Source organism: Streptomyces sp. AgN23 (genome assembly GCF_001598115.1).
Classification (GTDB): Bacteria; Actinomycetota; Actinomycetes; order Streptomycetales; family Streptomycetaceae; genus Streptomyces; species Streptomyces antimycoticus.
In genome coordinates, this window is sequence record NZ_CP007153.1 from 3,326,102 (window position 1) to 3,383,772 (window position 57,671).

Consider the following 57,671-nt stretch of genomic DNA (forward strand, 5'->3'; position numbering starts at 1 on the left):
CGGGCACCCTCGGGGCCCGGGGAGGTCCGCCCGGGTCAGGCGCTCTCGACGCGCTTCTTCAGGCCCGCCAGCGCGCGGTCGATGATGACCTTCTCGGCCTTGCGCTTGATCATGCCCAGCATGGGGATCTTGACGTCGACCGTGAGCTGGTACGTCACCTCGGTGCTCTTGCCGCCGTCGAGCGCCGATAGCCGGTAGGAGCCGTCAAGGGTGCGCAGCATCTGGGACTTGACCAGGGACCAGTTGACCTGGTCGTCTCCGGTCCAGCTGTACTGGAGGGTGTAGTCGTCCTTGATCGCCCCGGCGTCGAGCAGCATCCGCACCTGCTCGGCGCGCCCCCGCTCGTCCTTGGTGAGGATGTCGGCCTCCTTCACCTCACCGGACCACTCCGGGTAACGGTCGAAGTCGGCGATCACCTCCATCACGTCGGCCGGGGCCGCCTCGATCGTGATGCTCGAGCTGGTGTGTTCCGCCATCGCCGTGGCTCCTCCGTACCGGTCCGCCGCATGAGCTCTCTGCCGCTGAAGGCTACCGCGCGCGCGTCACCACTCCAGGGTCCAGGGGGTGCCGGAGGAGGCGAAGTGTCCGACATTGACGCACTCGGTGGCGCCGATCCGCATACGGCGGACGAGCGGCTGATGGACATGGCCGAAGAGGGAGTACTTGGGACGGACGGTGTGGATCGCCTCCAGCAGGGCGGCGCTGCCGCGCTCGAAGCGGCGGGCGACGGTGTCGTAGCAGAGGTCGGGCACATCCGGCGGGATGTGGGTGCAGAGCACGTCCACCTCGCCGAGCGCCGCGATCTTCGCCGCGTAGGTCTCGTCGTCGATCTCGTAGGGGGTGCGCATCGGGGTGCGCAGCCCGCCGCCCACGAAACCGAAGACCAGCCCGCCGATCTCGGCGCGCTCACCGTCGAGGACAGTGGTACCGGACTGGGCGTACTCCGGCCACAGTGACGGCATGTCGACATTTCCGTAGGTGGCGTACGTCGGAGTGGGGAACGCGGCGAAGAGCGCGGCGTACTGGCGGCGGATCGCGGACTCTATGGCCGTGTGGCGGTCGATCCCCGCCCACAGCCGGTCGCCGAACACCCGGGCCTCCTCGAAGCGGCGGGCGGTGCGCAGCTCGACGAGGTGGTCGGCGTTCTCGACCCCGAACAGGTCGGGGAAGATGCCGCGGGAGTGATCGGCGTAGTCGAGGAAGAGCACGAGGTCGCCGAGGCAGATCAGGGCGTCCGCCCCGTCACCGGCCTTCTCCAGGTCCTCACTGTTGCCATGCACGTCACTCACCACGTGGACTCGCATGCATGTCACCCTAAGACGTAAGGGCCCGTGCCCGTAAGGTGTTCTGCCTGCAGCGACCCGCGTCCACCTGCGGTTCCTTAGCGACCGCGACGTCCGTCGACTAGTCTGCGGGCAGCATGAAGGCGGTGTGTGACGCATCAAACATCTGGGCTGGAACCCCTATCCCGGAAGCGTACCGATGGGTAACGTCCGGGCCGTCCACCACCCCCCATGCCCTGTAGCGGCGCCGGCGCCCCATGAGGAGCAGCAGTCTTGCGCGAGTTCAGCCTTCCGGCCCTGTACGAGGTCCCGGCCGACGGCAATCTGACGGATCTCATCCGCCGCAATGCCGCACAGCATCCCGATGTCGCCGTGGTCGGCCGCAAGGTCGACGGCCAATGGGAGGACGTGACCGCGACCGCGTTCCTGGCCGAAGTGCGGGCCGCCGCCAAGGGCCTGATCGCGGCCGGGGTCGAGCCGGGCGACCGGGTCGGCCTGATGTCGCGGACCCGCTACGAATGGACGCTGCTGGACTTCGCCATCTGGAGCGCCGGCGGGGTCACCGTGCCGGTGTACGAGACGAGTTCACCGGAGCAGATCCAGTGGATCCTCAGCGATTCGGGCGCGGTGGCCGCGCTGGTCGAGACCGGGGTCCACGAGGCCGCCGTCGAGGCCGTACGGGACAGCCTGCCCACCCTGAAGCATGTCTGGCGGATCGAGGGCGATGCCATCGAGGAGCTGCGGAAGCTGGGCGCGGACGTGCCCGAGGAGAAGGTGGACGAGCGTTCCTCGATCGCCAACGCCGACTCCCCCGCCACCATCGTCTACACCTCGGGCACCACGGGCCGCCCCAAGGGCTGTGTGCTCTCGCACCGCAGCTTCTTCGCCGAATGCGGCAACGCGGTGGCACGGCTCAAGCCGATCTTCAACACCGGTGAGTCCTCGGTGCTGCTGTTCCTCCCCGAGGCCCATGTCTTCGGGCGGCTGGTGGAGATCGCGGCGGTGCTGGCGCCGATCAAGCTCGGCCATGTTCCGGATGTGAAGTCCCTGACCGACGAACTCGCCGCGTTCCGGCCCACCTTGGTGCTGGGCGTGCCGCGCGTCTTCGAGAAGGTCTACAACTCGGCGCGGGCGAAGGCCCAGTCCGAGGGCAAGGGCAAGATCTTCGACAAGGCGGCCGACACCGCCATCGAGTACAGCCAGGCGCTGGACGCGCCGGGCGGGCCGTCCTTCGGGCTCCGGTTCAAGCACAAGGTCTTCGACCGGCTGGTCTACAGCAAGCTGCGGGCCGTGCTGGGCGGCCGGGCCACCCATGCCATCTCCGGCGGTGCGCCGCTGGGCGCGCGGCTGGGCCACTTCTACCGGGGCATCGGCTTCACGGTGCTGGAGGGGTACGGCCTGACGGAGTCCTGTGCGGCGACCACCTTCAACCCCTGGGACCGGCAGAAGATCGGCTCGGTCGGGCAGCCGATGCCGGGCACGGTGGTGCGCATCGCCGACGACGGCGAGGTGCTGCTCCACGGTGAGCACCTCTTCACCGAGTACTGGAACAACGAGACGGCCACCGCGGACGCGCTGTCGGACGGCTGGTTCCACACCGGGGACGTGGGCACGCTCGACGAGGACGGCTACCTCACCATCACCGGCCGCAAGAAGGAGATCATCGTCACCGCGGGCGGCAAGAACGTCGCCCCGGCGGTGATCGAGGACCGGATCCGCGCCCATGCCCTGGTCGCCGAGTGCATGGTCGTCGGCGACGGCCGTCCCTTCGTGGGCGCGCTGGTCACGGTGGACGAGGAGTTCCTGCCCCGCTGGGCGGCCGAGCACGGCAAGCCCGAGGGTGTGACGGTGGCCGAGCTGCGCGAGGACCCGGATCTGCTGGCCGAGATCCAGCAGGCGGTGGAGGACGGCAACGCGGCGGTGTCCAAGGCGGAGTCGGTGCGCAAGTTCCGCGTCCTGGCGACGCAGTTCACCGAGGACTCCGGGCATGTGACGCCCTCGCTGAAGCTGAAGCGGAACGTGGTGGCGAAGGACTTCGCGTCCGAGATCGAGGCCATCTACCGCGGCTGACGACGACGGGGCCCGGGGGCGCTCCCCCGGGGCCCGGACCGTCATAGCGGCGACGTCAGGGACCGTTACAGCACAACGCCGCGGACCGTCACAGCACGACGCCGCGGACCGTCACAGCACGACGCCGCGGACCGTCACAGCAGCGACTTCAGGCGGTCGGCCAGCAGATCCCAGCGCCAGCGCTCCTCCACCCAGGCGCGCCCCCGCTCGCCCATGCGGCGGCGCAGCTCGGCGTCCTCCAGCAGGGCCACGACGCGATCGGCGCTCTGCTCGGCGGAGCCGCCCCGGACGACCCACCCGGTCTCCCCGTCCAGCACCGCGTCCGGCGCCCCGCCCGAGTCCCCGGCGACGACCGGCAGACCGGTCGCGGACGCCTCCAGATAGACGATGCCGAGACCCTCGACGTCCAGCCCGCCGCGGCGGGTGCGGCAGGGCATGGCGAAGACGTCGCCCGCGCCGTAGTGGGCGGGCAGCTCCTCCCAGGGCACGGGGCCGGTGAACCGTACGGAGTCGGCCACGCCCTCGGTCTCCGCGAGCCGGCTCAGGTCCTTCGCGTACGGCCCGCCGCCGACGATCAGCAGCACCGCGTCCGGCACCCGCTTCAGGATCCGTGGCATGGCCTGGATCAGCGTGTCCTGCCCCTTGCGCGGCACCAGCCGGGAGACGCACACCACGACGGGCCGCTCGGCGAGGCCCAGCCGGGCCCGGATCCCGTCGCCGCCCGAACCGGGGTGGAAGGTCTTCTCGTCCACCCCGGGCGGCAGTTGCACCATCCGGGCGGCGTCCCGGGGGTCGAGCGCGGCGGCGATACGGGAGCGGGTGTACTCACCGAGATAGGTGAGGGTGTCCGTGGACCCGCCGATCCGCCGCAGCAGCCGCCGTGCGGCCGGCAGCTGCGCCCAGGCCGCCTCGTGGCCGTGCGTCGTGGCCACCAGCCGCCGCGCCCCCGCCGCGCGCAGCGCCGGGGCCATCAGCCCGAGCGGCGCGGCGGCACCGAACCACACCGAGGTGCAGCCGTGCTCCCGCAGCAGCGCGGTCGCGCGGCGGGTGACCCGCGGAGTGGGCAGCAGCATGGTCGTCCGGTCCCGGACGACCTGGTACGGCTGCTCGGCGTCGAAGCGGGCGGTGGCCTCGGCGCCCTCCTGGCCGCGCTTCCACGTGGAGGCGTAGACGACGATCCGGTCCGGGTCGAGGCGCAGCGCGATGTTGTGCAAGAACGCCTGGATGCCGCCGGGGCGGGGCGGAAAGTCGTTGGTCACGAGCAGGGTCTTGTCCATCGTGGCCGACAGTACCGGGTGCCGCGGCGGGCCCGCTCCGGCCCACCCGGACGCGGGGACCAGGGGGCGGCGCTCAGCCCAGCTCGATCGCCACGTACTTCCGCCACAGCGCCGTGAACTCCGTCAGGCTCATCCCCAGCACCTTCCGCAGCGCCGACTCCACCGCCCCCGAGCGCTCGGATGCCCGGCCCACCGTGCGGTAGAAGTCGACCAGCTTCTTCTCGCCCCACCGGTCCGCGATCAGGCGGCAGGCGAGCCAGCCCTGTTCATAGGCGCGGGAGAGGCGGTCGGGGTCGCTGCCGAAGCGGAAGTCGTCGTCGCGCGGCAGCGAGGTGGGCAGCCGCCCGGCGACGACGGCGTCGGTGAGTTCGGGGGCGACCTGGCGGGGGGTGCGGCCGGGGGTGCGGTAGCCCACCCAGTCGGCGAAGCCCTCGGAGAGCCAGAGCGGGGTGGCGGCGCTGGTGGCGGTCCGGGTGGCGACATGGGCCGTCTCATGGGTGATCACGACGCGCCGCCCGAAGTCGCCGAGGACCTGGTACGCGTCGGGGTTGACGATCACCCGGTCGGCGGGCGCCTCGTCACCGGCCCCGCCGACCTCGCCCGTGGTGACGGCGGCGATCCCGCGGTAGCCGTCCGCGGAGGCGCCGAGCAGGGCCGCCATCCGGTCCAGGGAGCCGGGGACCTCGACCACCACGCGTCCGGCCCACTCATGGGGCCAGACCCGGCCGAGGGCGGGCACCGCCCGGTCCGCGATACCGGCGACCGCGCGCAGCACCCGCCGCTCCTGGCCGACGCCCAGGACGAGGCTGTGGGCGCCGCGGACGACGTCGACCGTGCCCTGGTCCCAGAGCTGTTCCGTACCGCGCTTGCCGTCCACCACACCGTCGTCGGAGGCGACGTACCACCGTCCGTCGCGCCGGGCGAGGGTCAGGTACTGGGCGGAGACGACCGGCGCGGTGTCGTATCCCGTCAGCCGGTACCGGAGTTCGACCTGTGCGGCGAGGCTGCGGCCGCCGACCGGCGCGGGGGTGAAACCGCCGGTGCGCACCAGCCGGTAGGTCCAGGAGCGCAGCGGTACGGCGGACATCTGCCGGAACACCCGCCGCTGCTCGGCCACATAGCGGGCGGAGCCGCGATCCACGGTGGCGAGGAAGGCGTCCGCGTCCCGCTCCCGGACCGCGGCGGCCCGCTGGTCCAGCAGGCGCTGCACGGCCCGGCCGTCGCGCCCCTCAGGGTCGTCGGGCGCCGGGGCGGGGGCGCAGCCGCCCAGCGCGGTCAGGGTGAACGTGCCCACCAGCGGCAGGCACAGCAGCGCCCGCCATCCGCCCGATCTCCACCGACCCGCCACGTCTTAGATCGTACGAGCCCGCGCGCCGGCTTCAGACACGAGTGATGGAAGAGATCGGCAACATGTCCACGGGGTCGTAGCGGACCCGTGCCCCGGGGTAGGGGGCGTGGATCACCTGTCCGTTGCCCGCGTACATCGCGACATGGCTGGCGTCGGAGCGGTAGACCACCAGATCGCCGGGGCGGGCCTGGGACAGCGGCACCGGCTGCCCGGCGTGCGCCTGGGCCTGTGAGGTGCGCGGGATGGCCACCCCGGCGTGGGCGTAGGCCCATTGGGTCAGCCCGGAGCAGTCGAAGGCGGTGGGACCGGCGTGGCCCCAGGCGTACGGCAGTCCGAGGGCCGCCCGTGCCGCGCCGAACGCCGCGGCGGCCCGCCCCGAGAACGGCGCGGCATGCCGCCCTCCGAGGCGGCCACCGGAGAGCTCACCGGGGCCGGAGCCGGAAAGGGTGCCCGGCGGCAGGCCGGCGAGGGCGCCGGGCTCGCGTCCGCCCGCCCGCGAGGCGCGGTGGGCGTAGCTCTCCCGCTCCCTGGGCGGCAGCGCGTTCACCAGCCGCCGCGCGGTGGCCAACCGGTGCTGGACCGCCCGCTTGTGGCGGGCCACGACCCGGCGGCTGTGCTCCAGCTTCCCCAGCTTGGCCGCGGCCTCCGCACGCTCCTGCCGCAGCGTGCGCTGGGCGCTCTGGACCACCCGTAGCTGTGCGGCCTGGCGGCTGGTGATCCGCTCCAGGGTGGCGGCCCGGTCGAGGTACTGGGCCGGGTCGCCGGAGAGGAGCAGGGCCAGGCCCGGGTCGATCCCGCCGGTGCGGTACTGCCCGCCCGCGAGGGCGCCGAGCGCCACCCGCATCCGGTTGACCCGCCCCTGACCCCGGGCGACCCGGTCCTGGATCCGGTCGACCTCGCGGCGCAGGACCTGGGTGCGCGTCCGCGCCGCGTTGTAGCGCTCGGTGGCCCGCTCCGCCTGGGCGTAGAGCGTGGCGATGCGGTCGCCGGCGGACCGGGCGGCCGGACGGCCCGCCGGGTCATGCGGTTCGGCACCGGCCGCCACGGCGGACAGCGCGGCGGCGGAGGCCACCGCGGCCGCCGAGGCGGCGGTCCGGACGGCGGCCCGGCCGGACCCGGGTTTCGCGACGCGACGACAGAACGCCATGGGTAGCCGCACTCCCTTCCGCAGTGTCGGGCTGAGAACTGCGGGCAGACAGTAGCCGTGCGGCCACCCACGGTCCAACGGCCGTGGTGTGCGGAGAAACTGACGCCCCGCCGAGTGACGCAGGTCACCGGCGGGGCGGGGGATCAGCGAGGGTCCTGGAGATTCGCCCTAAAGGATGGCTCTTGGGGCGGTTTGAGACCCGTTTTCCAATTCCTGATCAGACCCTCCTGATCAGACCTTCCGCATCAGACCCGGACGCCGAACTGGAACGGCATGTTGTCCATCGACTCGTAGCGCACACCGGCACCGGGCTTGGGCGCGTGCAGCACCTGGCCGTTGCCCGCGTAGAGACCTATGTGGTGCAGGTCGCCGTAGAAGAGCACCAGGTCGCCCGGCTTGAGTTCACCGCGGCCGATGCGGCTGCCGGCGTTCGCCTGGTCCTGGGAGATGCGCGGCAGCTGCACCCCGGCCTGCTGGTAGGCCCAGCCGGTGAGTCCGGAGCAGTCGAAGGAGGACGGACCGGTCGCGCCCCAGACGTACGGGAGGCCGATCTTCGTCTTGGCGGCGGCCAGCGCGGCCGCGGCACGCCCCGACTCGGGCACCTCGTTGCCCAGGTCGACCCGGCTGCTGGAGCGGTTGGCGCGCTCCGCGTCCTGGGCCGCTATCTGGGCGCGCTCCTTGGCGGTCAGGGTGTTGAGGAGGTTCCGGGCCTTGGACAGCTTGCCCTGGATCTCGTCCTTCTTCTTGCCGAGCGCCTTACGGGTGTCCGCCAGGTCCTGCAGCTTGGTGGACGCTTCCTCACGCTGCTGCTTGAGGGTGCGCTGCTTGTCGGCGATCTTCCGCAGGGACTCGGCCTGCTTGCCGCTCAGCTGGCTGAGGGTGGACGCCTTCTCGAGGTAGGTGTCCGGGTCGGAGGAGAGGAGCAGCTGCACCGAGGGGTCGATGCCGCCGGAGCGGTACTGGGCGGTGGCCATCGAACCCAGGCCGTTGCGCAGCTTGTTCAGGTCCTCCTGACCGCGCGCCACCTTGTCCTGCAGATCGCCGACCTGCTTCTCCAGCTTCTGCTGCTTCTCCTTGGCGCCGTTGTACTTCTCGGTCGCCTGCTCCGCCTCTTCGTAGAGCTTGTCGACCTGCTCCTTGACGTCCTTCTTGTCCTGCTTCGGAGCGGCCTGGGCGGCCTGGGAAGTGAGAGCGACGGCGGCTGCCGCGGTCGCGGTAAGGACGGTTACCCGAGTGCGGCTCGGCTGCTTGGGTCGACGGTGGGACGCCACGAAGGCGAGCTCCTTCTTCCTCCAGCCGCCTACCGGGAGTTGATGGGGTGGTGAGCCCCGGCTCCGCGACAGGGCGCGGACTCGGCGGTACCTCCGCTGTCACCCCGGATGGGTGATCAACCGCGCGAAGGTTCGAGCTGACCTTAGTGACCCCGCCGTGATCCGTTCAAATCCCAACGGCAAAAAAGTCGCCCCGGAAGCGCATCTTTTACGAATGTCACACGGGCAGTGATGGTCGATCGACGCTCCGCTGACAACAGAAGTGGTGCGAGGTCGACTTCTGAAGAGAGTTCGGGCGCTCAGCCACAGAAACGCGGAAACCGGGGATACGGGAATAACGGAGATACGGGCTACGACGTCTCAGGTACGGGCAAGTCGCTTCAGCAGCAACGCGGATGCCACGGGGCGCGCTCCGGCGCGCGCCACCCCGTCGGCCACCTCGCGGTCGGTGGACACCACCACCACCGGCCGGCCGGGCGGCTCCGCCCGCACGATCTGCCGGATCAACTCGTCCGCCGTCACCCCGGGCTTGCTGAACAGCACCCGCACCCCGCGCGGCGGCGCGAGCAGCACCGGCGCGGCCAGCTCGGCCCCGTCGAAGACACAGGTCATCTCCGCGCCCGTCTGGGCCGCGAGCACCGCGAGACCGCCCAGCAGCCGCAGCCGCTGCTTCTCCAACGGCATCGTGGGATAGCCGGTCTTGGTGACGTTGTAGCCGTCCACCACCAGATGCGCCTGCGGCAGCGCGAGCAGCTGGTCCAGCAGGGCCGGGTCCATTTCCGACAGCGCCCTGGTCGCTATGTCCTTCGGCGTCATCTTCCCCGGCTCCACGGCGTCCACCGTGTCCGCCGGGCGCATCGACGCGGGCGGCAGGGCCAGTTCGCGCCGCAGCCCCTGGGCCGCGTCCAGCACCGTGTCCAGCAGCAACCGCAGCCGCATGTCCTCCACGCTGCGCCCCTCGCGCACCGCCCGCCGGCTGGCCTCCAGCGCCGACTCCGCCTCCGCGAGCCGGGCGCGCAGCCGCCGCGCCTCGCCGTCCGCGGTGGCCTGACGGGCCGCCGCCTCCGCCCGTACGGCCTCCAGCTCCGCCTCGGCCTTGCGCAGCGCGGCCGCGCCCCGCCGCACATCGCTCTGCGCGCTGCGCAGCTTGCGCTGCAGCCCGTCGTTCTCCTTACGGGCGGCCTCCAACTCGGTGCGCGTCCGCTCCGTCTCATGCCGGGTGGCCGCCTTGGCCTCGGCGAGTTCGTCGCGCAGCCGCTGCAGCTCGCGCGCCGCCTCCTCACCGGCCCGCTCGGCGGAGGCCCGCTGGGCCTCCTCGCCCGCCGCCTCGACCAGCTTGACCCAGCCCACCGGCCGCAGCACATACGCCACCGCCGCCACATCCACCGGATCGGCCGCGGCGGGCGGCGATCCGCCCTCGATCGCCTCGGCCAGCTCCCGCTGGGTCTCCCGCAGCCGTCCCCCGATCCGCTGCCGGAAGACGGGGTCGCTCTCCACCGCGGCGGCCATCGCGTTGCCCGCGAACTTGGCACGGCGGGTCGGGGTGAAACGGGCGTACTGCCGCAACTGGGTGGGCAGCTCGGTGACCGTCAGCCCGCCGAAGGCGTCGGCGACCAGCGCCACCACCCGCCGCCGCACTCCTTCCGGCAGCGGGCGGTCCAGCGCCTCGGTGACGCCCTCGGCGTCACCGGCCGCCCCGGGGTCGCCGGTCCGCTCCACCACCTGTCATCGCTCCGTTCTCAGGCGCTCAGGCCGGTGCTCGGACGGTCCACGAGTTCTACCTGGTCGACCGCGTTGCACCAGCGACAGCGCACTGACTCAATGGTCTCACTGAGCACCTCGCGTTCCTCGACACTGGGTTCCCCGGCCAAGTCGAGATGCACATACTCCACGGCTCTGGTCGAGCGGGTCACATCGAACCGGGTGAGGTTGCCGCACAGTGCGCAACGCCAGCGGGTCCGGTCGGTCGGCAGGGGCACGGCCATGATTGCGGGTCCTCGCTTCTCGGCTCATCGGCGGCGTCCTGTAACCCTACGGCCTGAGCCTTGCCCCGCGCCGGGCCCGTCCCGCCCGCGTCCGGCGGGAGCGCGGCGAGGCGCTCTGTGGAGGTTGCGCCCGGTACGGAATGATCTGACCATGATCGAGACGTCGTCGGGGCGCGGCCGCCCCTGGATGGCGGGGCCCGGCCGCCCGTGGGTGACATACGGCCTGATCGTCAGCTGCTGCCTGCTCTTCGTCATCGGACCGGCCTCGGGGCTCAACCCCGGCTATGGCACGGGCGAGCGGCTGGTGGAGGCCCAGTCCACGTACTTCGAGCGCTGGGGAGTGGTGCCCAGCGCCCTGTGGAGCGGCTCCCCCGATCAGCCGCTCGCCCCGCTGACCGCGCTGTTCGTGCACGGAAACTGGCTGCATCTGCTCGGCAACATGCTGTTTCTCTACGTCTTCGGGGCGATGACCGAGGAGCGGATGGGACGAGTCCAGTTCGCCGTCTTCTACCTCGTCACGGGCTATCTGGCCCTGCTCGGCTACGCCGCCGCGCACGCCGACTCCGCCCAGACCCTGGTGGGTGCCTCCGGGTCCATTTCCGGAGTGCTCGGAGCCTTCTTGTGGCTGTTTCCCCGAGCCAGGGTGACCAGTCTCTTTCCCTTTCTGTTCTTTCTACCGCTGCGCTTTCCGGCCTGGGCGGTGCTGATCTTCTGGGTGGCCCTCCAGTGGCTGGCCGCCCGGCAGGCCGACGACCGCCCCGGCGTCGCCTATCTCGCCCATCTCGTGGGCTTCACGCTCGGCTTTCTCTACGCGTGGGGGCGGTTCGGGAGGACGACTAGAGTGGGCGGCGCAGCCAGGGCGAGTGAGGGAGAAAGCCAGCCGTGATCACTTCGATCGTGCTCATCAAGACCAGCGTGGACCGGATTCCGGAGACCGCCGAGAAAATCGCCGCGCTGGAGAACGTGAGCGAGGTCTACTCGGTCACCGGCGCGCACGATCTGATCGCGATGGTGCGGGTGGCCCGGCACGACGACCTCGCGGACATCATCACCGGCCAGATCAGCAAGCTGCCGGGGGTGGCCTCGACCGAGACGCACATCGCCTTCCGGACGTACTCCCAGCACGACCTCGAGGCGGCGTTCGCGATCGGCCTGGACGGCTAGCGCCACACTTCCGGCACCTGCATCCCGGCATCCGCGGGGCCCAGAGGCGCCCTCAGCCCCCGGATCCCCCGGGGCCCGGCGGCTCGCTCCCTCAGCCCCCAGCAGCCCCGGGGCCCAGCGGGCTCAGCCGCGGTCCGGGACGCAGCGGCCGTCCTCGGTGCGGTAGCTCCACCGGGCACCCTCGCGTACCAGCTCCTTCACGGCGCCGACGAACCGCTCGACATGCTCGTCCGGGGTGCCCGCCCCGAAGCTGACCCGGATCGCGTTCAGCGAGCGCTCCCCCGGCGCGGCCTCGGGCGCACCGCATTCGCCCGGCTCGTCGGGCTCGCTGTCCAGCAGGGTGCGGACCAGCGGATGCGCGCAGAAGAGCCCGTCGCGTACGCCGATGCCGTACTCCGCGGAGAGCGCCGCCGCGAAGTGGGAGCTGTTCCAGCCCTCCACCACGAACGACAGCACGCCGACCCGGGGGGCGTCGTCGCCGAAGAGCGAGAGCACCCGCACCTCGGGCACCTCGGCCAGCCCCGCCCGCACCTTTTCGATCAGCCGCCGCTCACGGGCGACCAGGCCCTCGAAACCGGCCTCGGTCAGCGCCCTGCACGCCGACGCGATCGCGTAGACGCCGATGACGTTCGGCGAGCCCGCCTCGTGCCGGGCGGCGGTGGTGTGCCACTCGACGTCGACCCCGCCGTCGTCCCTGCGCGTCACCTTACGGCTGGCGCCACCGCCCGCCAGATACGGCCGGGCCTCCCGCAGCCAGTCCGCCCGCCCGGCCAGCACACCGGCGCCGAAGGGCGCGTACAGCTTGTGCCCGGAGAAGGCCACCCAGTCGACGTCCGCCTCCGCGATGTCCACGGGGTGGTGCGGGGCAAGCTGCGCGGCGTCCAGGACGATACGGGCGCCGTGTGCGTGCGCGGCCGCGGCCAGCTCCCGCACCGGCCACAGCTCACCGGTCACGTTGGACGCGCCGGTCACGCAGACCAGCGCCGGGCCCTTGGCGCGCCCCGCGAGCGCCTGCTCCAGCGTCTCCACCGCCTGCCGCGGGGAGCGCGGGGCGCTGAGGTAGCGGACGGTGACGTCCTCCCGCTGCTCCCAGGGCAGCAGCGAGGCGTGGTGCTCGGTCTCGAAGACGAAGACCTCGGTGCCCCGCGGCGCCACGGCGGCCAGGAGGTTGAGCGAATCGGTGGTGGAGCGGGTGAAGACGACCTGGTCGTCCTCGCGGCAGCCGAGGAAGGCGGCGACGTCCTTACGGCTGTTCTCGAAGAGGTCGGTGGACAGCTGCGAGAGGTAGCCCGCCCCGCGGTGCACGCTGCCGTAGTAGGGCGCGTAGGCGGCGATGTCGTCCCAGACCCGCCGCAGCGCGGGGGCGCTGGCGGCGTAGTCGAGCGCCGCGTAGGTCACCTCGCCGCCGGTGACCAGGGGCACCAGGACATCGCTGCCCAGCACGGGCAGCGGCTCACAGGCGGCGGAATCGGCGGAGGCGGCGGAGGCGGTGGCAGAAGGGCGCGCGGACATGGCGAAGTCTCCCGGGAGGGTCGAAGGCGTGGGAATGCGTAACGCGCACGAGGACGGCGGTGAGCCCGCCATCAGGGCGCGGGAAAGCGCTCGACGCACGGCACCACCGCGCGGAGCACAGGAGGGAAAACGGGCCGCTCGGCCCTAGCGCATTCGCTGCATCACGGAAGAACTCCCTCGACCACCAGGACCCCTAGTGCGAGGGGTCCGCGCTTGCCGCCGGCCTCGCTGCCAGGCGGCCTGGTCATCACCCGGGGCACCCCGCCACGGACGGAGGGTTGCCGGACAGCGGGCCGGGGCCGTAGTCGCTGTCACTCGTGACCTGGGCAGGAGTATGCCATGCCGTACGGCGGCGCCCACACCCTGTCCGCATCCCGGACAGGACACGGACGGAACATGGGCGCCGTAAGGGCAACGCCTAGGCGTGGGTGGCCCGTACCCACCGCTCCAGGACGTCGCGCGCCGCGCCCGAGTCGATCGACTCGGCGGCCCGCGCGACACCCGCCGCGATCCGCTCCGCCAGGGGCTTGTCCCCCGGCTCCGGTTCGAGCGCCACCAGCGCCGCCGCCGAGTTCAGCAGCACCGCGTCCCGGACCGGGCCCCGCTCGCCCGCCAGCAGACGGCGGGCGACATCGGCGTTGTACGAGGCGTCCGCGCCGCGCAGGGCTTCCACGGGGGCCCGCTCGATGCCCACGTCCCGCGGGTCGAGGGTCTCCTGGCGCACGGCGCCGCCCCGGACCTCCCACACCTGGGAGGTGGTGGTCACGGTCAGTTCGTCCAGCCCGTCGTCACCGCGGACGACCAGCGCGGTGGAGCCCCGCTCGGCCAGCACCCCGGCGATGATGGGCGCCATCCGGGCGTCGGCGACCCCGGTGGCCTGGCACTTCACCCGCGCCGGGTTGGTCAGCGGGCCGAGCAGGTTGAACGGGGTGGCGACGCCCAGCTCGCGGCGGGCCGAGGCGACATGCCGCAGCGACGGGTGGAACTTCACCGCGAAGCAGAAGGTGATCCCCGCCTCCTCCGCGACCTCCACCACCCGCTCCGGGGTGATGTCCAGGTTGACGCCGAGCTTCTCCAGCACATCGGAGGCGCCGCTGGCGGAGGACGAGGCGCGGTTGCCGTGCTTGACGACCCGCGCGCCGGTACCGGCGACGACCAGCGCGGACATGGTGGAGATATTGACGGTCTTGGCGCGGTCGCCGCCGGTGCCGACGATGTCCACGGTCTCCCCGGGCACCTCGATCACCTTGGCGTGGTCGTACATGGCCCGCACCAGACCGGCCACCTCGGAGACCGTCTCGCCCTTGGAGCGCAGCGCGATCGCGAAACCGGCGATCTGGGCGTCGGTGGCCTCGCCCCGCATGATCCGGTCCATGGCCCAGGCGGTGTCGTCGGCATCGAGGTCCCGGCCGGCGATCAGCGAGGTCAGTACGTCCGGCCAGGTGCGGGCCGTCGCGGTGCTGTCGCCTCCGGCGGGGGTCACAACGTCCATGGTCCGCTCCTGGATCCGTGGGGTGGGCAGGGAAGGGGCCGCGCACGTCAGCGGCCCGCCGCCAGCCTATCGGCAGCACGACCAGGGCCCCGGCCGGACCGTGTGGTCCGGGCCGGGGCCCTGGTCTGTGGCGTCAGCTGACGTGCGAGAGCGGTACGGCGGAGATCAGTGGTGGCCGTGGCCGCTGGTGATCTCGTGGTACTCCTCGCGGGTCGGCTTCGGAATGACGTTGTCCTCGCCGTAATAGCCCTTGGAGAGCTTCGAACGGATCCGCTGCGCGGGCGTCACCTTCCGCTTGACCCCGTTCTCGTCGGTCTCGGGGCCGATCTCGTAGGGCTCGGGCTGCTCGTGCTGGGTCAGCATATGCAGCTGCTCCTGCGCGAGCGGCTCGTGGACCTCGACGAACTCACCGTGCGGCAGCCGCTTGATGATGCCGGTCTCACGGCCGTGCAGCACCTTGTCGCGGTCGCGCCGCTGGAGGCCGAGGCAGATCCGCTTGGTGGCGATGAACGCCAGGACCGGGCCGGCGAAGAAGCCGATCCGCACGAACCACGTGATCGAGTTGATCGACAGGTGGAAGTGGGTGGCCCACAGGTCGTTACCGCCACCGATCAGCATCACGAAGTACGCGGTCAGCCAGGCGACACCGAAGGCCGTCCGGGTCGGGGCGTTGCGCGGGCGGTCCAGGATGTGGTGCTCACGCTTGTCGCCGGTGATCCAGGACTCGATGAACGGGTAGAGCCCGATCGCGAACAGGACCAGCGGGAAGAGCACGATCGGGATGAACACGCCCAGGACGAGCGTGTGGCCCCAGGCGGTGATCTCCCAGCCGGGCATCACACGGACCAGACCCTCGGCGAAGCCCATGTACCAGTCGGGCTGGGCGCCGGTGGACACCTGGTCGGGCCGGTAGGGACCGATGGTCCACACCGGGTTTATGGTCGCGACCGCGGACAGGACCGCGATCACACCGAAGACCAGGAAGAAGAAGCCGCCCGCCTTGGCCATGTAGACCGGCAGCAGGGGCATGCCCACGACGTTCTTCTCGGTCTTTCCGGCCCCGGGGTACTGCGTGTGCTTGTGGTAGAAGACCAGGATCAGGTGCGCCACCAGCAGGCCGAGCATGATGCCCGGCAGCAGCAGGACGTGGACCGGGTAGAGCCTCGGGATGAGGTCCATCCCGGGGAACTCGCCGCCGAAGACGAACATCGAGATGTAGGTGCCGACCACCGGGATCGACAGGAACACACCCTCGATGAACCGCAGACCGGTGCCGGAGAGCAGGTCGTCGGGGAGCGAGTAGCCGGTGAAGCCGGTCAGCATGCCGAGGAAGAACAGCAGGAAGCCGAAGAGCCAGTTGATCTCACGCGGCTTGCGGAACGCACCGGTGAAGAACACGCGCATCATGTGCGTGAACATGCCGCACAGGAAGACCAGCGCGGCCCAGTGGTGGATCTGCCGGATCAGCAGACCGCCCCGCACCTCGAAGCTGATGTCGAGCGTCGAGGCGAACGCCTCGGACATCTTGACGCCCTGCATCGGGACGTACGGCCCGTGGTACGTGACCTCTTCCATGCTGGGGTGGAAGAACAGCGTCAGATACACACCCGTGAGGATGATGATGATGAAGCTGTAGAGGCAGACCTCGCCCAGCATGAAGGACCAGTGGTCCGGGAAGATCTTGCGCATATTGGCCTTGGCCAGGCTGTAGACGCCCAGCCGGCCATCGGCCCAGTCGGCGACGCGCTCGCCCGCGGGCGCTTTGCCGCGGCGCTGCGCACCGCTGTCGCTTGTAGTACTCATCCGCGCTCCCAGTAAGCAGGACCGACGGGCTCCGGGAAGTCGCCCATGGCTTCGAGGTACCCCTGGTCGTTGGCCCTGATCCGCAGCTGCGGCAGCGCGTGACCGGCCGGACCGAAGATCACTCGGCCACCGTCGGAGAGGTCGAAGGTCGACTGGTGGCAGGGGCACAGGACGTGGTGCGTCTGCTGCTCATACAGGTTGATCGGGCAGCCGACGTGGGTGCAGATCTTGGAGAACGCGACGATGCCCTCGTGCGACCAGTCCAGCTCGCGCTTGTCCTTGATGTTCTCCGGCTGCAGCCGGACCAGCATCAGGGCCGCCTTGGCGATCTCCGTCTGGAAGTCGTGCTGCTCCTCGCTCATGCCCTCGGGCATGGCGAAGGTGAGCGAACCGACGGAGATGTCCTCGGGGCGCAGCGGCTGCATGGTGTTGTAGTTCATCAGCCGCTTGCCCTTGGCCCACTTGGTGTGCCGCAGCTTGGTGCCCGGCAGCGGACCGAGGTCCCGCAGCAACACGACGCCGGAGAGCGGCACCAGCGCGAGCGCGCCGAAGAGGGTGTTGCGGGCCAGCTTGCGCCGACCGAAGCCGGACTCCTTGGCACCGGCCCGGAAGTCGTCGAGGACCTTCGACTTCACCTCGGGGCTGGCCTCGATGGGGTGCCGCTCGTCGGCGATCTCCTCATCGGACATCAGGGTGCGGGCCCAGTGGACCGCGCCCGCGCCGATGGTGAAGAGCGCGATGCCGAGCGTCACACCGAGCGCGAAGTTGAGCGCGCTGATGTGCCCGATCGGGAAGACGTAGATGTACTTGTCGACCGGGAGCGCCACATACGCGGCGATGAACGCGATCGTGGCCACCATCGAGACCGTGAAGAGCAGGGCGACGGTGCGCTCGGAGCGCCGCGCGGCCCGCTCGTCGATGTCCTGCACACGGTGCTCGTGCGGGGGCAGCCCCGGGTCGGCGAACGGGTCCTCGGCCAGCCTTACGGCGCTCTCGGCCCCTCGCTCTTCCGGCAGCTTGTCTTCTGCTTCTGAAATCTCGTGGCTACTCATGACTTCTTGGCCTTTGCGGTCCGGGCGGCGACCCAGATGGTGAGGACGATCATCGCGCCCATACCGAAGACCCAGCCGAACAGGCCCTCGCTCACCGGGCCGAGCCCGCCGAGCTCGAGGCCACCGGGGGTCTTGCTCTTGTCGCTGTTGACCGTGTCGAGGTACGCGATGATGTCCTGCTTGTTCTTCTCCGGCATCACGGTGTCGGGGAAGGAGGGCATGTTCTGCGGGCCGGTCTGCATGGCCTCGTAGAGATGCTTGGCGCTGACCCCGTCGAGAGCCGGCGCGAACTTGCCGTTGGTGAGGGCACCACCCTTGCCGGCGAAGTTGTGGCACTGCGCGCAGTTCGTACGGAAGAGCTCCCCGCCCTTCGCCACGTCCGCGCCGTCCGGGCTGTACTGGCTCTTGGTGGGCGTCACCGGACCCGCACCGAGCGAGGAGATGTAGGCGGCGAGCTGCTCGATATCGGCGTCCGAGTAGATCTTCTTCTTCTTCGGCACCTGAGCGCCCGGCTGCTGCGCGGGCATACGGCCGGTGCCGACCTGGAAGTCCACGGCGGCGGAGCCGACGCCGACCAGGCTCGGGCCGTCAGAGGTCCCCTGACCGCCCGTGCCATGGCAGCTGGCGCAGCCGACGGCATAGAGCTTCTTGCCCTCCTCGATGGCGAGGGACTGGGCGGAGCTGTCGTCGGCCTTCGCCTCGCTCGGCGAAAACGCGGCGTACAGCCCCCCAGTGACCGCCAGCGCGAAGAGTAGGACGACGAGCGCAGCCAGCGGATGGCGCCGTCGTGCGGAGAGCTTTTTCACGGATTACCCCGGTGTCAGGATCTTCTGCGTCGATGCTGTTAAGGACGTGGTTCCGGTGCGGTGACCGGCTTACTTGATCATGTAGATCGTGGCGAAGAGGCCGATCCAGACGACATCGACGAAGTGCCAGTAGTAGGACACGACGATGGCCGCCGTCGCCTGCTGGTGGGTGAACCTCTTGGCCGCGTACGTCCTGCCCAGGACAAACAGGAAGGCGATCAGGCCGCCCGTCACATGCATGCCGTGGAAGCCGGTGGTCAGGTAGAACACCGAGCCGTACGGGTCGGAGGAGAGCGAGAGCCCGTCCTTCTTGACCAGCTCGGTGTATTCGAAGATCTGACCGCCGATGAAGATCGCGCCCATGATGAAGGTGATCACGAACCAGGTGCGCAGCTTCTTCACGTCGCCGCGCTCGGCGGCGAAGACGCCGAGCTGGCAGGTGAGGGAGGAGAGCACCAGGATCGTGGTGTTCGTCGCGGAGAACGGGAAGTTCAGCGCGGACGCCATTTCCTTCCAGTGCTCGGCTCCGGTCACCGATCGCAGGGTGAAGTACATCGCGAAGAGGGCCGCGAAGAACATCAGCTCGGAACTCAGCCAGATGATGGTTCCGACGCTGGTGAGGTTCGGCCGGTTGACCGACGGGTGCGCGTGCCCGGTTTCTACTGCTGTTGCTGTCGCCACGACCGACATTATGTCGGTCGCTTATCCAGCGCTCACTCCCGGGGGTCCCGTTCGGAGTGTCAAGGACCGTGGCGAGGGCATCGACCCTGCTCGTCGGGGTTGTTCGGGACAGTCCCTCGAAGGAGGGAGAGATCCGTACGCCCCCTCCTCCGGACGGCTGTACGGGAGTAGCATCCGCCACAGGAGCCCGGCAGACCACTTACTTCGCCCGGAGGTCATGATGCGGCCGATCGCAACGGTGCTGGTCTACAGCGATGACGCGAGCACCCGCGAGCAGGTGCGCCTCGCGGCCGGGCGGCGGCCCGCCGCCGATGTGCCACCGGTGGAATTCCTGGAGTGCGCCACCCTCCCGGCCGTTCTCTCGGCGCTGGAGGAGGGCGGCATCGACGTCTGTGTGCTGGACGGTGAGACGGCGCCCGCGGGCGGGATGGGCGTCTGCCGGCAGATCAAGGACGAGGTCTTCCAGTGCCCGCCGGTGCTGCTGCTCATCGGCCGCCCGCAGGACGCCTGGCTGGCCACCTGGAGCCGTGCGGAGGCCGCGGTCACGCATCCGGTGGACCCGGTGGCCCTGGCGGACGCGCTGGCCGGGCTGCTCCGCAGGCGGCTCTCCGTGGGCGCCTGACCTCACCGTCCGCACCCCTGCTCAGACCTGCGGACGGAGCCGGGCGGAGTCGGCGGACGCGGCGTCGGACTGGCCGCCGGAGACGGCACTGCCCTTGCGCCAGTCCGCCCAGGCCATGTTCCAGTCGCCGTAGCCGTTGCCGAACGCCGCCATGTCGTCTCCATCGCTGTTCACGACCTGGACGATGTCGCCCAGGCGCACGGTGTTGAAGAACCACTCGGCGTTCGCCGTGCTCATGCCCGTACAGCCGTGGCTGACGTTGGCGTAGCCCTGTGAACCGGTGGACCAGGGCGCGGCGTGGACATATTCGCCGCTCTTGGTCACCCGGGCGGCCCAGTAGACCATCAGGTCGTAGGAGCCTGCGCCGAGCCCGATGCTGGCACCCGTCATCCGTACGGCGGATTCCTTGGCCAGCACCACCTTGATGCCGTTCCGGGTGTCGAATCCGGGCATACCGGTGGTGATCGGGATGGTCCGGATGGGCACCCCGTTCCGCTTCACCGTCATCTGGTGGGTGCCGGAGTCGGTGAGGGCCTCCAGGCGGTCGCCGGTGGTCAGCCGCAGCGACTTGGCATCGCCGCCGTAGAGCCCGCCGCCGATCCTGATGCCCTTGAGGTTGGAGTGGGCCGTGATGGTGGCGTGGGCGGGCCAGTACTCCTGCGGGCGGTAGTGCAGGTTACGGCTGTCCACCCAGTGCCAGACGCCCTCCACCGCGGGCCGTGAGTCCACCTTCAGGGCACGCTCGATCACGGCGCGGGCCGAGGGGTCCTTGACGGGCCGACTCAGCTTGGCCGTGATGGGCTGCCCCACCCCGTACTCCCCCGCCTTGGGGCCGAAGGTGACCTTCAGCAGCCGGCGGGCGGAGCTGGTGGAGAAGTCGACGGTACGGCGGCCAGGAGCGCCGTTGGAGTCCTCTGTGGACACCTTCAGCGTGTAGTGGGCGCCGGCGGCCAGCGGCACGGTGCTGCGCCAGTGCTTGCCGTCCTCGGCCAGTTCGCCCCGGACGTAGCGGCCCGCGGCGTCGGTGGCCGTGACATCCGTGATCCGGCTGTCATCGCCCTTGGCGGACACTTCGAGCGGCTTGTCCGGATCGGCCTTGCGGCCGTCGCCGTCACCGCTGAACGAGATCTGGTCGGCGGCGTCGTACGGCTTGGCGGACAGGGGGTCGGGAGATCCCGCGCATCCGCTCACACCCGCTATCAGCGGCGCCACCAGCAGGGCGCAGGTCAGCACCGCCCGGCTTCGGAGTGATCGAGGTGTGTGGCTCATGGACTCAACGTAAGAACGCCGTCCATGAACGGCGCGCGGAGTGAGGCAGCGGGGTGAACCGGCGGGCCCGCCCGGGCCACGGCCCGGGCGCCCGGCCGGCAACACCGAGCGGGGCCCGGACACCTGGGGAGGTGTCCGGGCCCCGCTCGTCTCGCCGGTCGCGTCAGCCGACTGGCCGGTTACTGGTTGGCGTTCTCGCCGCGGTAGTACTCGAAGACCCAGCCGAAGAGACCGACCATGATGATCGGGGCCGAGAAGAAGAGCAGCCACCAGCCGAAGATCACGCCCAGGAAGGCCAGGGCGCCACCGACGGCCAGGGAGAGCGGCTGCCAGCTGTGCGGGGAGAAGAATCCCAGCTCGCCGGCGTCGTCCGCGACATCCGCGTCCTTGTTGTCCTGCGCTCCGACATCCACCCGGCGCGCCGTGAAGGCCAGGTAGTAGCCGATCATGATGCTCAGCCCGAAGGCCAGGAAGAGCGCGGTGGTACCGGCCGGCTCCTTCGACCACACGCCATAGACGATCGCCATGACGAGGATGAAGACGGCCAGCCAGATGAACATCCGGCCTTGGACCTTCACTTGCCGGCCTCCTTACCACCCGCGAGGGCCTTGTCCTCGTCGGGCGCACCGTGGTTCTGGAGCTGGTCGAGCGCCGCGATCTCCGGGTGGTGCAGGTCGAACGCCGGGGATTCGGAGCGGATCCGCGGCAGGGTGAGGAAGTTGTGCCGCGGGGGCGGGCAGGAGGTCGCCCACTCCAGCGAACGTCCGTAGCCCCAGGGGTCGTCGACCTCGACCTTCTTGCCGTACTTGGCGGTCTTCCAGACGTTGTAGAGGAACGGCAGGATCGACAGGCCCAGCAGGAAGGAGCTGATGGTCGAGATGGTGTTCAGCGTGGTGATGCCGTCGGCCGCCAGGTAGTCGGCGTACCGGCGGGGCATGCCCTCGGCGCCCAGCCAGTGCTGCACCAGGAACGTGCCGTGGAAGCCCACGAACAGCGTCCAGAAGGTGATCTTGCCGAGCCGCTCGTCCAGCATCTTGCCGGTGAACTTGGGCCACCAGAAGTGGAATCCGGCGAACATCGCGAAGACCACGGTGCCGAAGACCACGTAGTGGAAGTGGGCCACCACGAAGTACGAGTCGGAGACGTGGAAGTCCATCGGCGGCGACGCCAGGATCACACCGGTCAGACCACCGAAGGTGAAGGTGATGAGGAATCCGATCGCCCAGAGCATCGGGGTCTCGAAGCTCAGCGACCCCTTCCACATCGTGCCGATCCAGTTGAAGAACTTGATACCGGTCGGGACCGCGATGAGGAACGTCATGAACGAGAAGAACGGCAACAACACTCCGCCGGTGACATACATGTGGTGGGCCCACACCGTCACCGAGAGACCGGCGATCGAAATCGTCGCGGCGATCAGGGAGATGTAACCGAACATCGGCTTCCGGGAGAAGACCGGAATGACCTCGGAAATGATGCCGAAGAACGGCAACGCGATGATGTACACCTCTGGATGGCCGAAGAACCAGAAGAGGTGTTGCCAGAGCAACGCGCCGCCATTTGCCGCATCGAAGACATGTGCCCCGAATTTTCGGTCCGCCTCCAGGGCGAACAGCGCGGCGGCCAGCACCGGGAAGGCGAGCAGCACCAGCACCGCGGTCAGCAGCACGTTCCAGGTGAAGATCGGCATGCGGAACATCGTCATGCCCGGAGCGCGCATGCAGATGATCGTGGTGATGAAGTTGACCGCACCGAGGATCGTGCCGAAGCCGGAGAGGGCCAGACCCATGATCCACATGTCCGCGCCGATACCGGGCGAGCGGACCGCGTCCGACAGCGGGGAGTAGGCGAACCAGCCGAAGTCGGCCGCGCCCTGCGGGGTCAGGAACCCGCCCACCGCGATCAGCGAGCCGAAGAGGTACAGCCAGTACGCGAACATGTTCAGCCGCGGGAACGCCACATCGGGCGCACCGATCTGCAGCGGCATGATCCAGTTCGTGAAGCCCGCGAACAGCGGGGTGGCGAACATCAGCAGCATGATCGTGCCATGCATGGTGAACGCCTGGTTGAACTGCTCATTCGACATGATCTGCGTGCCCGGACGGGCCAGCTCGGCGCGCATGAAGAGCGCCATCAGGCCGCCGATGCAGAAGAACGCGAACGACGTGACGAGGTAGAGCGTGCCGATCGTCTTGTGGTCCGTGGTGGTCAGCCACTTGACGACGACATTGCCCGGCTGCTTCCGACGCACCGGAATCTCCCGCTCTTGCGAAGCGGTCGTACCGGCACCCTGGGGTTCGTTGAGGATGCTCACTGGATCTTGGTCTCCGCGTTCTTGGCGGCGTCCGTCTGCTCAATGCCCGCCGGGATGTAGCCGGTCTGGCCCTTCTTCGCCAGTTCCTTGAGGTGCTGCTGGTAGCGCTCCGGCGACACGACCTTGACGTTGAAGAGCATCCGGGAGTGGTCGACGCCGCACAGCTCGGCGCACTTGCCCATGAAGGTGCCCTCGCGGTTCGGGGTGACCTCGAAACGGTTGGTGTGACCCGGGATGACGTCCATCTTCATCAGGAAGGGGACCACCCAGAACGAGTGGATGACATCGCGGGACGTCAGGATGAACTGGACCGACTCGCCCTTGGGCAGCCACAGGGTCGGGCCCGGGTTGCCGGTCTGCGGGTTCCGCTCACCGGGGGTGCCGGCCTCGTAGACGCCCTCGGCGCCCTTGGGGACGGCGTTGAGCATGCGCCGGGGGATCGAGGAGATCTCCTTGGCTTCCTGCTTCGGAGTGGCGGTGCTCCCGTCCACGTTCTCCATGTAGTTGAAGCCCCAGCTCCACTGATAGCCCACCACGTTGACCACGTGGTCGGGCTTCTTGGAGGTCTTGAGGAGCGCGTTCTCATCGCGTGCGGTGAAGTAGAACAACACCGAGACGATGATGATCGGGACCACGGTGTACAGCGCCTCGATCGGCATGTTGTACCGGGTCTGCGCGGGAACCTCGATCTTGGTCCTGCTGCGACGGTGGAAGATGACCGCCCAGATGATCAGGCCCCAGACCAGGACGCCCGTGGCGAGCGCTGCCGCCCACGAGCCCTGCCACAGGGAGAGGATCCGCGGCGCCTCCTCCGTGACGGGGGTAGGCATTCCGAGGCGGGGGAAGTCCTTTGATGTGCAACCGGTGGCGGTCGCCAGGACCAAGCCCGCGGCCAGCGCCTGCAGCAGCTTCCGCCGCACCGGGCGCCGCGACGAGCGGTCGGAGCCGTTGGGACTCACGTAGCGCCTTCCCGAGAGTCTCGCCCGCGCGGTCGGCCGCGGCCGTCTTCTGGTCGGTCGCCGGCCCAGTGCGGGCAGGGGTTTGGATGTTTATGCGGACCAAACCCTACTGGACGCCATTTGGGGTCGCGCGGGGAGGGTGCCCAACGCGCCGGGGCGCTCCACGAAGGGGTGGAATCCCGGGCTCCGGCCGCGATTTCCGGTGCGGCGTCACCTCGAACTCCGGCCCTGGCTGCGGGCCCGGCTGCGGGCCCGGCTGCGGGCCCGGCTGCGGGCCCCGCTGCCGTTTCGGGTGCAGCCCCTGCTTGGGTTCCGGTGCGGGCCCGGCTGCGGGTCCGGGTGCGACCCCTGCTCCGGTCCCGGAGCGGGCCCGGCTGCCGCTCCGACTGCGAGCCCCACTGCGGGCCCGGGTGCGAGCCCCGCTGCGGACCCCGCTGCCGTCGGGTGCGCCCCCCCTGCTCCGACCCCGAGGCGGGCCCAACTGCGGCTCCGACTGCCGCCGGGTGCGACCCCTGCTCCGGCCCCGGTACGGGCCCGGCTGCCGCCGGCTGTGGCCCCTGTTTCCGGCCCCGGCGCGGGCCCGGCCGCGGCCTGGTGCGGCCCCCGGCTCCGGCCCGGCTGCGGGCCCCGCTGCGGGCCCGACTGCCGCCGGGTGCGGCCCCTGCTCGGGCCCCGGTGCGGGCCCGGCTCCGGTGGGGCCCCTCGGCTCCGGTCACGGTATGGCCCCCGCTCCGGTCACGGCTGCGGCGCCGGTTCGGCCTCGCCTCCGATCCCGGCGCGGACCTCGCTCCGGTCGCGGGGCGGACCTGGCTCCGGTCGCGGGGCGGACCTGGCTCCGGTCGCGGGGCGGACCTGGCTCCGGTCGCGGGGCGGACCTGGCTCCGGTCGCGGGGCGGACCTGGCTCCGGTCTCTGCACGTCCCCGGCTTCGGCACCGGAGGTGCCTCTCGCGGGCCGTGCGCGTCCGTTTGCCGGTCCCGCCGACTAGCGTTCCTTATGTGCCCTACTTCGACTCGGCCTCGTCCGCTCCCCTGCATCCCGTCGCCCGGCAGGCGCTCCTCGCCGCACTCGACGAGGGGTGGGCCGACCCCTCACGGCTCTACCGGGAGGGACGGCGGGCCCGGCTGCTGCTGAACGCCTCGCGGGAGGCGGCGGCCGAGGCCGTCGGGTGCCGCCCGGACGAGCTCGTCTTCACTCCTTCGGGGACACGTGCGGTGTACGACGGTATCGCGGGGGCGCTCGCGGGCCGTCGACGCGCCGGCCGCCGTCTGGTCGTCTCCGCCGTGGAGCACTCCTCGGTGCTGCACACGGCGGCCGCGCACGAGGCGGACGGCGGCACGGTCACCGAGGTCCCGGTGGACCGTACGGGACGGGTCGCGCCGGATGCGTACGCGGCGGCCCTGCGGGACGCCCCGGACGGGGTGGCGCTGGCTTGTCTGCAGTCCGCCAACCATGAGGTCGGCACCCTGCAACCGGTGGCCGAGGCGGCCGAGGAGTGCGCGGCCGCGGGCGTACCGCTGCTGGTGGACGCCGCGCAGTCGCTCGGCTGGGGCCCCGTGGAGGGCAATTGGTCGCTCTTGACGGCAAGTGCCCACAAATGGGGCGGCCCTGCGGGAGTGGGGCTGCTCGCGGTGCGCAAGGGGGTGCGCTTCCGTACGGTCCCGCCCACCGACGAGCGGGAGTCGGGCCGCTCCCCCGGGTTCGAGAATCTCCCCGCCATCGTCGCCGCGGCCGCCTCGCTGCGGGCCGTCCGGGCGGAGGCCGCCGCGGAGGCGGAGCGGCTGCGCGGGCTGGTGGACCGGGTCCGGGCGCGGGTGCCGGAGCTGGTCCCGGACGTCGAGGTGGTCGGCGATCCGGAGCGGCGGCTGCCGCATCTGGTGACCTTCTCCTGTCTCTATGTCGACGGAGAGGCGCTGCTCCATGAGCTGGACCGCGCGGAGTTCTCGGTCTCGTCCGGCTCCTCCTGCACCTCGTCCACGCTGACCCCGAGCCATGTGCTGCGGGCCATGGAGGTGCTGTCCGAGGGCAATGTCCGGGTCTCACTTCCGCGCGGTACGGCCGAGGCGGAGGTGGAGCGGTTCCTGGAGGTGCTGCCGGGGGTGGTGGCGCAGGTGCGGGAGCGCCTGGGTGCGCCGAAGCCCGCCGAGGCCGCCGTCGCCCCGGACCCCGTGCCCGAGCCCGAGGTCGCGCTGGTGGTCGACTCGCTCGGCAAGCGGTGCCCGATCCCGGTGATCGAGCTGGCCAAGGTGATCGGCCAGGTGCCGGTGGGCGGTGTGGTGGTGGTGTTGTCCGACGACGAGGCGGCCCGGCTGGACATCCCGGCCTGGTGCGAGATGCGGGGCCAGACCTACGAGGGCGAGCGGACGGCCGACCGGGGCGTGGCCTACCGGGTGCGCCGCCGCGCCTAGAGACCGGCGGAGCGGCAGAGGCGTCGACCGGCCCGAGCGGCTTGGACGGGGCCCACGAGGCCACGGCGAATCCGCAGGAACCGCGGCGGAACCCAGGGAGCGACAGCCCCCTGGGCGCCCAGCGGGGTTCAGGGAAGGTGGGGCGCGATCTCGCCCGCCGCCTCGTGGCCGTACGCCTTGGCGAAGCGCTCCATGAAGTGGCCCCGGCGCAGCTCGTACTCCTGGGTGCCGACCGTCTCGATGACCAGCGTCGCCAGCATGCAGCCCACCTGGGCGGCGCGCTCCAGCGAGAGGTTCCAGGACAGACCGGAGAGGAAGCCCGCGCGGAAGGCGTCGCCGACGCCGGTCGGGTCGGCCTTCTGGTCCTCCTCCGGGCAGCCGACGACGACGGGCTCCTCGCCCTCGCGGTCGATGCGCACGCCCTGCGCGCCCAGCGTGGTGACCCGGGTGCCGACCTTGGCGAGGATCTGCTCCGCGGTCCAGCCGGTCTTGGTCTCGATCAGCGCGGCCTCGTACTCATTGGTGAAGAGGTACTCCGCGCCGCCGATCAGCAGCCGGATGTCCTCCCCGTCCATGCGGGCGAGCTGCTGGGAGGGGTCGGCGGCGAAGGGGATACCGCGCGAGCGGCACTCCTCGGTGTGCCGGACCATGGCCTCCGGATCGTCCGCGCTGATCAGCACGAGGTCGAGGCCGCCGGCGCGCTCCGCGACCGGCTGCAGCTCGATCTGGCGGGCCTCGCTCATGGCGCCGGTGTAGAAGGACGCGATCTGGTTGTGATCGGCGTCGGTGGTGCAGACGAAGCGCGCGGTGTGCTTGACCTCGGAGATCCGGACGGACGCGGTGTCCACACCGTGCCGGTCCAGCCAGGCGCGGTAGTCGGCGAAGTCCTCACCGGCCGCGCCGACCAGGATCGGGCTCAGGCCGAGCACGCCCATGCCGAAACAGATGTTGGGGCCGACTCCTCCGCGACGGACATCGAGCGTGTCCACCAGGAAGGAGAGGGAGACCGTATGCAGCTGATCGGCGACCAGCTGATCGGCGAAGCGGCCGGGGAAGGACATCAGATGGTCGGTGGCGATGGAGCCGGTAACGGCAATACGCACGGAGTCGCTCCTGCGGGGCGGAGAGATCGGACGCTTCACGCTATCTGCTCAGCCCGGTCCATACGAACGGAAGAAACTACCCAATAGTAGGGCTTTCTTCACCGACACCCGCTGAATACGGTGCGTGGACGGGGGTACGCGTCGGCGACCCCCATGGACCAGGAGGCATCATGCCCCAGCACCTCAGCCCCGCCCTTCCCGCCACCGGAGCCATCGAGCCCGAGCATCTGGAGGGACTGCGCGGCGACGGTGCCCGGATGGCGCCGCACTGGGCGGTCACCGTATCGCCTCCCGCCAGGCATGTTTCACCAGTCGCCCCCTCCCGCATCCGGGGGATCAGCGTGCCCGCGGCATCGGCCGATCTGCTGGCCGGCATGTCGGACTACGGCGACTGAAGGAACCGGGCGCGCCTCGGCTCCGTCTCATCGGCATCTCCTCGCGAGGGATGGGACCGTAGAACGTGAGCGGAGCCAAAGGAGCGAAACGGTGAGCACCGAGGACACCGACACCCCGCAGACCCCCGACGACACTCCCCGACCGCGCCGGCGCTCGCCGCTGGCCGTCGTATCGGTGGCGGCCGCGGTGCTGGTCGCCGGAGGTGGCGGCGCCTACTGGGCCTCCACCGCGGCGGACGGCGGCACCCGGGGTCCGGGTGCGGCGGGCGAGGACGGAGCGCCCAAGCCCCTCGCACTGGACGCCTACGCCTCTCCGGGCGGCGAGCGAGGAGGGAACGAGGGCATCGCGCCCGGTGAGCCCGATCCACACGGCGGCCGCTACGTCGTCACGGGCAAGCTGCCGGACGGGCCCAAGGAGGCCCCGGTCTACCTGACCGACCCGAAGATCACCAAGGCCGATGTGGCGCGGCTGGCGAAGGCGCTGGACGTCTCCGGCAGCCCCCGCGCCGACCACGGGTACTGGAAGGTCGGCGGCACCCCGGACGCGAGCGGCCCGACGCTGCGGGTGAACCAGAACGGACCGGGCAGCTGGTCGTACTCGCGCTATGGGTCGCCGGGCGGTACGTCCTGCGTCCGCCCGGACGGGAAACCTGCCGGGAAGCCAAACGCGAAGAAGGCCGAGCGGACCGACAAGGGCGATGGGGCGGACCAGGCCGACAAGAGCTGCCCGGCCTACCGCGACGGCGACAAGCGCGGCGACAACGGCGCCGACGGGGGCCACGAGGCGGCCGTGTCCGAGGAGAAGGCCCAGCGCACCGCCGAGCCGGTGCTCGAGGCGCTCGGGCTGTCGGACGCGAAGCTGGACGCGAGGGGCCTCTACGGCGCCGTGCGGCTGGTGAACGCCGATCCGAAGGTGGGCGATCTGCCCACCTACGGCTGGGGGACCAGTCTGCAGGTCGGCGCGGACGGCCAGTTGGTCGGCGGCAGCGGCACGCTGGCGAAGCCCAAGGAGGACGACACCTATCCGGTGCTCAGCGCGGAACAGGCGCTGGAGCGGCTCAACTCGACGTCGGCCAAGGGCGATGGCCCGTCGGGCAAGGTGGACGTGCGCAAGGTGACGTTCGGCCTCGCCTCGCACCTGGTGGACGGCCGGCGGGCGCTGGTGCCGTCGTGGATCTTCGAGACCAAGCCGACCGGGACCAACCGGGTGGCGGTCACCCTCCCCTACCCCGCGGTGAAGCCGGAGTTCATCAAGAAGGCCGAGGAGCCGGGCCACTCCCCCTCGACCCGGCCGGGCAAGGGGAACCGGACCTCCAAGCCGGATGACATCACCTCGTACCGCGTGGACGGCAAGACCCTGACGCTGCGCTTCTGGGGCGGTGTCTGCAACACCTACTCGGTCTCCGCGAAGGAGACCTCCCAGCAGGTGACGCTGGAGCTCAAGAGCAAGCCGACCCATCCGGGGCGGGCCTGCATCCTCATCGCCAAGCAGCTGGACCGGAAGGTGACACTGAAGGAGCCGCTGGACGGCCGGAAGGTCGTGGACGGCTCCACCGGCGAGACGGTGCCGCTGCGGAAGTGAGCGGACCGCGAGCGCTGCGGCAGGACATGCGGAAGGGGGCGGGCCCGCTGGGCCCGCCCCCTTCCGTTTCGCTGTTTTCCGCCGCGCCGGGGCTCAGCTGAAGGAGTCACCGCAGGCGCAGGAACCCGTGGCGTTCGGGTTGTCGATGGTGAAGCCCTGCTTCTCGATGGTGTCGACGAAGTCGATCGAGGCACCGCCCAGGTACGGGGCGCTCATGCGGTCGGTCACGACCTTGACGCCGCCGAAGTCCTTGACGACGTCGCCGTCGAGCGAGCGCTCGTCGAAGAAGAGCTGGTAGCGCAGGCCGGAGCAGCCGCCGGGCTGGACGGCGACGCGCAGCGCGAGGTCGTCGCGGCCCTCCTGCTCCAGCAGGCTCTTGACCTTCGACGCGGCGGCGTCGGACAGGATGATGCCCTCGCTCGCGGTGGTCTCGTCCTGAACGGTCATCTGCTTCTCTCCCGGGTCGTACGGACTACTTGCCGTCGGAACCAACCAACGGCGTCCCGGATTCATTCCGGGCCCAGCGCTTATCTCCCGCTGCCCTTCATGCTCGCATACGGGTGGACGCACCGGAATGCGTCACATCGACACAATGTCTCTCGTCAAAGTGACGTGAAGCGGCTATGATAGATAGCGTCATTCTGACGATTAGGGTTCCCAGCGAAGAAAGAAGGGTGCGTGACGTGACCACCGCCCAGCCCCTCGATGTGCAGCCGACCCCGCTCGCTCTGCTGCTGCTCGGCCGGGAGGCCGACCCCCGCAGCGAGCGCGGCGTGGAGTGCCCGGGAGACCTTCCGGCGCCCTCCGACCCGGATCTGGTGGCACGCGCCCGCGCGGCCAAGGAGAAGCTCGGGGACAAGGTCTTCGTCCTCGGTCACCACTACCAGCGCGACGAGGTCATCGAGTTCGCCGATGTCACCGGTGACTCCTTCAAGCTGGCCCGGGACGCGGCGGCGCGGCCGGACGCCGAGTACATCGTCTTCTGCGGTGTGCACTTCATGGCCGAGTCCGCCGACATCCTCACCACCGAGGCCCAGCAGGTCGTCCTCCCCGATCTGGCGGCCGGCTGCTCGATGGCCGACATGGCCACGGCCGAGCAGGTCGCCGAGTGCTGGGAGGTGCTGACCGAGGCGGGTGTCGCGGAGGCGACGGTGCCCGTCTCGTACATGAACTCCTCGGCCGACATCAAGGCGTTCACCGGCCGGCACGGCGGCACGATCTGCACCTCGTCCAACGCCAAGAGGGCGCTGGAGTGGGCGTTCCAGCAGGGCCAGAAGGTGCTGTTCCTGCCCGATCAGCACCTCGGGCGCAATACGGCGGTCCGCGACATGGGCATGTCGCTGGAGGACTGCGTCGTCTACAACCCGCACAAGCCGAACGGCGGGCTCACCACCGAGCAGCTGCGCGCGGCGACGATGATCCTGTGGCGCGGCCACTGCTCGGTGCACGGCCGCTTCTCGCTGGACTCGGTCAACGATGTGCGCGAGCGGATACCGGGGGTGAACGTGCTGGTGCACCCCGAGTGCAAGCACGAGGTCGTGGCGGCGGCCGACTACGTGGGCTCGACCGAGTACATCATCAAGGCCCTGGAGGCCGCCCCCGCCGGTTCGAAGTGGGCGATCGGCACCGAGCTGAATCTCGTACGGCGCCTGGCCAATCGTTTCGCCGACCAGGGCAAGGAGATCGTCTTCCTCGACAAGACGGTCTGCTTCTGCTCGACCATGAACCGGATCGATCTGCCGCATCTGGTCTGGGCGCTGGAGTCGCTGGTGGCCGGCAAGGTGGTCAACCGCATCCAGGTCGACCAGGAGACGGAGCACTTCGCCAAGCTGGCCCTGGAGCGGATGCTGGCGCTGCCGTAGGCGGCGTCGTCCGGTGATCCGGTGATGGGGGCGGGGCGCACGATCGTGACGCCTGCGGCGGGCTGCTTTCCCCTCCCCGCCCCTTCCCACAACTGGGGCTCTGCCCCAGACCCCGGAGCCCGGGGCAAAGCCCCCACCCGGGGCCCGGGGCAAAGCCCCGTCCGGGGCCTGGGGCGGAACCCCAGTTTCGGGAAGGGGAGGGGAGGGGAAAGACCCGCCGGACACCCCCTACGCGCCCGCGCGGACCAGCCCCGTCTCGTAGGCGATCACCACGAGCTGGGCACGATCGCGGGCGCCCAGCTTGGCCATCGCCCGGTTGACATGCGTCTTGACCGTGAGCGGGCTGACCTCCAGCCGGGCGGCGATCTCGTCGTTGGACAGCCCGCCCCCGACCTGGACCAGGACCTCGCGCTCGCGGACGGTGAGGGCGTCCAGCCGTGAGGCGTCATAGGCGCCCGCGTCGCCGCTCCCGTCGCCCTGGGCCAGGAAGCGGGCGATCAGCCCCTTGGTCGCGGCCGGGGACAGCAGCGCCTCGCCGGCGGCCGCGATGCGGATCGCCGCGAGCAGCTCATCGGGTTCCGCGCCCTTGCCGAGGAAGCCGCTGGCCCCCGCCCGCAGCGAGTCCACCACGTACTCGTCGACCTCGAAGGTCGTCAGCATGACCACCCGGACATCCGCCAGCCGCGGATCCTCGGTGATCATGCGGGTCGCGGCCAGCCCGTCCGTACCGGGCATCCGGATGTCCATCAGGACGACGTCGGCGCCCCGGGCACGGGCGATCTCCACCGCCTGCGCGCCGTCGGACGCCTCCCCCACCACCTCCATGTCCGCCTCGGAGTCCACCAGAACGCGGAACGCGCTGCGCAGCAGCGCCTGATCGTCCGCGAGCAGTACCTTGATCGTCATCAGTCCCCTCCCCTACGCGGCTGCAGAGGAAGTCTCACCCGCACCCGGAAACCGCCCTCGGGCAGGGGTGCCGCCTCGCAGCTGCCGCGCAGCGCGGCCACCCGCTCGCGCATGCCCAGCAGACCGTGTCCGCCGCCACCGGTCTCCTCCCCGGGCGCCGGGGGCTCCCCCTCCGGCCCCTCGGGCCGCCTCCCCGCCCCGTCGTCCTCGACCGTGACCTCCAGGGCGCTCCCGGCAGCACCCCCGACACGGGCGATACGGACCTCGGCCGTGGCCCCGGGCCCGGCGTGCTTGTGCACATTGGTCAGCGCCTCCTGGACGACCCGGTAGGCCGTGAGGTCCACCGAGCCCGGCAGCGGGCCCAGCGCCTCCGGCGGCTCCGCCCGGACCCGGACCCGCATCCCGGCCCGTACGAAGCCGTCCACGAGCTGGTCCAGGACGGCGAGGCCGGGGGCCGGTTCGGTGGGGGCGGCGGGGTCGCCGTACTGGCGCAGCAGGCCGACCGTGGCGCGCAGCTCGTCCAGCGCCGAGCGGCTCGCCTGCCGTACGTGGGCGAGCGCCTCCTTGGCCTGGTCCGGGCGGTTGTCCATGACATGGGAGGCGACCCCGGCCTGGACGTTGACCAGCGCGATGTGATGGGCCACGACATCGTGCAGCTCACGGGCGATCCGCAGCCGCTCCTCGGCGACCCGGCGACGCGCCTCCTCCTCACGGGTGCGCTCGGCGCGGACCGCCCGCTCCTCGATGGCGGCGATATACGCGCGCCGGCTGCGCACCGCGTCACCGGTGGCCGCGGCCAGCCCGGCCCAGGCGAACAGGCCCCAGTTCTCCTGCGAGTACCAGGGGTTGAGCGCGAAGAGCATCCCGGCACCGGTGAGCAGCACGGCCGTGGCGGCGCCGAGCCGCCAGGTGGTGGGCCGGTCGGTGCGGGTCGCGGCGGTGTAGAGCGCCACCACGACCCCGAACACGATCGAGGTGCGCGGCGGGCCCACGTCATTGGTGACGATCTCGACGAGGGTGAGGGCGACGGTGAAGGCGAGCACCCCGCGGGGCAGATCGCGGCGGAAGATCAGCGAGCCGGCGACGAGCACGGCCAGCAGCGCGAAGAGGGGCCCCAGCGGCTGGTGGCGCATGCGCGGACCGGCCACGGCGCCGATCAGGATCAGCGCGAGGACCCCGATCGCCACCAGGGTGTCCAGGGCGCGGGGGTGGGCACACAGCCAGCGGTGCGAACGGGCCAGACCCGGCCCGACGGCGAGGGGAGTCACGGAATCCAACGGTAAGGGCCGCCGCGGGCCGCCCGGCTTCCTGGGCGGCCCGTACCCGGCCGGTGAGGGGAGGCACGACCTGTGCTGGAGTGTGGTCCGGGGGCGCGCCGCACTAGCCCGGAATGAGGCCGTCGTCCGTGAGCATCGCCTTGACCTCCTCGAGGGTCGCCTCCGCCGCGGGGAGGATCAGCTCGGACGGCTGGAGCACGTCGTCGGGCAGGGGCTCACCGGCCGAGCGCACCGCGTCCAGCAGCGCGCCCAGGGTCTTCCGGAAGCCTTCGTGGTCGCCGCCCTCGATCTCGGCGAGCAGCTCGTCGTCCAGCCTGTTCAGTCCGGGCAGATGGCTTTCGGCCACCCGCACCTGGCCCTCCCCCATGATCCGTACGATCATGACGACCTCCTTGGAGACCTCGCCCAGGCGGGGCGCGGGCTACTGCTTGTCGAACTTGTGCGGGGTCTGGGACTGCTGGCCCTCCTCCGTCTTGCCGCCCTCGATCGCCTGCTGCGGGCTGCCGCCGGCCAGCTCGGCCTTCATCCGCTGCAGCTCCAGCTCCACGTCCGTACCGCCGGAGATCCGGTCGAGCTCGGCCGCGATGTCGTCCTTGGCCATGCCGGACTGGTCGTCCAGGGCGCCGGAGGCCAGCAGCTCGTCGATCGCGCCCGCGCGGGCCTGCAGCTGCGCCGTCTTGTCCTCGGCACGCTGGATCGCCATGCCGACGTCGCCCATCTCCTCGGAGATGCCGGAGAACGCCTCGCCGATACGGGTCTGCGCCTGGGCCGCGGTGTAGGTGGCCTTGATGGTCTCCTTGCGCGTGCGGAAGGCGTCGACCTTGGCCTGCAGCCGCTGGGCCGCCAGGGTCAGCTTCTCCTCCTCGCCCTGCAGCGTCTGGTGCTGGGTCTCCAGGTCGGTGACCTGCTGCTGCAGCGCCGCGCGGCGGGAGAGCGCCTCGCGGGCCAGGTCCTCCCGGCCGAGCGCGAGCGCCTTGCGCCCCTGGTCCTCCAGCTTGGTGGACTGGCCCTGCAACTGGTTGAGCTGCAGCTCCAGACGCTTGCGCGAGGTCGCCACGTCGGCAACGCCACGCCGCACCTTCTGGAGCAGCTCAAGCTGTTTCTGGTACGAGTAGTCGAGGGTCTCGCGCGGGTCCTCGGCCCGGTCCAGGGCCTTGTTGGCCTTCGCGCGGAAGATCATCCCCATACGCTTCATGACACCGCTCATGGGCCTCGCGCGCCCCCTTCTGACGGACGTGTGACTCCGGGCACTCCAACAGACCCAGCCTACGGGGCCTGCTTCCATTACCGCACTGTTCGAGCCCGCTCGCGCTCCTCCTGCAGGACGATCAGAGGGCGGAAGCCTCCGGCGCAAGGAGGAGTGTGTCCCCTGTGTCCCGATACGGCGGGACTCCGTTGCCCGATCGTTCCCCCTGAGGCTGGGGCGCACCCTCCGCAACCCGTACCCTTGGCCCTGTGTTCCGAAGCCGTTCCAAGGATGAGCAGGCCGCTACCACCAAGGTGACCGCGGACCAGCCGCAGCAGACCCGTGACCCGCAGGCGCCCAAGGGCCGCCCCACTCCCAAGCGGAGCGAGGCCCAGACACAGCGCCGCAGCCTGGCGAAGACGCCGGCCAACCGCAAGGACGCCTCCAAGCGTGCCCGCGAGGCCCGCCGCGCCGATCTGGCCAAGCAGCGCGAGGCGCTGGCCGGGGGCGACGAGCGGTATCTGCCGGCCCGCGACAAGGGTCCGGTGCGGCGCTTCGCCCGCGACTTCGTGGACTCGCGGTTCTCCGTCGCCGAGTACTTCCTGCCGCTCGCGGTGGTCATCCTGATCCTGAGCATGATCCAGGCCGGCGCCATGCAGAGCTATGTGCTGCTGCTGTGGATGGTGGTCATCGTCCTGATCGTGATCAACTCCATCGTCTTCGGCTTCCAGCTCAAGCGGCAGCTGCGCCGGCGCTTCCCCGACGAGAATCTGCGCGGCGCGGTGGCGTACGCCTTGATGCGCACCCTCCAGATGCGCCGACTGCGGTTGCCCAAGCCGCAGGTCAAGCGCGGAGAGCGGCCCTGAGCGGCAGACCCTCCGGCTTCACCGGCGGGGCACCCGGCTGGCTGAGCCACCTCGGGGGCCTGCGGAACACCGTCCGGCAGGCGCTGGTCGCCCGCCAGCTCGATGAGCAGATCACCGCCCGCTTCCCGGTGGGACAGCGGCTGCGGGTGCTCGACGTGGGCGTCGGCCAGGGCACCCAGGCCCTGCGGCTGGCCCGTGCGGGCCATGAGGTCACCGGGCTGGAGTCCGACCCCACCATGCTGGAGGCGGCCCGCACAGCGCTCGCCGACGAGCCCGAGGGCATCCGACGCCGCGTACGGCTCCTCGAGGGCGACGGCCGGGAGACCGGGGCACACTTCCTGCCGGGCGCCTTCGACGTGGTGCTGTGCCACGGGGTGCTGATGTACCTGCCCGAACCGGATCCGCTGCTCGCCGGGCTGGCCCGGGTGCTGGCCCCCGGCGGTCTGCTCTCCCTGCTGGTGCGCAACGGTGACGCGCTGGCGATGCGGCCGGGGCTGGCCGGGGACTGGGACACGGCGCTGACCGCCTTCGGCTCCTCCTCGTACACCAACCGGATCGGGCTGCCGGTGCGCGCCGACCGGCGCGAGGAGCTGACCGAGACCCTGACCGCGATCGGCGCGCCGCTGCACGCCTGGTACGGCGTGCGGGTCTTCACCGACCTCGCCCCGGACGACGCGGAGCCGCCCGGCTCCCCGGAGTGGGAGCGGCTGCTGAGCGCCGAGGAGCGGGCCGGCCGCACCGATCCGTACCGCGCGGTGGCGGCACTGCTGCATCTGTGCGGGGTGCGGGGCTGATCCGGCGACGGGGTGGCGGTGTGCACCGCCACCCCGCGCGCGTCCTGCCCGGCGCGCCTTCCTGCGCTTCGGCACGCCTGCCCCGCTCGGCTCGTTTGCCTGTTCGGCGCGCTTGTCCGTCAGGCGCGCTTGTCCGCCGGGAGCGCTTGTCCGTCAGGCGCTTTGTCTACTCGCCGCGCAGGCTCATCGGACCGTAGATCTTCGTACCGTCCTCGAAGAGCGTCACCTGCTCCGCGCCTCCTTCGAGGAGCGCCCGCCACTCCTCACCGATCCACGACTCCGCGTCCCCCTGGGTCGGGAACTCCTCCGGCTGCACCGCGGGCTTCGTCTCCGCCCCGTCGGACTTCTCGAACCGCCATGTCCAAGCCATTCCAGCCTCCTCCATCCCGCCGGCCCACAGGTGATACCCGCCGGTCCACAGGTGATGTCTGCCCGCAGCCTAGGTGACTGATCACTCCGTACGGGGTGGCCCCGCGCGACCCGGGGGATCGGACGCGAGACGATCGGGGCGTGGAACTCACTCTTCTGGGCACCGGAGCCCCCGACGGGCTGCCGCGCCACGGCTGTCCCTGCGCCTCCTGTGCCGCCGCCGTCGGCGAGGAGGCGCGGGCCGCCACCTCGCTGCTGATCGACGGCGCGCTGCTGATCGACCTCACCCCGGGGGCCGCCTTCGCCGCCGCGCGGGCCGGCCACTCGCTGACCGGCGTCCGGCAGATGCTGCTCTCCCATCCGCACGCGGGCCCGGCCGTCGAATTCCCGGCCGGGCTGCCGGCGCCGGGGCGGGTGCCGGACGGCCGCACACTGTCCCTGATCAGCGGCCACCGGGTGCGGGCGGTCGCGCTGGACTCCCCCGGTACCGGCTACGAGGTCACCGGCCTCGACAGCACCCGGCTGCTGTACCTGCCGCCGGGCGCCGCCGCCGCGGGCCTCGCCGACCCGGCCGAGCCGTACGACATGGTGCTGCTCGATGTGCTGGGCCGCCCCGACGCCCTGGCCGCCCTGCGCGCCTCGGGCGCCGTGGGCGCCACCACCGACGTCCTGGCCGTCCATCTCGACCACACCACCCCGCCCGGCCGGGAGCTGCACCGCCGTCTGGCCACGGCGGGCGCGCGGGCGGTGCCGGACGGGCGGACGCTGATCGTCGGCGAGTACTCCGCGGTGCCGGATCTGCCGCGCCGCACGCTGGTGCTGGGCGGCGCCCGGTCCGGTAAGTCCCTGGAGGCGGAGCGGCGGCTGGCCGCGTTCCCCGACGTCCTGTACGTCGCCACGGGAGGCACCCGCGCGGGCGACCCCGAATGGGCCGCCCGCGTCGCCGCCCACCGCGAGCGCCGCCCCGGCTCCTGGCGCACCGCCGAGACCTGCGATCTGACACCGCTGCTCGCCGAGGACGGCCCACCGCTGCTCATCGACTGCCTGGCGCTGTGGCTCACCGACGCGATGGACTCCGTGAACGCCTGGGACGACGAGAAGTGGGCGAACGGCGGTGAACGCGCCCTCCGCGAGCGGGTGTCCACCCTCGTCGCCGGGGTCCGCGCCACCAGCCGTACGGTGGTCGCGGTGAGCAACGAGGTCGGCTCCGGCGTCGTCCCCGCGACCGCCTCCGGCCGCCGCTTCCGCGATGAACTGGGCCGGTTGAACGCGATGTTCGCCGAGGAGTGCGAGCAGGTGCTGCTGGTGGTGGCCGGGCAGGCCCTGCCCCTGCGGGGCTGAGCGCGGGGAGCCGCCCCGCCCGGATTCAGGGCCGCTGGGACCCCTACGGTGCCAGGAGCTGTCCCGCGGCGAGCGCGGCCGCCACCGCGCCTCCGGCCGCCACCGCCGAGGCGGCGGACCGCGGAATCCTCGGCACCCAGAGGTGCGCGGCACCGGCTCGGCCTCCCCTGCTACCCGGTCGTGGGCAACCACGACTTCGGCGGCACGGCCACCTCCCAGGGCTACGCCGGGAGCCTGGAGCACTACCGCCGCGACATGGCTCCCGAGTGGTACAGCTTCGACCGCGACGGCCGCCACGTCGTCGTACTCGAGGACAACGACGACGCGAGCGGGCCGGAGCCGCGGCTCGAGTGGCTGCGCAGGGACCTGGCCCAGCACGCGGTCGGCGAGCAGGTAGCTCGTCTTCGGGTATCGCTCGCTGTCCACCCGGTGGGGCCCCGGCGCGGGCATGCAGCCGACCATCGACGAACGGGCCACGCGTGGCGGTCCGGTACCGCGCGAAGTCGACGCCGCTGCCGCCGGTCTCGGGGTGACCCGCGCGAGTTCGGCCCCGAAGCGTCGCCCGGCCACCGGCATTCCTGTGACCTCCATCATCCCGACGCGCCTTCGCCCGGTAGGGTTTCGCCCGTGAGCGGCCTGAATCTCGATGACTTCGTCGACCTGATCGAACGCCCCGACGGGGGCATCCGGCGTGACGCCGAGGAGCGCCGCGAGCGGCTCGCGTTGCCGCCGGGCGCGCTCGGGCGGCTGGACGAACTCGGCGAATGGCTCGCCGCCGCGCAGCAGCGGGTGCCGGTCAAGCCCGTCGAGCGGCCCCGCGCCATCCTCTTCGCGGGCGACCACGGCATCTCCGACCTCGGCGTCTCCGCCCGCCCCGCCGGGAGCGCCCACCGCCTGGTCCGCGCCGTGCTCGACGGCGAGAGCCCGGCCGCCATCCTCGCCGCCCGCCTCGGCGCGTCCGTCCGGGTCATCGACATGGCGCTGGACTGCGACCCCGAGGATCTCCCGGAGGAGATCACCCGCCACCGCGTACGCCGCGGCTCGGGCCGGCTCGACGTCGAGGACGCGCTCACCCTGGACGAGGCCGAGCAAGCCTTCCGCACCGGGATGGCCATCGCCGACGAGGAAGCGGACTCCGGCACCGACCTTCTCGTCCTCGGTGACCTCAGCGTCGGCGGCACGACGGCGGCGGCCACGCTGATCGCCGCGCTCTGCGGTACGGACGCGTCCGTGGTCACCGGCCGCGGCGGGGCCGCCATCGACGACCTCGCCTGGATGCGGAAGTGCGCCGCGATCCGCGACGGGCTGCGGCGGGCCCGCCCGGTGCTCGGCGATCAGCTCCAACTGCTGGCCACGGTCGGCGGTGCCGACCTCGCCGCGATCACCGGCTTCCTGCTGCAGAGCGCCGTGCGCCGCACCCCCGTGATCCTCGACGGGGTCGTCTCGGCGGCCTGCGCGCTGGTCGCCCAGCGGGTGGCGTTCCGCGCCCCCGACTGGTGGCTGGCCGGCCAGGCCAGCGGCGAACCCGGCCAGGAGAAGGCCCTCGACCGCATCGCCCTCACGCCGCTGCTCGACCATGGCGTCACGGTCGGGGAAGGCACGGGGGCGTTGCTCGCGTTGCCGCTGGTGCAGGCGGCGGCGGCACTGCACGCGGAGCTTCCCGAGCGCTCTGAGGGCTCTGAGGGCTCGGGGCCCTCGGAGCACCCGGCGGACGCCGAGGACCCGGAGGCCAACGGCTAGGGACGGCCGGCGGGTCTTTCCCCACCCCGCCCCTTCCCGATACCAGGGGCTCCACCCCTGGACCCCGCTCCTCGAACGCCGGAGGGGCTGGATTGCGTTGCCGGCGGCGAAGCCCCACCACGCGGCAGAGCCGCACAGCGATACCGCGAGAAGGCGCGGGGAGCGGAACAGCCCGCCGCAGGTGGCACGAACCGTCGGGCGTCCCCTACGTTCACGGCCTACCCAAAGGTCAGGACCACCAGGGCCATCGTGGCGGCCGTCTCCGCAAGCGCGCCGAAGACATCGCCGGTCACCCCGCCGAGCCGGCGGCGGCAGTGGTGCAGGAGGAGTTCGGCGGCGGCCAGCGCGGCCAGCGCGGCGAAGGCGTGACGGACGGTGGCGTAGGGACCGAAGGGGATGGCGACCACCGCGCAGCCGACCACCACCGCCGCCGCCACCACACCGGCGGAACGCCATGGCACCGCGCCCGCGACCGCCGCGCCCAACCCCTCCGGCCGCGCCGCCGGAACGCCCACGCGGGCCGCGAGCGTGAGGGCGCAGCGCGCGGCGACCCCGGCCACGGCCGCCCCGACCGCGCCGTGCGCCCAGCTCTGTCCGTAGAGCTGGGCCAGGGCCGCCACTTGGCCGAGCAGGACGAACAGCAGCGTGATCACGCCGAACGGCCCGATGTCCGACCGCTTCATGATGCGCAGCGCGTCCTCGGCGGGTTTGCCGCTGCCCAGCCCGTCCGCGGTGTCGGCGAGCCCGTCGAGATGGAGGCCGCGGGTCAGTACGGCGGGTATCGCGGCGGTGGCCACGGCCGCCAACAGCGCCCCACCGCCCAGGAACAGCAACACCCCACCCACCGCGGCCGCACACAGCCCCACGGTCAGCCCGGCCAACGGCGCGCACAACATCCCCGCGTGCGCCGCCTCCCGGTCCCAGCGCGTGCCCCGTACGGGCAGCACCGTGAGCGTGCCGAAGGCGAAGCGGATTCCGTCCGCCCAGGGGGCACGTGGCGCGTGCGCGGGCGGCGGATCGTAGGCGGGCCGCGGCGGATGCCCGGGTCGGTCAGGGTGCTCCGGCTCCTCGCAGGGCCCGGAGTTCTCCGCGCTCTCGGACTGGGGCTCGGGCTCGGCCTCCGGCGGGCGTGCGGACGGCTGCGATCGCGACTGCGGCGGCTCCGGCGTGGTGTCCATCGCGCGGAAGGCTATCCCGGCCACCGCCATCCGGTAAGCCCGAGGGCACACTCCTGTTGGGCCAAGCCGCAGGGTGTCGGCTGAGGTGCCCCGGAGGCGAACCGAGCCTAAAAAAGACAGCAGGCATACGATGCGGAGGGGCGCGGCCTACAACCCATATCGGCCGACGAACTATCGGAAGAGGGACCCGACCACTGTGACTGCTCTGACTCTCAGCACCTCGTCCGCCGCGGCACTGCGCGCGGACGCCGTCGTCGTCGGCGTGGCGAAGGGGGCCAAGGGCCCCGTCGTCGCCGCCGGCGCCGAGGCCGTGGACAAGGCGTTCGGCGGAAAGCTGGCCGCCGTTCTGGAGACGCTCGGCGCGACCGGCGCCGAGGGCGAGGTGACCAAGCTGCCCGCCGCGTCCGGCCTCAAGGCCCCGGTCGTGCTGGCGGTCGGGCTGGGCGACGTCCCGGCCAAGGACGACGGCTATGACGCCGAGACGCTGCGCCGGGCCGCGGGGACGGCCTCCCGCGCGCTGTCCGGTTCGAAGAAGGGCGCGTTCGCGCTGCCGATCGAGGACGTGGCGAGCGCCGCCGCCGTCGCCGAGGGCGCGCTGCTCGGGGCGTACACGTACGACAAGAGCAACGGCAACGGCGGCAGCGCCAAGGACAGTAAGAACGCCAAGAACACCAAGAACACCAAGAGCACCAAGGACGCCGACAAGAAGAACAACGGTCCGCTCGCCGAGGTCGCCCTGGTCGGCGGCAAGCCGCGCGACAAGGCGTACAAGGCGGCCGCCGAGCGCGCCAGCGCCCTGGTCGAGGAGATCAACCGCGCCCGGGACCTGATCAACACCCCGTCCAACCTCCTCAACCCGGCCGACTTCGCGGCCGAGGCGGTCGCGGCCGCCAAGGAGCACGGCCTCAAGACCGAGGTGCTGGACGAGAAGGCGCTCAAGAAGGGCGGGTACGGCGGCATCCTCGGCGTGGGCCAGGGTTCGGAGGCCCCGCCGCGGCTGGTGCGGATCGCGTACACCCACCCCAAGGCGGAGAAGACGCTCGCCCTGGTCGGCAAGGGCATCACCTACGACTCGGGCGGCATCTCCCTCAAGCCGGCCGGTCACAACGAGACGATGAAGTGCGACATGAGCGGTGCCGCCGCCGTGTTCGCCACCGTCGTCGCGGCCGCCAGGCTGGGCCTGCGGGTCAACCTCACGGGCTGGCTGGCGCTGGCCGAGAACATGCCGTCGGGTTCGGCCACCCGTCCCGGCGATGTGCTGTCGATGTACGGCGGCAAGACCGTCGAGGTGCTGAACACCGATGCCGAGGGCCGGCTGGTGCTCGCCGACGCGATCACCCGCGCCGGTGAGGAGAAGCCGGACGCGATCGTGGACGTGGCGACGCTGACCGGTGCGATGGTTCTCGCGCTGGGCAACCGCACGTTCGGGATCATGACGAACGACGAGGCGTTCCGCACCTCGCTGCACGAGATCGCGGAGGAGGCCGGTGAGCAGTCCTGGCCGATGCCGCTGCCCACCCACCTGCGCAAGGGCATCGACTCCCCGGTCGCCGATCTGGCGAACATGGGCGAGCGCATGGGTGGCGGTCTGGTGGCCGGCATCTTCCTGAAGGAGTTCGTGGCGGACGGGATCACCTGGGGCCACCTGGACATCGCGGGTCCGGCCTTCAACGAGGCCGGTCCGTTCGGCTACACCCCGAAGGGCGGCACGGGCGCCGCGGTCCGCACCCTGGTGCGGCTGGCCGAGCGCGCCGCCGACGGCGATCTCGGCTGAACCGAGCGCGACACTGCGACGCGAGGTAGCGGCGCAACGTAGCGCCGCGACGCAGCGACGCGACGCGGCACCGCACCGCGATATAGCACCGCACCGCAGCGCCGCGACGCAGCGACGCCCCGCGACAACGCATCGCGACCGCCGGCCCATAGGGCCGAAAGTCCCGTCGATTTCGCCCTCAACGAAATCGACGGGGCTCGGCGTTCCGGATACGCAGGAGTAACCCCTGAACTGGGGTGTGGAGATTTCTCACACAGCGGCCCCGCGTCCCGTCTCCTCCCAACAAGTGCGAAGATGTTGTCCCGGCAGGACAGGGCCCCCGACACCAGGGCCGCCGATGTAAGAAGCGGCCGAACACACGCCGCCGCCCGGCCGACCAAGGCCGGCCCCGGCGCACCATGCATGGAGGACGTGACGTGGCGAACGACGCCAGCACCGTTTTCGACCTAGTGATCCTCGGAGGCGGTAGCGGCGGTTACGCCGCTGCCCTGCGCGCGGCGCAGCTGGGTCTGGACGTCGCCCTGATCGAGAAGGACAAGCTGGGCGGCACCTGTCTGCACCGTGGCTGTATCCCCACCAAGGCTCTGCTGCACGCCGGTGAGCTCGCCGACCAGGCCCGTGAGGGCTCGGAATTCGGCGTGAAGACCACCTTCGAGGGCATCGACATCGAGGGTGTGCACAAGTACAAGGACGGCGTGGTCTCGGGCCTGTACAAGGGTCTGCAGGGCCTGATCGCCTCCCGCAAGGTCACCTATGTGACAGGTGAGGGCCGGCTGTCCTCCCCGACCTCTGTCGATGTGAACGGCGAGCGTTACACCGGCCGCCACATCCTGCTGGCCACCGGTTCGGTGCCCAAGTCCCTTCCCGGCCTGGAGATCGACGGCAACCGCGTCATCTCCTCCGATCACGCCCTGGTGCTGGACCGCGTGCCGAAGTCCGCGGTCGTGCTGGGCGGCGGCGTCATCGGCGTCGAGTTCGCCTCCGCGTGGAAGTCCTTCGGGGCCGACATCACCATCGTCGAGGCGCTTCCCCACCTCGTCCCGGTCGAGGACGAGAGCAGCTCCAAGCTGCTGGAGCGCGCCTTCCGCAAGCGCGGTATCAACTTCTCCCTCGGCTCCCGCTTCTCCGGTGTCGAGTACACCGCCGACGGTGTCAAGGTCTCGCTGGAGAACGGCAAGACCTTCGAGGCCGAGCTGCTGCTGGTGGCCGTCGGCCGTGGCCCGGTCTCGCAGGGCCTGGGCTACGAGGAGGCCGGGGTCGCCATGGACCGCGGCTATGTCCTCGTCGACGAGTACATGCGGACCAACGTGCCGACCATCTCCGCCGTCGGTGACCTGGTCCCGACCCTCCAGCTGGCCCACGTCGGCTTCGCCGAGGGCATGCTGGTGGCCGAGCGGCTGGCGGGCCAGAACCCCGTTCCGATCGACTACGACGGCGTGCCGCGGGTGACCTACTGCCACCCCGAGGTCGCCTCCGTCGGCATCACCGAGGCCAAGGCCAAGGAGCTGTACGGTGCGGACAAGGTCGTCGCCCTGAAGTACAACCTCGCGGGCAACGGCAAGAGCAAGATCCTCAAGACCGCGGGCGAGATCAAGCTCGTGCAGGTACGTGACGGTGCCGTCGTCGGCGTCCACATGGTCGGTGACCGGATGGGCGAGCAGGTCGGCGAGGCTCAGCTGATCTACAACTGGGAGGCGCTGCCCGCCGAGGTCGCGCAGCTCGTCCACGCCCACCCCACTCAGAACGAGGCGCTCGGCGAGGCCCACCTGGCCCTGGCCGGCAAGCCGCTGCACTCCCACGACTGATCATCCCGAGCGCGAACCATCCGCAAAGATCGTTAAGGAGCAACCGAACACCATGGCGGTTTCCGTAACCCTGCCGGCGCTCGGCGAGAGCGTGACCGAGGGCACCGTCACCCGCTGGCTCAAGGCCGAAGGTGAGCGCGTCGAGGCTGACGAGCCCCTGCTCGAGGTGTCGACCGACAAGGTCGACACCGAGATCCCGGCCCCTTCGGCCGGTGTGCTGACGTCCATCAAGGTGGCCGAGGACGAGACGGTCGAGGTCGGCGCCGAGCTGGCCGTTATCGACGACGGCGGCGCGGCCCCGGCCGAGGCCCCCGCCCCCGCGGCCGAGCCCGCTCCGGCGGCTCAGCCCGAGCCCGCCCCGGCGCCCGCCGCCGAGGCCCCTGCCCCCGCACCCGCCCCTGCCGCCGCCGCTCCGGCCGGTGGCGCCGAGGGCACCGATGTGGTCCTGCCCGCGCTGGGCGAGTCGGTGACCGAAGGCACCGTGACCCGCTGGCTCAAGGAGGTCGGCGAGTCCGTCGAGGCCGATGAGCCGCTGCTCGAGGTGTCGACCGACAAGGTCGACACCGAGATCCCGGCCCCGGTCGCCGGTACCCTGCTGGAGATCCTGGTCGGCGAGGACGAGACCGCCGAGGTCGGCGCCAAGCTTGCCGTGATCGGTACGGCCAGTCAGGGTGCCGCCGCTCCGGCCGCCGCGCCCGCCCCGGCCGCCCCGGCCCCCGAGCCGGTCCAGGAGGCCCCGGCGCCCGCCCCGGCCCCGCAGGCCCCGAGCGCCCCCGCGCCGCAGGCCGTCACCCCGGAGCCGGTCGCTCCCGAGCCGGCCCCGGCCGCTCCGGCGCCCGCCCCGGCCCCGGCCGCGGCTCCGGCCACCCCCGCTCCCGCGGCCCCCGAGGCCGAGGGTGCCTACGTCACCCCGCTGGTGCGCAAGCTGGCCGCCGAGAACAACGTGGACCTGTCCACCGTCAAGGGCACCGGCGTCGGCGGCCGCGTCCGCAAGCAGGACGTCATCGCCGCCGCGGAGGCCGCCAAGGCCGCCGCCCAGGCCCAGGCCGCCCCGGCCGCCGCCGCGCCGAAGGCCGCCCCGCAGGCGGCGTCCCCGCTGCGTGGCCAGACCATCAAGATGCCGCGGATGCGCAAGGTCATCGGCGACAACATGATGAAGGCCCTGCACGAGCAGGCGCAGCTCACCAGCGTGATCGAGGTGGATGTCACCAAGGTCATGCGGCTGCGCGCGCAGGCCAAGGACGCGTTCGCCCAGCGCGAGGGCGTCAAGCTCTCGCCGATGCCGTTCTTCGTGAAGGCCGCCGTCCAGGCGCTGAAGGCCCACCCGGCCGTCAACGCACGGATCAACGACGACGGCACCATCACCTACTTCGACGTGGAGAACGTCGGCATCGCGGTGGACGCCGAGAAGGGCCTGATGACCCCGGTCATCAAGAACGCGGGCGACCTCAACATCGCCGGTATCGCCAAGAAGACGGCGGAGCTGGCGGGCAAGGTCCGCTCCAACAAGATCACCCCAGATGAGGTGTCCGGCGCCACCTTCACGATCAGCAACACCGGCTCGCGCGGTGCGCTGTTCGACACGGTCATCGTGCCCCCGAACCAGGTCGCCATCCTGGGCATCGGCGCGACCGTCAAGCGCCCGGTGGTCATCGACCACCCGGAGCTGGGCGAGACCATCGCGGTGCGCAACATGACGTACGTGGCGCTCTCCTACGACCACCGCCTGGTGGACGGTGCCGACGCGGCCCGCTACCTGACGGCCGTCAAGGAGATCCTGGAGACCGGTGAATTCGAGGTGGACCTCGGTCTCTGAGCCCTCCGAGGATCCCTCCGAGGCAGTGCCGCGCCCCGCACGGGCTTTCGTGCGGGGCGCGGTTTTCGTTACCGCAGTGCCGGGATAATGGCTACTGTTCACCGCTGGTTCTAAGGAGTCCCCCATGGCCGCGCCCGTCGTCCACTCGCTGCGCGAGCAGATCCGCGAGCACATCGTGGAGGGCATCGTCAGCGGCCGCTGGAAGCCGGGCGAGCGGATCGTGGAGCGCAGGATCGCCACGGAGCTGGAGGTCAGCCAGACGCCCGTACGGGAGGCGCTGCGGGAGCTGGAGTCGCTACGGCTGATCGAGTCGGCTCCCAACAAGGGCGTCCGGGTCCGGAATCTGACCGCCTCGGACCTGGAGGAGATCTATCCGGTACGGGCCGGGCTGGAGCAGATCGCGGCGGAGCTGGCCGCGCCCGTGCTGGCCGAGGACACCTCCGCCCTGGAGCCCGAGGTGCGGGGGCTGTACGAGGCGGACCGTAAGGCCGACGCGGAGGCGCAGGTGCGGCACACCGTGGCGTTCCACCGGGAGTTGGTACGGGCGTCGGGCAACAGCGTGCTACTGCACACCTGGGAGTCGCTGGGCATCGAGATCTGGACGACGCTGTCGATCCGCTGGCTGGGCACCGTCCAGGAGTCGTACGCCGAGGAGCACCAGGCGGTGGTGGACGCCTTCAAGCGGCGGGACCCGAAGGTCGGCGAACTGGTCAAGGAACATGTCCTCGGCTGTGCACCGCGTGCCTAGTTTCGCGGCACGGAATGCCAATTTCGCCTTACGGAGCACTTTTTCCCCGACAGAGCTTTGATCGATCATCGATCAGACTTACAGTCGGTTTCATGACCGATCTCGCACGCACGCGGCCGAGTGCGCTCGACCAGCTTCCCGACCGTGACCCCGAGGAGACCGCCGAATGGGGCGCCTCCCTGGACGCCGTCGCGCAGGCGGCCGGGTCACACCGCGCCTCGTATCTCATGCGCCGCACCCTGGAGCGCGCCGAGAGCACCGGGCTCGCCCTGCCGCCCCTGCTGGAGTCGGATTACGTCAACACCATTCCGACCGCCGCAGAGCCCGCGTTCCCGGGCGACGAGGCCATGGAGAGCCGCATCACCGCCTGGAACCGGTGGAACGCGGCGGCGATGGTCACCCGCGGCAGCCGTGACGGCCTCGGCGGTCACATCGCCACCTTCGCCTCCGCCGCCTGGCTCTACGAGACGGGCTTCCAGCACTTCTTCCGCGGCAAGGAGGCAGGGGGCACCTCCCGGTCGAAGACTGGGGGAGGCTCCGGCGACCAGCTCTACATCCAGGGCCACGCCTCCCCCGGCATCTACGCCCGCGCCTTCCTCGACGGGCGGCTGACCGAGCACCACCTGGACCACTTCCGCCGCGAGGCGGGCGGCAGCGATGTTCCTGGGCTGCCGTCCTATCCGCATCCGCGGCGGATGCCGTGGCTGTGGGAGTTCCCCACCGTCTCGATGGGGATCGGTCCGATCTCCGCGATCTACCAGGCCCGCTTCAACCGCTATCTGGCGGCGCGCGGCATCAAGGACACCGCCGACTCCCACGTCTGGGCCTTCCTCGGCGACGGCGAGATGGACGAGCCGGAGTCGACGGCCGCCCTGGCGCTCGCCGGGCGCGAGGGCCTGGACAACCTCACCTTCGTCATCAACTGCAATCTGCAGCGGCTCGACGGCCCGGTGCGCGCCAACTTCAAGATCGTGCAGGAGCTGGAGGCCCAGTTCCGCGCGGCGGGCTGGAACGTGGTCAAGTCGCTGTGGGGCTCCGCCTGGGACGAGCTGTTCGCGCTGGACACCTCGGGTGCGCTGGTCCGCCGGCTGCGCGAGGTCCCGGACGGCCAGTTCCAGACGTACGCGACCCGTGACGCGGCCTATGTCCGCGAGCACTTCTTCGGCGCCGAGCCGGAGCTGGCCCGGCTGGCCCAGCAGCTCACGGACGCCAAGCTCACCGAGTGTTTCCACACCTCGCGCGCGGGCCATGAGCCGCGCAAGGTGTACGCGGCCTACCGCGCGGCCATGGAGCACAAGGGCGCCCCGACCGTGGTGCTCGCCCAGACCGTCAAGGGCTGGACGCTGGGCCCCGGCTTCGAGTCGCGCAACGCCAACCACCAGATGAAGAAGCTGACCGGCAAGGAGTTCCGCGCCATGCGGGACCTCCTCGAACTCCCCATCCCGGACAGCAAGCTGGACGACGGCCTCGTCCCCTACGTCCACCCCGGCCCCGACTCCCCCGAGGTCCGCTACCTCCAGGAGCGCCGCGCGGCCCTCGGCGGCCCCGCCCCGGCCCGTAAGGTCCACGCGGTGGCCCTGCCCGAGCCCTCCCCGAAGCCGTTCGAGGCGCTCGCCAAGGGCTCCGGCAGCCAGGAGATCGCCACCACCATGGCCTTCGTCCGGCTGGTCAAGGACCTGATGCGGGACAAGGAGACCGGGCGGCGCTGGGTGCCGATCGTGCCGGACGAGGCGCGGACCTTCGGCATGGAGTCGCTCTTCCCCACCGCCGGGATCTACTCCCCGCTCGGCCAGACCTACGACCCGGTCGACCGCGATCAGCTCCTGTACTACAAGGAAGCGCAGAACGGTCAGATCCTCAACGAGGGGATCACCGAGGCCGGTTCGATGGCCGACTTCACCGCCGCCGCGACGTCGTACGCGACCCACGGCGAGCCGATGATCCCCTTCTACATCTTCTACTCGATGTTCGGCTGGCAGCGCACCGCCGACCAGATGTGGGCGCTCGCCGACCAGCTCGGCCGCGGCTTCCTCATCGGCGCCACCGCCGGCCGTACGACGATGACCGGCGAGGGTCTGCAGCACGCCGACGGCCACTCCCCGCTGATCGCCTCCACCAACCCGGCGGCGCTCGCCTACGACCCGGCGTTCGCGTACGAGATCGGCGTGATCGTGCGGGAGGGTCTGCGGCGGATGTTCGGCCCCGAGGCCGAGGACATCTTCTACTACCTGACCGTCTACAACGAGACCAAGGTCCAGCCGCCGATGCCCAAGGGCGAAGGCGTCGAGGAAGGCATCCTCAAGGGCCTGTACCGCTACCAGGAGGCCACGGCCCCGGCCGAGGACTCCCCCCGCATCCAGCTCCTCGCCTCCGGCACCGCCATCCACTGGGCGCTGGAGGCCCAGAAACTCCTCGCCGACGACTGGGGCGTGGCCGCCGACGTGTGGTCCGCCACCTCCTGGAGCGAGCTGCGCCGTGACGCCCTGTCCTGTGACGCGGCGCAGCTCAAGGGCGAAGACCGGGTCCCGTACGTCACCCGTGCCCTGGCAGGCGCACCGGGCCCGGTCCTCGCCGTCAGCGACTGGATGCGTGCGGTCCCCGACCAGATCAGCCAGTGGGTCGAGCAGGACTGGTACTCGCTGGGCACGGACGGCTTCGGCCTCTCCGACACCCGCGAGGCCGCCCGCCGCCACTTCGGCGTGGACGCCCCGGCCATCGTGGTGGCCGCGCTGTCCCGGCTGGCCCGGAAGGGCGTCGTACGGGACACCGCGCCCAAGGAGGCCGCGGAGCGGTACGGCATCTGACGGCGCCGGGTCCAGCCCCTCCGGCGGGTGAGGAGCGGGGTCCCGGGGCGCGGCCCCGGCGGGGGCCGGGGGCCGGGTCACGCGCCGTGATTCCACGCCCGCCCGCAGCGCACGGCATCATGAGGTCGTGCGTGCTGCCCGGCTCATCAAGATGGTGCTTCTGCTCCAGGCTCGGCCCTCGATCACGGGGGCCGAGCTGGCGCGGGAGCTGGAGGTCTCGGAGCGCACCGTGACCCGGGACGCCGCCGCGCTCTCCGAGGCGGGGATCCCGGTCTACGCGGACCGGGGCCGGGCCGGGGGCTACCGGCTCATCGGCGGCTACCGCACCCGGCTGACCGGCCTCGGGCGGACCGAGGCCGAGGCGCTGTTCCTGTCCGGCGTCCCCTCAGCGCTGCGCGAGATGGGGCTCGCGGACGCCGCCTCCGCCGCCCGGCTGAAGGTGTCCGCCGCGCTGCTCCCGGAGCTGCGGGACGCCTCGCACACGGTGGCCCAGCGGTTCCATCTCGACGCCCCGGGCTGGTGGCGGGAGCCGGAGGCGCCGGAGCTGCTGCCGAGGATCGCCGACGCGGTCTGGGACGATCTGCGGATCACCGTGCGCTACCGGCGCCGGGACGCGGAGGTCCGCCGGGAGCTCGAACCGTACGGGCTCGTGCTCAAGGCGGGCGTCTGGTATCTCGCGGCACGCGTGGAGGGCGGCTTCCGGGTGTACCGGGTGGATCGCTTCACGGCCGTCGAAGCGGACGGCGCCCACTTCACCCGGGACGAGGACTTCGACCTGCCCGGCTTCTGGGGAGAGCGAGCCGATCAGTTCGCCCGCTCGATCCTGCGGGAGAAGGCCGTCGTGCGGCTGACCCCGGCCGGTGCCCGGGCGCTGCCGCATGTCACGGACCGGACGGCGGCCGAGGAGGCCGTACGCGAGGCCGGGGAGCCCGACGGGCAGGGGCGGCTCACCGTCACTCTGCCCGTCGAGTCGTACGAGGTCGCCCTCACCCAGCTGCTCGGGCTCGGCCCGGAGGCGGAGGTGCTGGGGCCGCCGGAGCTGCGGGCGCTCTTCGCCGAGGCGGCGCGCCGCACTGCGGAGTTGTACCGGTGAGCGCCGGGCCCGACCCCGGCCCCGGCCCCGGCAAGGCTCCGCGCTCTATCGGTAGTCGGCGGCCGTGCCCTCCTTGCCTCCGAAGACGACGTCCCGGAAGTAGCCGAGGGCATCCGGCCGGGAGCCGTCCCGATCGGTGAAGCCGTAGACCTTGGCCAGCTCCCCGCTGAAGGCGGACTTCCCGTTCCAGCGCGCCCGGTCCGGGTCGGCGGCGAGCGCGGCGACCGCCCGTCCGACGAAGTGCGGCGACTCGGCGATGGCGAAGTGCGGCTCCTTCTCCACCGCGTCGCGCCAGTTCTCCTCCGTCACCCCGAAGTGGTCCAGCATCTGCTCGGAGCGGAGAAAGCCCGGCGAGACGCTCACCGCCGTGCCGTCGAACTCCTTCAGCTCCTCCGCGAGCCCGAAGGCCATCCGGATCGGGGCGTTCTTGGCGAGGTCGTAGAAGAGGTTCTCGCGGTAGGTCTTGTTGTACTCCTCGTTGCCGTCGGTCACCTCGACCACCAGCCCGCCCGGGTGCCGGATCAGCAGCGGCAGTGCGTAGTAGCTGGTGATGAGGTGGGTCTCGACGCCGAGCCGGAGCATCCGCAGCCCGCCCGCGAGATTCGTCTCCCAGCTCTTCTTGCCGAACTCGATCAGCGCCTCACCACCCCATACGTCGTTGACCAGGACGTCCAGCCGGCCCTGCTCCCGGTCGATCCGCTCCACCAGCGCCCGGACCTGCTCGGGCTCCAGATGGTCGGTCGGCACCGCGATGCCCGTGCCGCCCGCGGCCGTGATCAGCTCCGCCGTCTCCTCGATGGTCTCCGTGGCCCGCCCCACCTCGCTGACGCTCTCCCGTGTGGTGCGGCCCGTCGCGTAGACGGTGGCCCCGGCCGCCCCCAGTTCGACGGCCATCGCCCGGCCCGCGCCGCGCGTCGCCCCCGCGACAAGCGCGACCCTGCCCGCCAGTGCGCCCTGTGTGCTCACGTCCATACGTCCTCTCGGTGCTGATGCCCTGTGGGTGACCTGGGTCAACCCCGGGTTGATCCGGTTCGACCCAGGTCGACCTTCGCAGGGAAACCCGACACCTGCTGTCGGGTATGAGAAGCGGTCGCATCCGGCGCGTTCCGCGTGCGGGGGTGCGCGGGAGGGCCGATCCTGGTCCCGTGATGATGGACGAGGTCGCGTGATGATGGACGAAACGGAGTTCTGGGGGCTGGTCGACAGCGCTCGGGAGGCCGCGGACGGTGATCCCGAGGACCAGTCCGATCTGCTCGTCGACCAGCTGTCACAACTCGACCCCGACGCGGTGCTGGACTTCGCCCGGCACTTCGAGGCCCGCTCCAACCGGGCGTACCGCTGGGATGTGTGGGGCGCCGCCTGGGTGCTGCTCGGCGGGGTCGGCGACGACGCCTTCGAGGCGTTCCGCTTCTGGCTGATCGGCCAGGGCCGGGAGATCTTCGAGGGCGCGCTGCACGATCCGGACGCGCTCGCCGACCTGCTCGAGGACTTCGATGATCAGGTGGACGGCGACTGCGAGGACCTGGGGTACGCGGCGGACGAGGCGTACGAGCGCCTGACCGGGGCGCCCCTGCCGGAGCTGGGGATCTCCCCCGCGCCCCGGGAACCGATCGGGGAGCCCCTCGACTTCGAGAGCGAGGCGGTGCTGGCGGCGCGGTATCCCCGGCTGTGGGAGCGCTTCAGGGACTGATCCTCCCGAGCGCCTCCCCAGCGCCTCAGGTGTCCAGCGAGCGCCCCATCAGCACATCGTCCACGTACTCCCCCGCCAGCAGGAACTCCCCCGGCAGCACGCCTTCCACCGCGAATCCCTCCGACGCGTACAGCCGCCGGGCCGGGATGTTGTGGCCCAGCACCCGCAGCGTGATGCGGGTCGCGCCCTGCCGCCGCGCCTCCTCCCGCGCGGCACCGAGCAGCGCCCGCGCCACGCCCTTGCCCCGCGCCTGCTCGTCCACCGCGAGCCCCTGGATCTGGCGGACATGCGCGTTGCAGGCCAGCGGGGTCGACGGCACGAGCCGTATATAGCCGACGGGGCATCCGCCGAGTTCGGCCACGAGGATGTGCTCGACGCGGTTGTGCTGGGTGAAGAAGGGGTCGTACGGCGGCTGCGGCTTCGGCTGCACGGAATGCAGCACCGACCAGGTGCGGCGGTCCAGCTCGGCCAGCGCCGTCTCGTCGTCGATCACGGCGGGCCGGATGATCAGCTCGGGCCGCTGGGACGCCTGGGGTCGGCCGGAGGGCTGGGGCAAGCCGGACCCCTGAGGCAAGCCGGAAGGCTGGGGTGGGCCGGAAGGCTGGGACATGCGAGTCACTGTGCCACGCCCGCCTGTTGTCCGACATCCCTCCCGTGATCGAGGGCAGGATGGGGGCCATGCGTATCGCGGTCACCGGCTCCTCAGGGCTCATCGGCACGGCACTCGTCCGCTCGCTGCACGAGGACGGCCACCAGGTGGTGCGCCTGGTGCGGCGTCCGCCGCGTGCGCAGGACGAGGTGGAGTGGGACCCGAAGCGGGAGCGGGTGGACACCAAGGGGCTGATGGGCTGTGAGGCCGTGGTCCATCTCGCGGGCGCGGGCGTCGGCGACCGGCGCTGGACCGACGCGTACAAGAAGGAGATCCGGGACAGCCGGGTGCTGGGCACCGCCGCCCTCGCCGAGGCGATCGCCTCGCTGGACACCCCGCCACGGGTGCTGGTGAGCGGAAGCGCGGTCGGGTTCTACGGTGACACCGGGGAGCGCGCGGTCGACGAGAGTGCGCCCCCCGGCCACGGTTTCCTTCCGGATCTCTGCCAGGACTGGGAGGAGGCGGCGACCGCGGCGCAGGAGGCGGGCGTCCGCACGGTCTTCGCCCGGACCGGTCTGGTGGTCTCCGCCGAGGGCGGGGCGTGGGGGAAGCTCTTCCCCTTGTTCAAGCTGGGGCTCGGCGGGCGGATGGGCAGCGGCCGGCAGTACTGGAGCTTTATCTCGCTGCGGGACCATGTCGCCGCACTGCGCCACATCCTCGACACGCCCGAGCTCACCGGCCCGGTCAACCTCACCGCGCCGACGCCGGTCACCAACCGCGAGATCACGGCGGCCATGGGCCGCGTGCTGCGCCGCCCCACGCTCTTCACGGTCCCCGCGCCCGCGCTGCGGATCGCCCTGGGCGGGATGTCCGGCGACGTCCTCGGCAGCGTCCGGGCCATCCCCCGCCGCCTCCTGGACTCCGGCTTCACCTTCGTCCACCCGCATGTGGACGAGGCCATCAAGGCGGCGCTGCCGTAGGAGGGTTGGCGCCCCCCTGGCGCCCCTCGCACTCCCCCGGTCGCGCATCACTCGATGACGTGTGCGACCGGTGTGCGCCCGTGCCCGGTCGATGCGCGTCTGGCATCGACCGTTTCTGTCCGTACCGTCAAGACCGTCTCGCGAGCCGTCACGCGGGACCCACGTATCCGGGCCGCCGGCCGGGGCAGCAGCCCCTGTGACGGACGCACCGACCTCGGGGAGGACACGTGCTCAAGCGCGCGCACCGCACGGATGTCGTCATCGTCGGCGCCGGGCTCGCGGGGCTGGCCGCGGCTCATCGGCTGACCGACGCGGGAGTGGCGGTCACGCTGCTCGAGGCCGCGCCCCACGTGGGCGGACGGATGACGACCGACAGCGTCGACGGCTACCGGCTGGACCGTACCGGTCACCTGATGAACACCTCCTTCCCGGAGTTGCGGCGCACTCCGGGACTCGGCGCCCTCGCCCTGCGCCCCTTCGCCCAGGGGGTGCTGGTCCACAACGAGGGGCGTACGCACCGGGTGGACACCCCCCGGAGCATGAGGGGCGCATTCACCTCGGCACGCGCCCTCGCCAACGCCGCCCGCGCGCCGCTCGGCAGCGGGCTCGACCAGGCCCGACTCGGTGCCGCGCTCGGCAGGCTCGCCGCCCTGCCCGCGGACCGCCTGCTCGCCCGCCCCGACCGGCCGGTCTCCGAGACCCTGGGGGGGCGGGGCCTACCTGCTCGTACGGTCGAGGGGGTGCTGCGTCCGCTGCTCGTCTCGCTGCTGAGCGACCCGGACCTCACCACCTCCAGCCGCTGCGCCGACCTCGCGCTGCGCGGCTACGCACGCGGCCGCCTCTGCCTTCCGGCGGGCGGCGCGTCCACCGTCCCCGAGCTGCTCGCGGCCGCGCTGCCGCCGGGGACGGTCCGTACGGGCGTCCGGGCCGTATCGGCCTCCACCACCGCCGTCGCCACCGCCGAGCACGGCGAGATCGGCTGCCGTGCGGTGCTGGTGGCCACCGGTGCGCATGACGCGGCCGAACTCCTGCCCGGGCTGCGGGTACCGGCCTTCCACCCGGTGACCGTGATGCACCACACCGCCGACCGGCCGCCGCTGCGCGAGCCCGCGCTGATACTCGCCGCGGGCGGCCGGGGCCCGGTCGCCCACACCATGGTGGCCAGCGAGGTCGACCCCTCCCGCACCCCGCCCGGAAGGGTGCTGATCACCTCCACGGTGCTGGGCGCCTCCGCCGCCCTGCCCGCCGCCGAGCTCGACCGGGCCGTCAGGGCCCAACTGGCGGCGGTGTACGGCACGTCGACCGCGGGCTGGGAGCTGCTGGCCACGCACCATGACCCGTACGCGGTCCCGGCCATGCCCGCCCCGCACGACCCGCGCCGCCCGGTGCGGCTGCTGTCGGGGCTGTACGTCTGCGGCGACCACCGGGACTCCAGCACGGTGCAAGGCGCCCTGGCCTCCGGCCGCCGGGCGGCCCGAGCGGTCCTCAGCGACTTCGGCGCCCCACCGGCCGCCGGATCCGACACGAACGCCGGCAACGCGGGCACCGGATCCGTCCCCGTGGCGGCGGCCTGAGCGGCGGCCTGAGCGGCGGCATGCGCGTCGGGACAGGGCGCGGCTGAGGCTCAGGCTCCGGTTACGCGGCCCGGGGCCCGGGCCCAGGGGGGCCAGGGCCCAGGGGGGCCAGGGCCCAGGGGGGCCAGGGCCCAGGGGGCCAGGGCCCAGGGGGGCCAGGGCCCCGGGCAAAACAGGCACCCGCGGTGCGGCGGCCCGGCCCGGCCCGCGACACCCTGCAGCACAGGACGGCCCAGACCCAGGCCCCAGCCACGCGACCCGCAACCCGCAACCCGCAACCCGCAACAACAGGCACCCACGGCCACAGTCGCCCGACCCGTGAGAGATCCCGCGGTGCCCAGCCACTGAGGCCCAGGCTCCCGTTACGGCTCGCGGCAGGGTAGAGACCGGCACCCGCGCCACGGCGGCCTGACCGACGCGCCCCCTGGGTTGCACGGCAGGCCCACTGGGCTCAGGCCCCGGTTCGGCTCGCGGCCCGGGACCCGGCGCCCGCCACCTCGACTGCCACACGATCCGGGGCCGGGGCCCACTCACCCCCGGTGCGGCGCCGACGAGCGCGTGCCGCTCGACGGCCCGCGCCTCGACGGCCGCGTCCCTGGCGTACGCGTCCCTGGCGTACGCGTCAAGGCGCCTCAGTGGCAGAGGCGTTGGACACCGCGCGGGCGGCGGGCCCCGACACCGCCGCCAGCAGCGCGCCGCCCAGGAAGCATCCGGCCGCGATCACGGCGGACCGCCGCATCCCGGCGTAGAAGGCGGAACTCGCGGATGCCGCGGCGAGCGTTCCGAACAGCGCCACGCCGATGGCGCTGCCCAGTTGCCGCGCCGCGTTGAACGCGCCGGACGCCGCGCCGCGCACCTCGTGCGGCGCGGCCTCCATCGCCGCGATCGTCGCCGACGGCATGGTGAACGAGGTACCCAACCCGACCAGCAACAGCGGCACGACCAGCAGCGCGTACGGCGTGTGCGGCCCCACGGCCGCCCAGCCGAGCAACCCCACCGCCCCGGTCAACAGCCCAGCCACGGCCGGGACATGGGGGCCCACGCGCGCCGCGACCCGCCCGGACAGCGGCGAGGCGACCGCGACCAGCGCACCCATCGGCAGCAGCGCCAGACCGGTGGAGAGCGGGTCCCAGCCCCGGTGGCGCTGGAAGTAAAGGGTGGTGAGGAAGAGCAGCCCGTAGAAGCCGAGGTTGAGCAGCACCCCCACGGCCAGGGCGGCCGGGAACCGGAAACCGGTCAGCAGCCGCGGCGGCAGCGCGGGCGCCGCCGCGCGCCGTTCCAGCCACAGGAACAGCGCCCCCGCGAGCGGCGCGGCCGCCAGGGCACCGAGCACCAGCGGATCGGTCCAGCCGCGCCCTCCCGCCTCGTTCAGCCCGGCGGTGAGGGCGGCCACCGCGATGACGCCGGTGAGCTGGGCGGCGAGGTCCAGCGGCGGACGCTCCCCGCGCGGACGCGGGCGCGTGGCGGGCACATGACGGATGGTGAGCCAGACGGCGAGCGCGCCCAGGGGGACGTTGACGAGGAACACGGTCCGCCAGCCCACGCCCCACACCAGCACCCCGCCGAGCACCGGACCGGCCGCGGCGGCGACCCCCGCGATGCCGCCCCACACCCCGAACGCCCTGGCGCGCGCGGCCGGTTCGGGGTGCAGCGCCCCGAGCAGCGCGAGCGAGGCGGGCACCATGGTCGCCGCCCCGGCCCCCTGCGCCAGCCGCGCGCCGACCAGAACGGCGACGG

General features: G+C 71.7%; 50 protein-coding genes and 1 riboswitch (1 of these 51 cut by a window edge). Of the genes, 21 read left to right on the top strand and 29 right to left on the bottom strand.

Features of this window, described 5'->3' with window-relative positions:
* Positions 1-35 precede the first annotated feature (35 nt).
* Both AS97_RS14595 and AS97_RS14600 read right to left on the bottom strand, forming a co-directional pair.
* Complete coding sequence (locus tag AS97_RS14595; protein WP_059143417.1) at positions 36-476, bottom strand: SRPBCC family protein; 441 nt, start codon at positions 474-476, stop codon at positions 36-38.
* A gap of 66 nt (positions 477-542) precedes the next feature.
* Positions 543-1,304 (bottom strand): metallophosphoesterase, encoded by a 762-nt coding sequence (locus AS97_RS14600; RefSeq protein WP_059143416.1) that lies wholly within the window; start codon positions 1,302-1,304, stop codon positions 543-545.
* 252 nt (positions 1,305-1,556) lie between these two features.
* Here AS97_RS14600 and AS97_RS14605 point away from each other — a divergent pair, with 252 nt between their 5' ends.
* A complete protein-coding gene (locus AS97_RS14605; RefSeq protein WP_059143415.1) occupies positions 1,557-3,353 on the top strand; it encodes an AMP-dependent synthetase/ligase in 1,797 nt (598 codons plus the stop codon).
* A 134-nt stretch (positions 3,354-3,487) separates the two neighbouring features.
* Here AS97_RS14605 and AS97_RS14610 read toward each other — a convergent pair whose 3' ends face one another.
* From AS97_RS14610 to AS97_RS14635, 6 genes are all read right to left on the bottom strand, one after another.
* A complete protein-coding gene (locus tag AS97_RS14610; RefSeq protein WP_059143414.1) occupies positions 3,488-4,630 on the bottom strand; it encodes a glycosyltransferase family 4 protein in 1,143 nt (380 codons plus the stop codon).
* 73 nt (positions 4,631-4,703) lie between these two features.
* Positions 4,704-5,978 carry a hypothetical protein gene (locus AS97_RS14615; RefSeq protein ID WP_236669851.1) on the bottom strand — a complete coding sequence of 425 codons (1,275 nt, stop codon included), beginning with the start codon at positions 5,976-5,978 and terminating at the stop codon, positions 4,704-4,706.
* A gap of 31 nt (positions 5,979-6,009) precedes the next feature.
* The gene (locus tag AS97_RS14620) at positions 6,010-7,125 is read right to left on the bottom strand and encodes a C40 family peptidase (protein WP_086708522.1); all 1,116 of its coding nucleotides are present in this window, start codon (positions 7,123-7,125) and stop codon (positions 6,010-6,012) included.
* Between the two features lie 245 nt (positions 7,126-7,370).
* The gene (locus tag AS97_RS14625; RefSeq protein WP_059143412.1) at positions 7,371-8,396 is read right to left on the bottom strand and encodes a C40 family peptidase; all 1,026 of its coding nucleotides are present in this window, start codon (positions 8,394-8,396) and stop codon (positions 7,371-7,373) included.
* A gap of 360 nt (positions 8,397-8,756) precedes the next feature.
* Complete coding sequence (locus AS97_RS14630) at positions 8,757-10,118, bottom strand: NYN domain-containing protein (protein WP_059143411.1); 1,362 nt, start codon at positions 10,116-10,118, stop codon at positions 8,757-8,759.
* A gap of 17 nt (positions 10,119-10,135) precedes the next feature.
* The gene (locus tag AS97_RS14635; protein WP_086708521.1) at positions 10,136-10,381 is read right to left on the bottom strand and encodes a hypothetical protein; all 246 of its coding nucleotides are present in this window, start codon (positions 10,379-10,381) and stop codon (positions 10,136-10,138) included.
* 151 nt (positions 10,382-10,532) lie between these two features.
* On the opposite strand from AS97_RS14635, the gene AS97_RS14640 reads away from it, so the two are divergent.
* Together AS97_RS14640 and AS97_RS14645 are read left to right on the top strand one after the other, a co-directional pair.
* Positions 10,533-11,267 carry a rhomboid family intramembrane serine protease gene (locus AS97_RS14640; RefSeq protein ID WP_059143409.1) on the top strand — a complete coding sequence of 245 codons (735 nt, stop codon included), beginning with the start codon at positions 10,533-10,535 and terminating at the stop codon, positions 11,265-11,267.
* Positions 11,264-11,545, top strand: a complete 282-nt coding sequence (locus AS97_RS14645; RefSeq protein WP_014060065.1) for an Lrp/AsnC ligand binding domain-containing protein — start codon at positions 11,264-11,266, stop codon at positions 11,543-11,545. The genes AS97_RS14640 and AS97_RS14645 overlap by 4 nt, the downstream gene beginning before the upstream one ends.
* Before the next feature lie 123 nt (positions 11,546-11,668).
* On the opposite strand, the gene AS97_RS14650 is transcribed toward AS97_RS14645, so the two are convergent.
* The 6 genes from AS97_RS14650 to AS97_RS14675 form a co-directional block, all read right to left on the bottom strand.
* Positions 11,669-13,057 (bottom strand): aminotransferase class V-fold PLP-dependent enzyme, encoded by a 1,389-nt coding sequence (locus tag AS97_RS14650; RefSeq protein ID WP_086708520.1) that lies wholly within the window; start codon positions 13,055-13,057, stop codon positions 11,669-11,671.
* A 204-nt stretch (positions 13,058-13,261) separates the two neighbouring features.
* Positions 13,262-13,380: riboswitch (SAM riboswitch) on the bottom strand.
* 95 nt (positions 13,381-13,475) lie between these two features.
* A complete protein-coding gene (gene trpD, locus AS97_RS14655; RefSeq protein WP_059143407.1) occupies positions 13,476-14,549 on the bottom strand; it encodes an anthranilate phosphoribosyltransferase in 1,074 nt (357 codons plus the stop codon).
* Positions 14,550-14,714: 165 nt separating this feature from the next.
* Positions 14,715-16,352, bottom strand: a complete 1,638-nt coding sequence (locus tag AS97_RS14660) for a cytochrome bc complex cytochrome b subunit (protein ID WP_059143406.1) — start codon at positions 16,350-16,352, stop codon at positions 14,715-14,717.
* On the bottom strand, positions 16,349-17,404 hold the full coding sequence (locus tag AS97_RS14665; RefSeq protein WP_059143405.1) for a Rieske 2Fe-2S domain-containing protein: 1,056 nt from the start codon (positions 17,402-17,404) through the stop codon (positions 16,349-16,351). Before AS97_RS14665 ends, AS97_RS14660 begins: the two co-directional genes overlap by 4 nt.
* A complete protein-coding gene (locus AS97_RS14670; RefSeq protein WP_059143404.1) occupies positions 17,401-18,210 on the bottom strand; it encodes a c-type cytochrome in 810 nt (269 codons plus the stop codon). Before AS97_RS14670 ends, AS97_RS14665 begins: the two co-directional genes overlap by 4 nt.
* A 69-nt stretch (positions 18,211-18,279) precedes the next feature.
* Entirely contained in the window at positions 18,280-18,900 is a 621-nt protein-coding gene (locus tag AS97_RS14675) for a heme-copper oxidase subunit III (RefSeq protein ID WP_059143403.1), read from the bottom strand.
* 211 nt (positions 18,901-19,111) lie between these two features.
* Between AS97_RS14675 and AS97_RS14680 the strand changes: the two genes are divergently transcribed.
* A complete protein-coding gene (locus tag AS97_RS14680) occupies positions 19,112-19,513 on the top strand; it encodes a hypothetical protein (protein ID WP_059143478.1) in 402 nt (133 codons plus the stop codon).
* 21 nt (positions 19,514-19,534) lie between these two features.
* On the opposite strand, the gene AS97_RS14685 is transcribed toward AS97_RS14680, so the two are convergent.
* The 4 genes from AS97_RS14685 to coxB form a co-directional block, all read right to left on the bottom strand.
* Entirely contained in the window at positions 19,535-20,782 is a 1,248-nt protein-coding gene (locus AS97_RS14685) for an Ig-like domain-containing protein (RefSeq protein ID WP_125756383.1), read from the bottom strand.
* Positions 20,783-20,961: 179 nt separating this feature from the next.
* A complete protein-coding gene (locus AS97_RS14690) occupies positions 20,962-21,360 on the bottom strand; it encodes a cytochrome c oxidase subunit 4 (RefSeq protein ID WP_059143401.1) in 399 nt (132 codons plus the stop codon).
* The gene (gene ctaD / locus AS97_RS14695) at positions 21,357-23,096 is read right to left on the bottom strand and encodes a cytochrome c oxidase subunit I (RefSeq protein ID WP_059143400.1); all 1,740 of its coding nucleotides are present in this window, start codon (positions 23,094-23,096) and stop codon (positions 21,357-21,359) included. Before ctaD ends, AS97_RS14690 begins: the two co-directional genes overlap by 4 nt.
* The gene (gene coxB, locus AS97_RS14700; protein ID WP_059143399.1) at positions 23,093-24,055 is read right to left on the bottom strand and encodes a cytochrome c oxidase subunit II; all 963 of its coding nucleotides are present in this window, start codon (positions 24,053-24,055) and stop codon (positions 23,093-23,095) included. The genes ctaD and coxB overlap by 4 nt, the downstream gene beginning before the upstream one ends.
* A 997-nt stretch (positions 24,056-25,052) precedes the next feature.
* Between coxB and AS97_RS14705 the strand changes: the two genes are divergently transcribed.
* Positions 25,053-26,462 (top strand): cysteine desulfurase/sulfurtransferase TusA family protein, encoded by a 1,410-nt coding sequence (locus AS97_RS14705; RefSeq protein WP_210565031.1) that lies wholly within the window; start codon positions 25,053-25,055, stop codon positions 26,460-26,462.
* Positions 26,463-26,590: 128 nt separating this feature from the next.
* On the opposite strand, the gene AS97_RS14710 is transcribed toward AS97_RS14705, so the two are convergent.
* Entirely contained in the window at positions 26,591-27,565 is a 975-nt protein-coding gene (locus tag AS97_RS14710; RefSeq protein ID WP_059143397.1) for a carbohydrate kinase family protein, read from the bottom strand.
* A 170-nt stretch (positions 27,566-27,735) separates the two neighbouring features.
* On the opposite strand from AS97_RS14710, the gene AS97_RS14715 reads away from it, so the two are divergent.
* Together AS97_RS14715 and AS97_RS14720 are read left to right on the top strand one after the other, a co-directional pair.
* Positions 27,736-27,960 carry a hypothetical protein gene (locus AS97_RS14715; RefSeq protein ID WP_059143396.1) on the top strand — a complete coding sequence of 75 codons (225 nt, stop codon included), beginning with the start codon at positions 27,736-27,738 and terminating at the stop codon, positions 27,958-27,960.
* Between the two features lie 91 nt (positions 27,961-28,051).
* Positions 28,052-29,542: a hypothetical protein gene (locus tag AS97_RS14720; RefSeq protein WP_210565033.1), complete on the top strand. Its 1,491-nt coding sequence runs from the start codon at positions 28,052-28,054 to the stop codon at positions 29,540-29,542.
* A gap of 93 nt (positions 29,543-29,635) precedes the next feature.
* Here AS97_RS14720 and AS97_RS14725 read toward each other — a convergent pair whose 3' ends face one another.
* Entirely contained in the window at positions 29,636-29,989 is a 354-nt protein-coding gene (locus AS97_RS14725; RefSeq protein WP_020871998.1) for an iron-sulfur cluster assembly accessory protein, read from the bottom strand.
* Positions 29,990-30,216: 227 nt separating this feature from the next.
* On the opposite strand from AS97_RS14725, the gene nadA reads away from it, so the two are divergent.
* Positions 30,217-31,404, top strand: a complete 1,188-nt coding sequence (gene nadA, locus AS97_RS14730) for a quinolinate synthase NadA (RefSeq protein ID WP_059143394.1) — start codon at positions 30,217-30,219, stop codon at positions 31,402-31,404.
* Between the two features lie 228 nt (positions 31,405-31,632).
* On the opposite strand, the gene AS97_RS14735 is transcribed toward nadA, so the two are convergent.
* The 4 genes from AS97_RS14735 to AS97_RS14750 all read right to left on the bottom strand — a co-directional run bounded on the left by AS97_RS14735 (position 31,633) and on the right by AS97_RS14750 (position 34,782).
* Entirely contained in the window at positions 31,633-32,310 is a 678-nt protein-coding gene (locus AS97_RS14735; RefSeq protein ID WP_086708516.1) for a response regulator transcription factor, read from the bottom strand.
* Positions 32,310-33,587: a histidine kinase gene (locus tag AS97_RS14740; RefSeq protein WP_079059279.1), complete on the bottom strand. Its 1,278-nt coding sequence runs from the start codon at positions 33,585-33,587 to the stop codon at positions 32,310-32,312. Before AS97_RS14740 ends, AS97_RS14735 begins: the two co-directional genes overlap by 1 nt.
* A 103-nt stretch (positions 33,588-33,690) precedes the next feature.
* Positions 33,691-33,969, bottom strand: a complete 279-nt coding sequence (locus tag AS97_RS14745; RefSeq protein WP_059143392.1) for a hypothetical protein — start codon at positions 33,967-33,969, stop codon at positions 33,691-33,693.
* A gap of 39 nt (positions 33,970-34,008) precedes the next feature.
* Positions 34,009-34,782, bottom strand: coding sequence for a PspA/IM30 family protein (locus tag AS97_RS14750; protein ID WP_210565035.1), 774 nt, complete (start codon positions 34,780-34,782; stop codon positions 34,009-34,011).
* A gap of 260 nt (positions 34,783-35,042) precedes the next feature.
* Here AS97_RS14750 and AS97_RS14755 point away from each other — a divergent pair, with 260 nt between their 5' ends.
* Positions 35,043-35,639, top strand: coding sequence for a DUF3043 domain-containing protein (locus tag AS97_RS14755; protein WP_059143390.1), 597 nt, complete (start codon positions 35,043-35,045; stop codon positions 35,637-35,639).
* A gap of 41 nt (positions 35,640-35,680) precedes the next feature.
* Positions 35,681-36,433, top strand: a complete 753-nt coding sequence (locus AS97_RS14760) for a class I SAM-dependent methyltransferase (protein WP_079059285.1) — start codon at positions 35,681-35,683, stop codon at positions 36,431-36,433.
* A gap of 166 nt (positions 36,434-36,599) precedes the next feature.
* On the opposite strand, the gene AS97_RS14765 is transcribed toward AS97_RS14760, so the two are convergent.
* Complete coding sequence (locus AS97_RS14765; RefSeq protein WP_059143388.1) at positions 36,600-36,803, bottom strand: hypothetical protein; 204 nt, start codon at positions 36,801-36,803, stop codon at positions 36,600-36,602.
* Between the two features lie 140 nt (positions 36,804-36,943).
* Here AS97_RS14765 and AS97_RS14770 point away from each other — a divergent pair, with 140 nt between their 5' ends.
* Complete coding sequence (locus tag AS97_RS14770; RefSeq protein WP_059143387.1) at positions 36,944-38,143, top strand: bifunctional adenosylcobinamide kinase/adenosylcobinamide-phosphate guanylyltransferase; 1,200 nt, start codon at positions 36,944-36,946, stop codon at positions 38,141-38,143.
* Between the two features lie 627 nt (positions 38,144-38,770).
* A complete protein-coding gene (gene cobT, locus AS97_RS14775; RefSeq protein WP_185930129.1) occupies positions 38,771-39,883 on the top strand; it encodes a nicotinate-nucleotide--dimethylbenzimidazole phosphoribosyltransferase in 1,113 nt (370 codons plus the stop codon).
* Positions 39,884-40,101: 218 nt separating this feature from the next.
* On the opposite strand, the gene AS97_RS14780 is transcribed toward cobT, so the two are convergent.
* Positions 40,102-41,061: an adenosylcobinamide-GDP ribazoletransferase gene (locus AS97_RS14780; RefSeq protein WP_236670423.1), complete on the bottom strand. Its 960-nt coding sequence runs from the start codon at positions 41,059-41,061 to the stop codon at positions 40,102-40,104.
* Positions 41,062-41,257: 196 nt separating this feature from the next.
* Here AS97_RS14780 and AS97_RS14785 point away from each other — a divergent pair, with 196 nt between their 5' ends.
* From AS97_RS14785 to AS97_RS14810, 6 genes are all read left to right on the top strand, one after another.
* On the top strand, positions 41,258-42,835 hold the full coding sequence (locus AS97_RS14785) for a leucyl aminopeptidase (RefSeq protein WP_059143385.1): 1,578 nt from the start codon (positions 41,258-41,260) through the stop codon (positions 42,833-42,835).
* Positions 42,836-43,251: 416 nt separating this feature from the next.
* On the top strand, positions 43,252-44,640 hold the full coding sequence (gene lpdA / locus AS97_RS14790) for a dihydrolipoyl dehydrogenase (RefSeq protein WP_014060097.1): 1,389 nt from the start codon (positions 43,252-43,254) through the stop codon (positions 44,638-44,640).
* Between the two features lie 52 nt (positions 44,641-44,692).
* Positions 44,693-46,456 (top strand): 2-oxoglutarate dehydrogenase, E2 component, dihydrolipoamide succinyltransferase, encoded by a 1,764-nt coding sequence (gene sucB / locus AS97_RS14795; protein ID WP_210565036.1) that lies wholly within the window; start codon positions 44,693-44,695, stop codon positions 46,454-46,456.
* 124 nt (positions 46,457-46,580) lie between these two features.
* On the top strand, positions 46,581-47,204 hold the full coding sequence (locus AS97_RS14800) for a GntR family transcriptional regulator (protein ID WP_086708539.1): 624 nt from the start codon (positions 46,581-46,583) through the stop codon (positions 47,202-47,204).
* A gap of 92 nt (positions 47,205-47,296) precedes the next feature.
* On the top strand, positions 47,297-50,008 hold the full coding sequence (gene aceE / locus AS97_RS14805) for a pyruvate dehydrogenase (acetyl-transferring), homodimeric type (RefSeq protein ID WP_210565038.1): 2,712 nt from the start codon (positions 47,297-47,299) through the stop codon (positions 50,006-50,008).
* A 127-nt stretch (positions 50,009-50,135) separates the two neighbouring features.
* Positions 50,136-51,101: a YafY family protein gene (locus AS97_RS14810; RefSeq protein ID WP_125761690.1), complete on the top strand. Its 966-nt coding sequence runs from the start codon at positions 50,136-50,138 to the stop codon at positions 51,099-51,101.
* Between the two features lie 45 nt (positions 51,102-51,146).
* Here the strand turns inward: AS97_RS14810 and AS97_RS14815 are convergent, their stop codons facing one another.
* On the bottom strand, positions 51,147-52,073 hold the full coding sequence (locus AS97_RS14815; RefSeq protein ID WP_059143380.1) for an SDR family oxidoreductase: 927 nt from the start codon (positions 52,071-52,073) through the stop codon (positions 51,147-51,149).
* Between the two features lie 199 nt (positions 52,074-52,272).
* Between AS97_RS14815 and AS97_RS14820 the strand changes: the two genes are divergently transcribed.
* A complete protein-coding gene (locus tag AS97_RS14820; RefSeq protein WP_059143475.1) occupies positions 52,273-52,791 on the top strand; it encodes a DUF4240 domain-containing protein in 519 nt (172 codons plus the stop codon).
* 25 nt (positions 52,792-52,816) lie between these two features.
* Here the strand turns inward: AS97_RS14820 and AS97_RS14825 are convergent, their stop codons facing one another.
* Complete coding sequence (locus AS97_RS14825) at positions 52,817-53,410, bottom strand: GNAT family N-acetyltransferase (RefSeq protein WP_236669853.1); 594 nt, start codon at positions 53,408-53,410, stop codon at positions 52,817-52,819.
* Positions 53,411-53,460: 50 nt separating this feature from the next.
* Here AS97_RS14825 and AS97_RS14830 point away from each other — a divergent pair, with 50 nt between their 5' ends.
* The gene (locus tag AS97_RS14830) at positions 53,461-54,360 is read left to right on the top strand and encodes a TIGR01777 family oxidoreductase (RefSeq protein WP_210567214.1); all 900 of its coding nucleotides are present in this window, start codon (positions 53,461-53,463) and stop codon (positions 54,358-54,360) included.
* 227 nt (positions 54,361-54,587) lie between these two features.
* Complete coding sequence (locus tag AS97_RS14835; protein ID WP_059143377.1) at positions 54,588-55,934, top strand: NAD(P)/FAD-dependent oxidoreductase; 1,347 nt, start codon at positions 54,588-54,590, stop codon at positions 55,932-55,934.
* 622 nt (positions 55,935-56,556) lie between these two features.
* Here the strand turns inward: AS97_RS14835 and AS97_RS14840 are convergent.
* Positions 56,557-57,671, bottom strand: the 3' portion of a protein-coding gene (locus AS97_RS14840) for an MFS transporter (RefSeq protein WP_247204371.1). The gene runs 139 nt beyond the window's last position; the window shows 1,115 of its 1,254 coding nt (coding positions 140-1,254); its start codon lies off the right edge, out of view — the gene reads right to left on this strand; its stop codon occupies positions 56,557-56,559.

What these genes read in the sequence shown, in the direction of transcription:
- AS97_RS14680 (WP_059143478.1), top strand. Translation starts at nt 19,112, where the DNA reads ATGCGGCCGATCGCAACGGTGCTGGTCTACAGCGATGACGCGAGCACC.
- AS97_RS14820 (WP_059143475.1), top strand. Translation starts at nt 52,273, where the DNA reads ATGGACGAAACGGAGTTCTGGGGGCTGGTCGACAGCGCTCGGGAGGCC.
- AS97_RS14635 (WP_086708521.1), bottom strand. Translation starts at nt 10,381, where the DNA reads ATGGCCGTGCCCCTGCCGACCGACCGGACCCGCTGGCGTTGCGCACTG.
- AS97_RS14830 (WP_210567214.1), top strand. Translation starts at nt 53,461, where the DNA reads ATGGGGGCCATGCGTATCGCGGTCACCGGCTCCTCAGGGCTCATCGGC.
- AS97_RS14620 (WP_086708522.1), bottom strand. Translation starts at nt 7,125, where the DNA reads ATGGCGTTCTGTCGTCGCGTCGCGAAACCCGGGTCCGGCCGGGCCGCC.
- AS97_RS14780 (WP_236670423.1), bottom strand. Translation starts at nt 41,061, where the DNA reads ATGGACACCACGCCGGAGCCGCCGCAGTCGCGATCGCAGCCGTCCGCA.
- AS97_RS14610 (WP_059143414.1), bottom strand. Translation starts at nt 4,630, where the DNA reads ATGGACAAGACCCTGCTCGTGACCAACGACTTTCCGCCCCGCCCCGGC.
- AS97_RS14815 (WP_059143380.1), bottom strand. Translation starts at nt 52,073, where the DNA reads ATGGACGTGAGCACACAGGGCGCACTGGCGGGCAGGGTCGCGCTTGTC.
- AS97_RS14735 (WP_086708516.1), bottom strand. Translation starts at nt 32,310, where the DNA reads ATGACGATCAAGGTACTGCTCGCGGACGATCAGGCGCTGCTGCGCAGC.
- trpD (WP_059143407.1), bottom strand. Translation starts at nt 14,549, where the DNA reads ATGGACGTTGTGACCCCCGCCGGAGGCGACAGCACCGCGACGGCCCGC.
- AS97_RS14600 (WP_059143416.1), bottom strand. Translation starts at nt 1,304, where the DNA reads ATGCGAGTCCACGTGGTGAGTGACGTGCATGGCAACAGTGAGGACCTG.
- AS97_RS14715 (WP_059143396.1), top strand. Translation starts at nt 27,736, where the DNA reads ATGCCCCAGCACCTCAGCCCCGCCCTTCCCGCCACCGGAGCCATCGAG.
- AS97_RS14660 (WP_059143406.1), bottom strand. Translation starts at nt 16,352, where the DNA reads ATGAGTACTACAAGCGACAGCGGTGCGCAGCGCCGCGGCAAAGCGCCC.
- aceE (WP_210565038.1), top strand. Translation starts at nt 47,297, where the DNA reads ATGACCGATCTCGCACGCACGCGGCCGAGTGCGCTCGACCAGCTTCCC.
- AS97_RS14665 (WP_059143405.1), bottom strand. Translation starts at nt 17,404, where the DNA reads ATGAGTAGCCACGAGATTTCAGAAGCAGAAGACAAGCTGCCGGAAGAG.
- AS97_RS14745 (WP_059143392.1), bottom strand. Translation starts at nt 33,969, where the DNA reads ATGATCGTACGGATCATGGGGGAGGGCCAGGTGCGGGTGGCCGAAAGC.
- AS97_RS14750 (WP_210565035.1), bottom strand. Translation starts at nt 34,782, where the DNA reads ATGAAGCGTATGGGGATGATCTTCCGCGCGAAGGCCAACAAGGCCCTG.
- AS97_RS14640 (WP_059143409.1), top strand. Translation starts at nt 10,533, where the DNA reads ATGATCGAGACGTCGTCGGGGCGCGGCCGCCCCTGGATGGCGGGGCCC.
- AS97_RS14800 (WP_086708539.1), top strand. Translation starts at nt 46,581, where the DNA reads ATGGCCGCGCCCGTCGTCCACTCGCTGCGCGAGCAGATCCGCGAGCAC.
- AS97_RS14650 (WP_086708520.1), bottom strand. Translation starts at nt 13,057, where the DNA reads ATGTCCGCGCGCCCTTCTGCCACCGCCTCCGCCGCCTCCGCCGATTCC.
- AS97_RS14675 (WP_059143403.1), bottom strand. Translation starts at nt 18,900, where the DNA reads ATGTCGGTCGTGGCGACAGCAACAGCAGTAGAAACCGGGCACGCGCAC.
- sucB (WP_210565036.1), top strand. Translation starts at nt 44,693, where the DNA reads ATGGCGGTTTCCGTAACCCTGCCGGCGCTCGGCGAGAGCGTGACCGAG.
- AS97_RS14765 (WP_059143388.1), bottom strand. Translation starts at nt 36,803, where the DNA reads ATGGCTTGGACATGGCGGTTCGAGAAGTCCGACGGGGCGGAGACGAAG.
- AS97_RS14725 (WP_020871998.1), bottom strand. Translation starts at nt 29,989, where the DNA reads ATGACCGTTCAGGACGAGACCACCGCGAGCGAGGGCATCATCCTGTCC.
- AS97_RS14595 (WP_059143417.1), bottom strand. Translation starts at nt 476, where the DNA reads ATGGCGGAACACACCAGCTCGAGCATCACGATCGAGGCGGCCCCGGCC.
- AS97_RS14685 (WP_125756383.1), bottom strand. Translation starts at nt 20,782, where the DNA reads ATGAGCCACACACCTCGATCACTCCGAAGCCGGGCGGTGCTGACCTGC.